The following is a 57,671-nucleotide window of genomic DNA, read 5'->3' on the forward strand; positions in this document are numbered from 1 at the left end:
TGTCCGGATCGAAGAAGCCGGCCACCTTGGGCTGCACGCGGAGATCGATCGGATAGGACATGGCTGCTGCTCCCCGATGAAGCTTCGGGGCGGCATCGCCGCCCGCGCCTCGTTGTCGTTCTGTCCGGTCTATGACGTCGGGCTGGACTTGGTTCCGCAGGTGTTGATGCCGAGCATCGCGTAGGGCGGGCACCAGCCGACCAGCGCGGTGCCGAGCGGGATCAGGCCGAGAAGGCCCCACATCGTTTGCGGCCCGACGAAAGTGAGACTGAGAACCGCCAGTCCGACGATGATCCTGAGCAGCCGGTCGATCTTGCCAATGTTCTGTGTCATGTCACGCTCCCCTTTGGCGTTGCGATGCTGCAAACGATAGAGCGGCGTCGGGCGACGGTCTGTAACTAAGTCACGAAGTCGAGCCGGCTCCTAACCATGCTGGGCCAGGCGGACGAGCGCCGGCCGGTCGGTGATCTCCACAATTCCGCGAGCTATTCGCAACCAGCCGCGCCTGGCGAACTCATTGAGCTGCCGGCTGACGACCTCGCGCGCGCTGCCGAGCTCGTTGGCGAGATCCTGGTGCGTGGCGACGACCTGCTGCTTCGCTCCGGAGAGTTCGAGCAGCTTCTGCGCCAGCCGCACGTCGATGCGCTCGAACGCGACCTCTTCGATGACGCGAAAGAGATTGGTGACCCGGCGGCTGAACGCGGTGAACACGAACTGGCGGAATTCGCGCGAGGTCGCGATCAGCCGGTCGAACAGCGCACGTGGTATCGCCACGGCGCGGATCTGCGTCTCGGCGATGCCCTCCGCCTGGTATTCCTCATAGCCCATCAGGCAGGCCGTGGTCAGGGCGCAGCTTTCTCCCGCCTGTACGCGGTACAGCACGATCTCGCGGCCGGACTCCGAGGTCTGCTGCACGCGAATGGTCCCGTCGAGCAGCAGCAGGAACGATTCCGGCGCCTGACCAGGCCCGAAGATGCGGCTGCCCTCGGGGAGCTCGACGATGAGGCTGGCCTCGCGCAGCTGCGCGAAGATCTCCTCCGGCAACTGCCGCAGCGGCGGGAAGGCGTGCGTCCAGTCCTGCTTCGACGACATCACGGAATCCGACTGTGACAGACCGGCCGGGTCTCCCGATCTGCCACAGGATCGCCGGCTGGTCGAGGGATCGTGGCCCGCGACCAGGCTAGCGCCGCGGTCCCTTGCCCTGGCCGCCGCCGGTGGTGTCGAGTGCGGCGCGACAGTCGGCGGAGACCTTGTCGCGATGGGTGTCGAGGCAGGCGCGAACCTGTCCCTGACCGTGCTGCTTCCCGGAGCAGAGGCTCTGGATGTCTGTGGCGCATTGCGTCGCTACGGGACCGGTTCCTTGAGCATAAGCGGATGCGGCCGTCATCACCGCAATGCCGAGGGCGAGCGTGAACAACGTCTTCATGGAGGCCTCCTGGTACCTACCCCGCGGACATCGGTATCGCGAGCGGCGGCAGCGAGGGTTGCGCTATGTCAACAACCGAGGCTGTTGGCCTCCAGCACCGGATGCCGCGCAACACGGGTGCTCCAGCGAGGAGCCGTTCTCGAGATGTGGAGCGGTCATCTGACCGGCGTTCCCATGGCTCTCGGGGATCACGGCGCCGGTCCTGAACGCTGCACGGCAGGCGACCGGCTGAACAATGATGATCTGGTAGGCATTGCTGCGCTGTCGGGGTGCGGGATGAAGGACTCGTTGTCCCGCCGCTGCGATCCGCGGATCAGGTTGTCGTAGCTCGATCGCGCAAGGCCTCAGAGCTGGCCGGGTGTCCAGCTCAGCGCGAGCGCCTGGCCCGCGGCAATCTGGCTGGTCGACATCTTCGAGGCGACGGCGTTGCGCAGGCGCAGATAGTAGCTGCGTTGGGCCGGCCCGGCATGTCCGGCGGCAAGGTTCAACCATTTGTAGGCCAGCACCACGTCCTGCGGAACGCCGTGGCCCTTGTCGTACATCAGCCCGAGCATCGCCTGGCCAAAGGGATTGCCGGCCGCCGCGGCCTGGCAATAGAGGTCGCTCGCGACCTCGTAGGCCTGCGGGGTGCCAAAGCCGTTTTCGTACATGAAGCCGAGCATCGCCTGCGCCCGGGCATCGCCGCGCAGTGCGGGCGGGGTCAGCGCGCGCACGGCGCGCACGAAGTCGCCCCGCGCATAGGCGCTACGTGCGGTGCTGATCGCATCGGCCCGGACTGGCGCTGCCTCAGCGCCGAGCAACAGGCCTGCCGCCGTGCAAATGATCGCGAGGCGCCGGATCGTCCGATGGGTCACCTGGCGGGGGTCAGCGGGTGGTGCGGACACGCAAATCATCCGTAATGCTCGCTCCGACCGATCCGCGGAGCTTGGAACGGAGTTCTTCGGCCACTTGATGCGCATCGCTGCCGTCGCGAATGATCTGCGGCCGGATGAAGATGATGAGCTCGGTGCGCGTGCCCTTCTTGCCCTGATGCGAGAATGCGTCGCCGAGCACCGGGATCTCGTCGAAGCCGGGGATGCCGTTGCGGCTGCCGTTCTGCTGCTCGCTGATCAGGCCGGCCAGCAGTACGGTCTGGCCGTTGGCGACGGAGATGGCGCTCTTGACCTTGCGCTGCGACACCGTCGGCGTGAGACTTGCCGCGGTCTGCGCGGCGACATTGCTGATCTCCTGCTCGATCTCGAGCCGGACGTTGCCGTTGGCGGCGATCCGCGGCACCACGCGCAGGATGATGCCGGTGTTGCGATAGTCGATGGTGTTGACCACGGTGTTGCTCGACGACAGCACGGTGGCGCTGCCGGTCGAGACCGGCACGACGTCGCCGACCTGCAAAGTGGCGCTCTGGTTGTTGATCACGACCAGCGACGGATTCGACAGCACCTTCACGCTGGTCACGGTGTGAAGCGCGTCGAGGATCATGTTGGGTGAGGCCTCGTTCCCGATCAGGAAGTTGAAGCCGGGCAGAGCGCGGTTGATCAGCGCCGACGTTGCTGCCGATGTCGTGGCGGTCGCGACCGATGTCGCCTGGGTATTGGTGATCGAGCCCTTGTCGGTTCCGAGGCCGAGCACTTTACTGGAAAGATACGACTGGACGCCGTAGGACAATTCGTTGGTCAGCGTCACCTCGGCGATGGTCGCCTCGATGCCGACCTGCAGCACCGGCTGGTCGAGCTGCTGCAGCGTATTGGAGATGATGCGGTAGTTCTCGCGGTCGGCGTAGATCAGCAGCGAGTTGTTCACGGTGTCCGGGGTGATCCGGATGCTCGGCATCAAGGACTGGCCACCGCTGCCGCCGGCGCGAGGCTCCAAGCCGGTCGACGTCGGCGGGCTGCCGGATGGGCCTGAAGACTGTATGCCGGACAGGCCGCCCGCGCCTTGCGTCCGGCTCGAAGGATTGGCGGCGGAGCTCGACGATCCCGTCGCATTGGTGTTGAATGACAACCGGTCGGCGACGGATGTCGACGTGCCGTCCGACCCCGGCGCAGTCTGGCCGTCGGAGCTGTCGGTCGAGGACGAGCCGGCGCCGCCGAACATGTCGGTCAGCACCTTGGCGAGCTGGCGCGCGTCGCCATAGCGAATGCGATAGACGTGGACGCTGGTGCGGCCGGAATCGGCTTGGTCGAGCCGGCGGATCCAGGTCGCCGCGCTCTGCAGCAGCGCCGGCTTGCGCGTCACCACCATGATCGCGTTCAGGCGGCTGACGACCTGCAGCTTGACGAGACTCTGGCTCAGTCCGTTCTCGCCGGAGTCCATGATCTTCTCGAGCTCGGCCATCAGCGGCTCCGGGGCCGAGTTGCTGACCGGAAAGATGCCGACCGACTGGCCGCGCATCCAGTCAACGTCGAAGCTCATGACGGTTTCGATCGCGGAACGCCGCTCCGCCCCGGTGCCCTGGATCAGCAGCAGGTTTCGGGTGGTGTCGGCGCGTACGCTGCCGGCGCGGGTCGCGAAGCTGTCCATCAGCTTCAAGATCGTCTGCGCGCCGACATATTGCAGCGGCACGACGGAGACGCCGTAGCCGGGTTCGGCGCGGCCGGCTTCGCCATCGACGCGTCCGCCGCCGACGGCGTCGCCGAGCGGGGTCAGCTTGTAGCTGCCGCCCTCGCGGACCAGCACGACACCGGACAGGCGCAGCGCGCTCTCCAGCACGAACAGGATGTCCGACTTCGGCACCGGCCGTGCCGAGACCAGGCTGACACTGCCCTGCACGCGGGGATCGATCGCGTAGCCCGCGCCGAGAATGTCGCCGATCACGACCTTCGCGACCACCGCGATCGGCGTGTTCTCGAAGTTGAGGTCGTACCCCTTGCCGTCGGCCGCCGGAAGCGGCCTGGCCTCGGCGACCTCCTGGATCGTCGTCCCCTGATAAGTCCGTGCGCTCGCGCGCTCGACCTCGGGGCGGCCCTGGATCGATGCGACCGGTGCATTGTCGCGCGGCAGGATGTCGATCGAGCGCACCTTGTCGATGACATCGACATCCGCCGGCGCGCTGGCCTGCGAGTTGAGGGTTGCCATGTTGCACGACGCCAGCAGCGCTGCCGTCGCAAGCAACGAGGCATGACGGACAACCGCAGCGGACTGGCTTCGATTGCCGATACGAAACATGAACTTGCCGATCTACTCGTGTTGCCGGGTCGAACGGGCACGCGCCTTGGTTGGACCTGGCAGCCTGCATAGCGGCCCAATGTGACACTTATGTATCTTCGCCCGACGCTGCCGGCCTTTGCGTGAGGTGTGTGTTGGAATTGTCGGCGCCGTCCGCATTCGTACAGCCGTCATGTTCGCGATCGATAACGTCGGCAGCCAGTTGCGGGGTGCCGAGACGATGCGTCGGCACGGGCGCCACCCGGATCACGCCATGAGCGGTACGCTGTCGACGCAATTCCATGCCTATCTGCGCGAGCGCCATCCTCAGGCGACGGGCGAGGGCCGAGGTGCGGGCGAAACGCAGATCGCGCTCTGGGAACGGTTCGGCCTCACTGCTGACGTCTTCGCCGAGGAGGCCGCCAGCTTTACCGGGCTGGAACGCGTCGCATTGCGCGAACTGATGGCTGCGCTGCCTGCGGTGAGTGAGTTCTCGGACCGTTTCCTGCGCGAAGTGCTCGGCTATCCCTATAAGGACCCCGACGGCGGTGCCGTGTTTGCGATGGCCGACCCGACCGATCAGGCGGTGCGCCGGGCCGCCGAGTTGGTGCTCGGCCCGCAGATTCTTTTCAAAGTCGCCTCCCATGAGGATATCGCCGTGGTTCTCGACCAGCGGCTCGGCGATTCCGACGAAGCCGGGATCTCTCCGGCCCGGGAGCTGCTGGACGATGATATCGAGAGCCTGCGCGATCTCGCCAGCGGCGCGCCGGTCGTTCGCGCCGTGAATGATCTGATCGAGAAGGCTGTAGAGATGCGCGCCAGCGACATCCACATCGAGCCGTTCTCGACCGGGCTCGTGGTCCGGCTGCGTGTCGACGGGCTGCTGCGTCCAATCGTGGCGCCCGCGGGCGTGCTGCCGCAGGCGGTGATCTCGCGCATCAAGATCGTTGCCGGCCTCAACATTGCCGAGCGGCGCCTGCCGCAGGACGGCGCCGCGCGTATTCGCGCCGGCCGTGCCGAGATCGACGTCCGTGTCGCGGTCATGCCGACGCAGCACGGGGAATCGGCCGTGCTGCGCATCCTGCCAAAGGATCGCTCGCAGCTCGTCGCGAGTCGCCTCGGCCTCGCGACCCGCGACGACGCCGCGCTCCGGCGTCTGATCACGCTGCCGCACGGCATGATCGTCATCACGGGGCCGACCGGCAGCGGCAAGACCACGACCCTGGCGACGATTCTGTCCATGCTCAACACGCCGGAGCGCAAGATCCTCACCGTCGAGGATCCGGTGGAATATGAAATCCCCGGCATCAACCAGTCGCAGATCAAGCCCGCGATCGGACTGACATTTGCGAGCGCGCTGCGCTCCTTCGTTCGTCAGGATCCCGACGTCATCATGGTCGGCGAGATCAGAGACAGCGAGACGGCGCATGTCGCCGTCCATGCCGCGCTGACGGGCCATCTTGTGCTCACGACGCTGCATACGGAAACCGCGGCGGCGGCGGTGCCGCGGCTGCTCGACCTCGGCGTCGAGGGTTTTCTGCTGCGCTCGACCTTGCGCGCGGTGATCGCGCAGCGGCTGGTGCGCCAGCTCTGCGACCATTGCAAGACGCCGAAGGCCCTTGATGAGGAAGTTTGTCGCGACGATCCGCGTTTCGGGCATCTCGGCCTCGTCCCCGGCGATGTCACCTGGCACCCGACCGGATGCGAGCGATGCGGCCAGAGCGGCTATCGCGGCCGGGTCGGCGTCTTCGAGCTGCTCGAGCTGACCGGCAGCCTGCGGGAGCTGATTGCCGACGGTGCCGACGGCCTCGCCATCGATCGGCTGGCGATCAAGGAAGGCATGACGACGATGCTCGACGACGGCGTCGCCAAGTGCCGAGCCGGCGTCACCTCGGCATCCGAGCTGCTTCGTGTCCTCGTGGCGCGGTGAGGTGGATCGTGCCCAGCTACCGCTATCGCGCCTTGACACAATCTGGTGAAATCGTCGTCGGATCACTCGTCGCGCCGTCGCGCGGCGAGGTCGAACGCCGCATCTCCTATCTGCAGCTGCTGCCGATCGAGACCGTCGAGGAGAGAGAGCGGACGGGGGCTGCATCCGGTTTCGCGTTCGGCACGCCCTCTGCGTCTGAAGTCACCACGTTCACCCGCGATTTGGCCTTGCTGCTCAAGGCCGGTGCGCGGCTCGATGACGCGCTCGACCTGTTGTCGAGCGACTCCGACATCGGCCGCCTCCGTCCTGTCGTGGCACGGCTCCGCGCGGCGATCCTGGCCGGCGAAAGCTTCGCCGATGCGGCGGCCGCCCAGCCGCGGCTGTTCTCGCCGATGTATGTCGCGCTGATGCGCGTCGGCGAAGCATCGGGAACGCTCGATCAGGTGCTGACGGCGCTGGCCGGTGAACGAGAGCGGTCGGAGGCGACGCGCCGCAAATTGACCGATGCGATGCAATATCCCGCCTTCGTCTTCCTCGCGGCGATCGGCGTGATGCTGTTCTTCCTCGTGGCCGTGCTGCCGAACTTCTCCGCAGTGCTGCGCGATTTCGGCGGCCGTGCCGACACCGCCCTCGGCTTCTTCATGACCCTGTCGGATTTGCTGCGCGCCAATGCAGCCGCGATCTCACTCGGCTGCGCGGCACTGATTGCGGCAGGCTGGTGGCTGTTGCGCCAGCCGGCGATTCGCGCCGGCCTGGCCAACGCGCTCGCGCTGACGCCCGGCATCGGCAGCATCCTCATGTTCTATCGGACCAGTCTGTTCTGCCGGAACCTCGGCCTGCTGCTCGGCTGCGGCGTCAATCTGAGCGCAGGCTTGCGCATTCTCGCCGACGTGATGGCGGTGACCTCGTCGCGCGCGCCGTGGTCCGCCGCAGCGGATCGCGTTCGTCACGGTGGCAAGCTGTCCCAGGCGCTCTCGGCCGAAAACGTGCTGCCGCCGATGGCGCTGCGCATGCTGCGGCTTGGCGAGGAGACCGGCCAGTTGCCGACGCTGTCGACCCGGATCGCCGAATTCTACGAAGCCAAGCTGCAGCGCGGCCTCGATCGTGTCGTCGGCATCGTCGGCCCGGCCGCCATTCTGCTCATCAGCGTGGTCGTCGGCGGCCTGATCGTCTCGATCATGACGGCGCTGCTTTCCGTGACGCAACTGGTCGGCTGATTGCTATCGAGGAGAAGGACATGAGATCGAACACGCAGATCGAGCCGGCCAGGAGAACCGCGCGCGAACACGAGCGCGGCTTCACCCTGGTCGAGATGCTGGTCGTGATCACGATCATCGGACTGATCATGGGGCTGATCGGCCCGCGCGTTCTGAACTACCTCAGCGAATCCAAGACCAAGGCGGCGCGGATTCAACTGCAGAGCTTCTCGGCAGCTCTCGACCTGTTCTATCTCGATGCTGGCCGCTACCCCTCGACCTCGGAAGGCCTCGCGGCGCTGGCACAACGCCCGGCCGGATTGAGCGCCTGGAACGGTCCTTATCTCAAGGGTGGGACGGTGCCGAAAGATCCGTGGAATACCGACTACGTCTACCGCGCGCCGGGCGACCACGGCCCGTACGACATTCTGTCGTATGGCGCCGATGGCCAGGAGGGCGGCAGCGGAACGGCCGCGGACGTCGTCCTGGGAACGCAAACGAGCCGCGCGCAGTGAGTGACGACGTCCAGCGCGGCTTTACGTTGCTCGAGATGGTCTGCGTACTCGCGATCGTCGCGCTGCTGGCGTCCGTCGCGCTGCCTTATCTGCCGCGGCAGACGTCGCGGCCGCGGCTGCAGGCCTATGCACTCCAGGCCGTGACACTGCTGAAGTCGGACCGGGCTGCATCGATGCGGACCGGTACGCGGGTCGACACTGCGATCGACACGACGCGCCGCCTGATCCGCTCCGGCAGCGGCGCGGCTGCGCTGAAGCTGCCCGACGACGTCGCCTTCCTGGCGACGTTGCCGCGCAGCTGCCAGCATCGGCCGGTGCTGGCGACGATCAGCTTCTTCCCTGACGGCCTGTCCTGCGGAGGGGCGATCACGTTGTCGCGCGCCGATCTGAGCCTGGAAATCAGGGTCAATTGGCTGACAGGGAGGATCGACATTGTCTCGCGCGCGCTCGCCAATGGTTGAAATCCGCGACCACGGCGAAGCCGGCTTCACGCTGATCGAGGTGCTCGTGGCTCTCGCGATCGTCAGCGTGTCGATCATTGCCATCGGCGCGGTGGTGTCGCGCAACGCGGCCAGCGTTCGCAAGCTCGAACAGCACGTCACCCTCGTCACCGACATGCGGCTGGCATTGGCAACGATGCTGGCGGATCGCAGCCCTCTGCAGCCGGGCAGCATCGACCGGCGTTCCGGCTCCGGGGCGGTGGCGCTGCAGGTCAGGCCGCTCGGCGGCGATTGGAATGAGCCGGCCGGACAGACCGGGTGGATTCCCGAGGCGGTGACCTTGCGCGTCAAGACGGGTTCGGGCGTGGTCGCAGACGTGCAGACGGTTCGCCTGGTGCGAGGAGCGCGGTGATGACCGCCCGATCCGATCGATCGCAAGAGCAGGGCTTCGCACTGATCGAGGCGCTCGGTGCGCTCGCGATTGCCGGGATCGTGTTATCGGCGCTGGCGGCGGTGACGTCGCAATGGCTGCCGGCCTGGAAGCGCGGCCTGGATCGCGTGCAGCGCGCCGAGATGGTTGCCGCTGCGTTGCGGCGGGTCGGTGATGATTTCGCTGCTGCGCAATTCGTATCGGCCAATCGCGAGCAGAAGGGACCGCTGTTCGTGGGCGAGGAATTCACGGCGACGTTCGTTCGCGCCGAACTCGGACCCAATGCCGGGCATGGCCTCGACATCGTGCGTATCGGCGCGGATGGCGCGAGAAGCGAGCGCGCTCTGTTGCGATCTCGCGCTGCGTTCGAGCCCGTGTCGGTCGGACAACCCGTGGCCGATCAATTCCGGTTCAGCGATCCCGTGGTGCTGCTGTCTGCGCCGTTCCGGATGTCGTTCGCCTATGCTGACAAGACGATGGCATGGACGACGGAGTGGCGTGATGCGACCAGGCTGCCGTCGGCCGTGCGCATGACGGTCTACGACGACAACCGTGGCGGCGCTGCGGTTCTCGTCAGCGCGGTCCGTATCCAGGTCGATACGCCGGGCGGCGGCGTCGCGGATTCGGGAGCAGGCAGCACCGCAAGCCGGCCGCCGGCCGCGGGCGAGCCGCCTCAGTCGAACAAGAGCGAGCCGATCGACTGATGCCGGTTCGCTGCTTCACCAGAGGTTCTGCCGAAAGGTGCCGCGATCAGGATGGCTTCATCCTGATTGCGGCGCTGTGGATGCTTGCGGCGCTGGCGGCCCTCGTCGTGGTCGTCTCACAGCAACTGGGCAGCTCGGCGCGATTGCTGCGGCTCGAGGACGAAGCGATCGAGGCCGATGCGCTGGTCTCGGCGGCGATCGAATTGTCGGCCTACCGCCTGCTTCTGTCCAAGGAAGAGGAGCGACCGCGGCAGGGCGGCTTCCGTCTGGCGCTTGCAGGAAACGAGATCGCGGTCTCGTTCGTCAACGAAGCCGCGCGTATCGATCTCAACACCGCCTCGAAGGACATGCTCGAAAATCTCTTCGTCACGCTGGGCGCCGAGCGCGATGCTGCCAAGGATCATGCCGAGCGGGTGGTTGCCTGGCGCTCCAAGCCGTCCGATGCCGCGAAGGCGCAGGCGGAGGAAGCGCGCTATGCCGCGGCCGGCCTCAAGCGGGTGCCACGCCTGGCGCCGTTCGCGCATGTCGGCGAGCTGGCGCTCGTCCTCGGCATTCCCACATCGCTCGTCGATCGGGTCCTTCCGCTTGTGACCATCTTCAACGGCTCTCCCGGCATCGATCCGACGATCGCTGCACCGGAGGTCGTTGCCGCGCTGCCGGGAATGACGCCACTGATCCTGAAGGATTTCCTCAACGCGCGCGCGTCGCTGTCACAGGATGCCGATACGCTCGCCAGGACGTTGGGGCCGGCTGCGAAGGATGCCGCCAAGGGCAGGAGCAAGGCTTACCGGCTGCGCGTCGTCGTCGGTCCGGCAGGCGGGCTTCGTCACGCTGCGACGGCGGTGATCGTTCCCGGCGAAGGCGAGGAGCCATATCGGCTGCTGGCGCGGCAGGATGAAGGACCGCAACCGAGAGGGGCGCTTCAGGCGCGGAGAATGCCATGAAGCTCACCGAAACGATCGAGCGCGGACTGACCATGTGGACGGCAAGCGTCGCGACCGCGCTTGAAGCGGTGGCCGACCGGCAGTTCAGACGTCCGCGGGTTCTGATTCGGCATGACCAGCCCGATCGTGTCGTCTTGACGGTAGCGGCTGCGTCGCAGGCGAAACCGATGCTTGCACAAGCGAAGGTGAGGCTTTCGGACGAGGCAGCGCACCTTGCGCTTTCGCCCGAATGGCTGCGGACGCTCCGTGGCGCCGCGGTGGAGATTCATCTGGCCGCCGAGAACGTTCTGGTCCGCCCGCTCGATTTTCCAAAGCAGGCCGAACCATTCCTGGAGGGCATGATCCGCACGCAGATCGGCAGATTGACGCCGTGGAATCTCGATCAGGTCCTCTATGGCTATAGCGTCCCACGCGCGGCCAATGACCGGATCGCGCTGACGCTCGCGGCGACGCCGCGCGCTCTGGCCCAGCCGTTGCTCGCCTTCGCCGATCATGTCGGTGCCGCCAAACTCGTCATCACGGCCGATGTCGGCTCGGCCGACAGCCTCCCCATCCAGATATTCAAGACCTCGCTTCGCTCGTCGCTCGCCGGCGGCCGTGATCTTGGGCGCGTGCTCAAGCTCGGCTGGCTGTCGGTCGCAGCAACAACTGCGCTGCTGTTGGTGTCGACGACGTTGGTCGGCGGATATCTGGATGGGGAGCTCGAGGACACGCAGGCGCAGGTCACGCGGCTGCGCGCCGCCCTGCGGCCCGCGATGGGAGCCATCGCGGCCGACGGGCTGCTCGCCAAGCGTAAGCAGACCACCCCCGCGAGCGTGATCGTGCTCGATACGCTGTCGAAGATCCTCCCCGACGAGACGTATGTCGTCGAGATGCATATCGAGAACGATCGGCTGCAGATCTCCGGCTTGACCAAGGACGCGCCCGCGCTGATCCGGCTGATCGAGCAGTCGCCGCAGTTCAGCCGCGCCACCTTCTACGCGCCGACGACGCGGACCGCCGGCGAAGCGGGAGAGCGCTTCCATATCGAGGCGCGCATCAACGCCTATTTCGGAGACCGGGCATGAACTGGTCGACATCGCTGCGCCGGATCTTCGTGGGCTCGCCGGCCGCGTCTGCGATTCTCTATGGCGTGACCATCATCGCGCTGCTCTGGCTCGGCGCCGCTGGCGTCGTCGATCTCATCGCCAAGCGCGGCCAGCTCAACGACACCCATGCGCAGCTGGCGCAGTTTTCGGAACGAAAACGGCCGGGCGGCAGTTCCGCCGCTGGCAGCGCGACGACTCCGGGCGGATCGGTGTTCGTCGAAGGGCGAACGGTCACCATCGCAGGAGCGGCGCTGGTGCAGCGTCTGACGGAAGCGATCAGCAAAGCCGGCGGCAGCGTGCTCTCGACCCAGGTCGAACTGCCCCAGCCACGCGGCAACGCCAACCTGATCAGCGTCGTCGCCAGTTGCGAGCTCGAGCAACCGGCGCTGCAGGAGCTGCTGTACGACCTCGAAGCCGGATTGCCGTTTCTCTTCGTCGATCAACTGCACGTGCAGCAACCGCTGGCAGCTGCCGCGGGCGGCGCGGGGCGGCTGACGGTGCTGGTCACCGTGTCGGGCCAATGGCAAGGGAGCATGTGATGCGATCGCTCGTCGGCTCAGGTCTCGTCACCATTGCTGCCATCTGCATGATCGCTGCCTCGCTCGGCCAAGCCCTGGCCGAGACGGCGGATGGTCTCGAGCCTGCGGCGGTCGTGCAGGCCGCACCCGGCTCCCCGCCGCCGGCCGCGTCTGTCGCTCCCGGCGTACAAGTCGTTGCGGGCCAGAGTGCCAATCCGCTGTGGGATGTTCCGATCAGCGCTCTCTCGGCCACGCGCGACCGTCCGATCTTCTCGGCGTCGCGCCGGCCGCCTCCGGTCGCTCCGCCCGCCATGGTGATGCGGGCGCCGCCGCCTCCGCCGCCGCAAGAGCCGGAACGACCGAACCTCCAGCTCGTGGGCACGGTGATCGGCCACGAGGAAAGCTTCGGTATCTTCGTCGACGCGTCGTCGCAGGCCTCGCTCCGCTTGCGCGTCGGCGCCGCGCATGAGGGGTGGGTGCTGCAGTCGCTGCGGCCGCGCGAGGCGTTGCTGCAAAAGGCGGCGGAGACTGTGACCTTGCAGATGCCGCAGCTCGGAACGACCGCCAATGGCGACATGCAGGCGGCACCGATCACCCCGCCGCCCGGTGGACGCGAGCGGATGGCGCGCCGCGCGCGGTGAGATGACCGGCTCGCGGCAGTCAGAAGGCCGCAGTCAATTCGCTCCCGGTGGCCTCCAAGGCGAGCACGGCAAGCAGGCCAAGGACGAGGAACGGGCCGAACGGCAGCGCCGTTTGACCCGTCGGACGTCGTCCCATGACGGCGAGAGCGAGAACCGCAGCGAGTGCGGCCATGGTGGCGACGAGCAGCAAGATCGGCAGACCCGGCAAGCCAGCCCAGAACGTTGCTGCCATGAGAAACTTGACGTCGCCGAGGCCCAGTCCCTGACGGCCACGGGCCATCGCGTAGATGAGGCGCAGCAGCAGCAGTGCCAAGCCGACGGCGACAGCCGCGATGGACGTCGACCACGCTTCGGACAGATCGGTGAGCGCCGCCAATCTTGCAAAGCCGCTTATGGCAACCAGCGCATTCATCCCGTCCGGCAGCAGGCCGCTGCGCAGATCCGTCCAGATCAGGCCGGCGCAGGTCACGAGCAGCACGACGATCGCAACGATGTTGATGACGTCGGTCACGCAGCCCCGGAAGTCGCGGTGTCGGATCGCCGGAGCATAGGCCTGCTCAGGGTGCGAGCGATAGTCCGGCCATCATCAGGCCGATCGCGGCGACCCAGCCGCCGACGGCTCGCACGGCGATCCCGCGCCAGCTCGACACCGGCTCGGTCTCGGGACGCCTGAGGGTGAGCGCCAGCGCCATCACGAGGGTGATGGTGACGTAGCCTGCGGCGGCAAGACCGGCCGCATAAAGCAGACGATCGCTCTGCGGCCCAAGTTCGCCGGCATTTGCGGCGCCGCGGATCACGCCGAGCAGGAGTGCGATCGCGCTCAGCAGTGTCACGGGAATGCGCAGCGCCGCCGCCAGCAGCAATCCGAGAACCAGAATCGTCGCGGCGTCGACGAGCGGAGACGCCGGGGCGACACCCGATCCGACGGCGAATGCCAGTCCCGCACACAGGCCGAGCGGAAACACCATGACCAGCCAGCGTCCGCCCGCCGCGCCGAGCGAGCCCGCCAGCAAGCCGAGCGCAATCCAGACCACGACGTCCTGCATGGTAAGCAGCGGATGCAGGGCGCCGGCGTAGAAGTCGCCGAGCCGCGCCGAGACGATGTGGGCGTCGGCGATCTGCGCCTGAGCCAGCAGCACCGCTGCGAGCAGCGCAGTCCGGAGCAACCTGCTCATGCCGCGACTCCAAGGTTTGCCACCAGGAAGTAGCCGCCGAGCGCGGCGATGGCTGCCCCGACGCCCTGGATGATGCGCTCGCCGCCGGGCCAGCGCGCGAGCGCGCCGATCGTGATGCCGCAGGCGTGAAGAAGCCCGGTGGCGACCACGAAGCCGCAGCCATAGGCCAGCGGATTTGCGGCCGTCGGGAGCTCGACGCCATGCGCGTGGCCATGAAAGATCGCGAAGATCGCGACGATGATCGCCGCAATCCCGAACGGGACGCGGACGCGCAGCGCGACCGCAAGTCCGAGGACCAGTGCCGACAACGCGATGATGAGCTCCGGGACAGGCAATCCGACCTTGAGGATTCCCAGGACGGCACCGAACGCCATCACCAGCGGGAAGACGATCGGCAGGATCCAGATCGCCGCGCCGCCGAGCTGCGCGCCCCAGATGCCGACCGCAACCATCGCGACCAGATGATCCAGCCCGGTCAAGGGATGCAGCAGCCCGCTGGCGAGCCCGCCGCCGACGCCCGTCTGCTCATGGGCAAAGCCCGGATCTGTGGTCAGCAGCGAGAGCAATGCCGCCCCCAGCGCGGCGTGCAGGAGTTTACGCGCGGTCATGTTCGTCCCAGTCGTCATCATGCAGCCGCCAGAACCCGTGCCAGGCGGCCCAGGAACCAGAACATCGATACCGAGCCGATTGCATAGGCGGGCCACTCGGCGCCCCAGCGCGGCAGCGCCGCGCCGAGGCGGCGATGCGCCCAGATCAGCGCCAGCACCAGCAGCACGAACAGGATCTGTCCGATCTCGACGCCGACGTTGAAGAACAGCAGTGCCGCCGGCAGGATGCGCCGCTCCAGGCCGAGGCCTGCGAGCGCACTGGCGAAGCCGATGCCATGCACCAGACCAAAGCTGAAGGCGACGGCCCACGGGTAGCGGGCGGTCAACCCGGTCTCGCCGCGCTGCTGCTTGATGATCTCGACGCCGACGAACACGATGCTGAGCGCGATGCAGGCGTTGAGTGGCGCTTCGGCGACGCCGATCCATCCGAACGCCGTTGCGGCCAGCGAGGCGCTGTGGCCGATCGTGAACGACGTGATCGTCTTGAGCAGGCGCCAGCCGCCCTGGACGATCCAGATCAGTCCGAGCACGAACAGCAGATGGTCGGCGCCGAGCAGGATGTGGTCGATGCCGAGATTGACGTATGTCTTGGCGAGCTCGAGCCAGGTGTCGAGCGTCGGCGCATCCGTGCCGAGCACGGTCACGACCGGGTTGGACGCCGAGATCGTATAGCTGCGCGTCTCTCCGGCGAGCGAGGTCACCCGGATGATGGCAGCCGACATGTCCTCGCCGAGATTGGCGATCGTCATCTGTCCGACGAGCCCCTTGTCGCCGCAATTGAGCTCCGGCAGGCGCAGGAAGCAATGCGGCGGCATCTTCAGATCGATGCGGTTGACGCCATCCTTCGGCAGCGTCGTCCAGCGTCCGATATACGCGCCGGGCCGCATCTCGCGGAACTCGAGCACGGCGATGGTCGCCTGATGCGCAGCCGCCGGCCGCCCAAGCAGCAGCGCGGCGAGCGCGAGCACGATCGCGATCAGGGCGCGCGCGCCGGTCACGGCTCGTACCTGATGGTGTAGTTGGCCTTGAGCCGGCTCACGGCCTCCCAGGCCCGCTTGCGGGTTTCTTCAGTGTGCCAGATCTTGGCCGCCTCGGTGCGGATGTCCTCGAGTTTCGCCGGCGCGCCCGGCGTCCGGGCGTCGAGGCGAACCACGTGCCAACCGTCCTTCGACTGCAGCAGGGTCCATTCCTGGAGGGGCGCCTTGAGCAGGCCGTCGCTGAAGCCGTTGCCGAAGCCGGCGGCGAGACTCGGCACGGGCCGGTCGAGAATCGCACGCGTCTGGTCCCGCAGCTCCTCCGATTCGCGCTGTTCGCGAATGTCGTTCAGATAGCTCCGCGCCGTCGCTTCGTCGCTGGGGGGCGTCATGAAGAAGCTGACACGCTCGGGCTCGTCGAACCGCGCGTGATTGTCGGCGAACCAGGCGCGCAACTGCTCATCGCTCGGCTGCGGCACGCGCACCTGATCGAAAATCAGATATTGCAGCTTGAACGCGACACGGTCGCGGATCATTTCGTCGCCGCGGTCAACGCCGAGCGTCTTGCCCTCGCGATAGAGGATTTCGCTTGCGACCCAGGCGTCGACCATCTTCTGCAGCTCGGCCTCGTTCGGGGTGCGCTGCTTGTCCTCGTCGAACGTGTCGATGAAGGACTGGCGCAGCGCCTTGGTCACGGTGACGACCTTCTCGTCCTTCGCTGGCGGATGAATGACGGCGTCGGCCGCAAAGATCAGTCCGCCGAGAACGAGAAAGTGCAGGAGCGGCTCTCTCACGAGAGCGCGCAACGCCGTGCCGGAAGATGATCGCGCTGCGGAAGAGCCGTTGCCATCTTGCTGATTGGAGCGTGCAGAGGCGCTCTCGAAGGTCTGCGCCGCATTCGACATGGCAGGGGCTGACATAAGTTCTTTACAACTCGGACCGCGCTCGCTGCGCGGCGCGTATATGCAACGGCATGCTTGCCGTTGTCACCGGGCAAACGTCGGTGTCACAAAAATTTCGCAACCGCCGCGGCCCGACGTTCGTGGACGACGCGCGGCGGGAAATAAATCCTTCAACAAACTGTCTCCGAGTTTTGATTTGGTCGCCGCGCGAAGGACAGCGGCGCATCAGTCGCGTTGTCATCACCGTTTAGAACTCGATCGAATACTTCAGGGGCGACGAAATGGTTCCATCTGCCAAGAAAATCCTGCTGACAGCGGCCTCGGTGTCGTTGGCGCTGTCGCAGAACGCCGACGCGGGCGAGCGTTGGGGGGAAACGAGCAAGAACAATCCCTATGTCGCCGGCGACATGCACAACCACAACACCTGCACCGACGGTTCGGTGGCAGCCGGCTATGCGATCGACCGCTCGGTCGGCAAGGGCACCGCGGCCGCAGGCGGCAACAACTTCGATCTCGACTGGTTCACGCTCGGCAACCACGGCGGTTCGGGCAATCGCGATTGCCGCTTCAGCGATGCGAGCGCCAATATCCCCGGCGACAACACGACGACCTATTGGAGCCAGACGCTCGGCAAGACCATCGACGGCATCACCATCACCAGCCTGAAGGGAACGCCGAACGGCACCGGCACCAGCGCCAAGATGTGGCGCTGGCAGTCGATCAAGGAAATCGAGTATCCGACCATCGTCAATCGTGCCGCGACCTACAACAAGGTGCTGGTCGAAGGCCTCGAGTGGATCCTGCCCGGCCACGAGCATGGCGACGTCGCCGTGATCGCCGGCCAGAACCCGCGTGGCTACGGCAATGCCGACAAGATGGCCGAGTTCGAATATCGCTTCGACCGCGCCGACACCGATGCGATCGGCCCGGTGGATGCCAGCAACAACCCGGTCTGGGCCGGCAAGGATAACGTCAACAATTCCGGCACGGCCGGTCACCAGAAGGCCGTCGCCGGCATCGCCTGGCTGCAGGCGAACCATCCGTTGCAATCCTATGCGGTGCCGACCCATACCGAGCGGCAGGGACCGTTCAACCCGAACGGATCGGCCGGCTACAACATCGAGCACTTCCGTGACTTCAACAATGCCGGCCCGACGGTCGCGTTCGGCATCGAAGCTCCGGGTCACATGGCCGAGGGCGGCGTGAACGGCGGCTCGGGATCCTATGGCTCGGGCGCGGTCGGCGGCGGCACCTACGGCATGCAGGGCGTCTACACCGCCAAGGTTGGCGGGCTGTGGGACGGTCTGCTCGGCGAAGGCCGCAACTTCTTCCTGTTCCAGAGCTCGGACTGGCACAGCCGCGGCGTCTATGGCGCGCGCGATCCCGGCACGACCGCGGACTTCATTCCCGGCGAGTACACCAAGCTCTACGTACCGAACGAGCGGCGGTTCTCCCAGCAGTCCATCATCGACGGCATGCGCTCCGGCAACTCCTATTCGGTCAATGCCGACATCATCGACTCCGACATGGAGTTTCGTGCGAAGGGTGAGTGGGACTACGACTGGAAAACCATGGGCGAGACGCTGGTCGTACGCCCTGGCGAGAAGGTCACGCTCGAGATGGAGATGACCGTTCCGGCTTCCAACAACAGCCCGTACAGCTTCAACAACCCGCTGCTGCTGCCGGTCGGCATCAAGCAGCCGTTGAACAAGCCCTCGCTCGACCACGTCGATCTGATCACCGGTGACATCACCGGCCCGATCGCGCCGGGCGCCACGGGCTATGCGGTGGCCAACGCCTCCGGCGTCGCCGGTGCGGCCGTCGTCTATAATCCCTCGGCCAAGATCGCGAAGCAGATCCAGGCGACCAAGATGCAGAGCCGCAAGCTCCGCGATGGCTCGGTCCGGCTCAGCTTCAGGACCACCTTCATCGCGGGCAAGACTCCGTTCTACATCCGCGCCCGCGGCACCAACATCCCGCCGGCTACGCCGAACGTGTCCGACAGCGCCGGCAATCCGCTGCTCGACGCCAACAATGCCACCGTCAGCTGCACCGATGCGGCGTGCCCGTCGCATCTCGGCACCGTCGGCGGCGTGAAGAAAGTGACCAACGACGTGCAGGCCTGGTCGAACGTCTGGTTCTACGCGAACCCGATCTTCGTCCGTCCGTACGGTGCGCCCCAGCTGCTGGTCGAGAAGAACAAGGATCTGGCACGCAAGCTGGCGCACGATCATCACCACTGGCACGACTGGGATCATTGGGGCCATTGGGGCCACTGGGGTCGCTGGGCTTTCAACCGCGACTGATTGATCGGCATCGATCCGGCGGGCGATAGCGACCGCCGGATTCTGCTCAATCCGAGCGCCGGCTTGCGAGCCGGCGCTTTATCCTTGAGATCTGCCTCGCGCCGAGGGTCGTCCACGTGATGTCTCGTCTGTTCGCCGTGTTTTTCGCCATCCTTGCTCTCACGACCGCCGTCGCGTCGGCTCACGAGGAGGAGCCGACGCAGGAAACCTGCGACGCCGCTGTTGCCGAGGCACGCGCACAGGCCGCCACCTTGCCCCTCGACGACGTGTCGCGCTATTTCGCCGAGCGTGACATTCAGCAGGCGCTCGTCGAGGCCGGTAATGGCGAGTTCGACGACTGCGTCGAGAAGGCCGAGCGGGCCGTGCTGGAGGTGCGCGATCGGCCCCACAGCCTGAAGCCCGGCGAGCGGCTCAACATTCTTCGTGCCGACGAAATGCCGGCGCGCTGAAGGTACAAGCGCGGCGTTGCCAATTTCGTCATCCGGCTGTCATGCAAGTCGGCAAATTGTCGGTCCCGTTGCGGCGCGTGCAAGGCCTTGAAACATGGACCAGATCGAAGCTCTCTTTCCGATACCGCTGTTGCGTTCGCCCGGGCTGCTCAGCGCCGAGCTCAAGGACGCGGCGGTGGCAGCCATCCGCAATTCGAAGATCGAGAACAATCTGCGGTCAGGACAGCTGTTCCACACCGAAGTTGCCGATCCCCGCGCCCACAATCTGTTTCAGACCATCGCCGAGCTCGCCGTGCCCAAGCTGGTCGATTTCGGCGAGCTGCTGTTCGGCGAGAAGCTGCGCTGGACGGTCAAGGAGATGTGGACGAACATGCTCGAGACCGGCGGCAACCAGACCCTGCACGCCCACGCCAACAGCTTCATCTCCGGCATCTTCTATCTGACGCCGTCTCACCCCGGCAGCCGCACCGTGTTCGTGCGGCCGCCCGGCGGCAGTGATTTCTCGTTTCGTCATCATACCCGCAGCGCTGCGGTCGGGCCGTTCAATGCCGGCAAATACGTGCTGCCCGAGGCAGAGCCGGGCGACCTCGTGCTGTTCCCGAGCTATCTCTACCACGAGGTGCCGCGCAACCAGGGCGACCAGCGAATCACGATCGCCTTCAACGCGATCCCTGATCACCTGGATTGCTGGGGATACCGCGTGAGCTTCTCGGCCTGAGCCGGCTCATCTGGCGAATTCGCGCGACAGCAGCTCGCGCGCGTCGTGCCGCGATGGAGCAGCCTCGTCGATGGCCAGAAGGAGTCGTTCCGCCGCCGGTCGATCGGACGCGAGCAGCGATCTCGCCATGCTCATCAAGGGCGCATAAGCCGGCGCGAACTCGGCGCTGGAGCGGATCGCGGCGAGGAGGCCTGGTGCGGCGGCCGCAATGAGCGCAGGCCCTCGCGGTTCGCCGGTCAGCGCCGCGCCGGCCTGGATGAAGCGATTGCGGGCCTGCCAATAGGCTTCGAGCCGATCGTTCCACGTCCGGCGCCGAGATGAATCCAGCAATTCGGCCGCATCGGTCCTCGCCTCGCCAATGACCGTCGTCAGCAGCTGCCACGGCGGTGCCGACAGAGCTTCGACATTGCTCCGGGCGTCGAAGGTCACGAACGGAAAATCGTCGGTGTTGCGCGGCCCCGGCCCGGCAAGGCTCGCGAGCGATTTTGGGCCGGCGACATATTGGCCGAGAAGGTCGATCGGCTGGTCGAAGCCGAGCGACTGAATGATCGGACGAAGCTTCCCGTCCGAGAATCGTTCGGCCAGCAGCTCGGGATCCATCGGCCTCGGAGCGCGTGATCCGACCAGGGCCAGCATCGGCGTACGCACGCTGTAATGGTTCAACCACGCCGAGCCGTCGGGAAACACGGTCAGGAAGCTTCGGATGATGGCCCGCAGCGAAGGCGCATCGAGCTGATAGAGCGGCAGCCATTGGCAGAACAGGCCTTCGGTTGCGAGTCGCCGCCTGACGGCGGCGAAATGCTCAGCGGTGTAGAGCGCGCCGCTGCCGTCCAGCGCGGGATGGAACAGGTCGGCCACCACGACGTCATAGCGCTCCTCATCCGCGGCGATGAAGCGTCGTGCATCCGCGATGGCGATCGGCGGTCTGTCCTGCTTGGACGCTGGGTGATCGAACCACGGCAGCAACGCGACCACCTCGGCGGAGAGTTCGACCGCACGGACGTCGAGGTCTGGCATCTGCGCGCCGCCCAGCACGGTTGCTCCGGTGCCGACACCGAGAAAAAGGGCGTTGCGTGGCGCTGGATGCAGCAGCAGCGGCAGCATGGCCTGGCGGAAATCGGATCGCACCGAGCTGGTGCCGCCCATCCGGAAGTGGCCGTTGACTTCGAGATAGCGCGCTCCCGAGACGTCGTCGACGACGCTCGCGGTGGCCATCGGCCCCTCGCGTACGGCGAGAAGCTTGCCTCCTGGCGGGACCTTGACGAGCAGCGGAGCGGGACGCCACAGCAATGCAAGGCCAAGCAGAGCTGGCAGCGCGGCGAAGCGCAGCACGGCGCGATGCGGCCGCAACAGCACCAGGTATCCCATCGCAACGAGGACGAGCGCCTTCCAGCTGCCGAGAGCTGGAATCAGCAGCTGTGCCGCGACCAGCGGCGCAATCGCCGCGCCGAGGCTGTTGATGCCGATCGCCCAGCCGACCGATCCATGGATGTCGCGAACGTCCTGGATGAGCCGGCCGAACAGGGCTCCCATCGCCATCGACGGCAGCAGAAAGAGCGCCAGCGCCATGCCGAGCTCGCCGACGACACCGAGACGCGCGGCGTGATCGGCGAATTCGCCAATGAAGGGCGTCACCAGCGCGGTGATCAGGCAGATCAAGGCCGTGCTGCCGATCAGTCCCGCCCTGCCGAGCGCAATGCGAGGCCCGACGCGTTGCCAGAGGAGTCCACCCGCGGCCGTTCCCAGCAGGTACGCCGCCAGCAGACAGGCGAAACTGTAGACGGTGTCCTGCATCATCTGCGCGGCCAGGCGCACCACCAGCACTTCGAATGAGATGCCGAGAAGACCGGTGGCGAACAAGCTCCCGGTCAGGCGGAGATCGGCAGCGGCGCGCGGGTGGACGCCGCGCGGGCGGGCGTCGATCTGCACGGGACTGCCGAGGCGAAGCGCTGCCAGCGCACAGGCCGCGTTGACCGCAGCCAGACAGAGCAGCGTGGTCGAGAATCCGAATGACGGGATCAGCACGAAGGTGGACAGGAGCGTGCCGGCAACGGCGCCGGCCGTGTTTGCGCCATAGACGCCGGCACTGACCGGCCCCCGGCCATGCGCTGCCGACATCATGCGCTCCAGGGCCGTCAACGTTCCGCCCATCGCAACGGTTGCGGGCAGCAGCACCAGCGTCGGAAGCAGAAAGCTCGCACTCCATAGCAGGACTGGCGACGGTGCCGTGCCCAATAGCGGCGCCAGCGTGCGCGCACTCGCCGGCAGCAGCCAGACCGCACAGATGCCCCAAAGACCAATGACCGCCTCGAGAACGGCATAGATCCGGTGCGGATGGGCGGCACGTCGAATTCTGCCGTCGAGGACAAAGGCTCCGAGCGCAAGGCCCGCGAAAAAGCCGGCAATGGCGCCGAGCACGGCCATCATCTCCGTGCCCAGCGCAAGCGCGAGCTGGCGCGTCCAGACGATCTCGTAACCTAGGCCGGCGAAGCCCGAGGCGGCGATCAGCAGCTGCAGGGCTCGCAGCCGCGCCATGCTCGGGCCGGCGTCAGAAACCCGCGAAGTCTGCTCGTCCGCGAACGTTTCAGTCCCGCGCGGGTCTGCTTGGCATACGTCAGTCAAGGCTCGCTACCCGCGGTTTTGGGCATCGGTCTTCGGCGCAGCTCACTGTGCAGCTACGGAGGTGAGCGCTCGTTCGTGCCGAGTTGTGCCAGGACCGCGCCCGATTGGGACCGTCTCCTTCTGTTCGGGTTTCGTGACGCTGGTTTGACAGAGGCCGGTTCGGTCCTTGGCCCTCGACGATTGTCGGTGTCGCCGGCTGCGCCTCCCGGGCCCGTGAACTCGAACGAAGATTGCGCCGAGCGCGCGGTCGGACGCCCGTCGGTGATGACCGTAGGGCTCTGCTGCGCCGTCAGATGCGGATCGTCCTCGATCCCGGGAGTCGGGCCTCCGGCCTTATCAAAGCAGGGCCAGACTCGGCGTCGCGCAGCTTGCGCAGATGCGCGGCGCTCTCGGTGACGATCGGGCCGGCTCGACCTGTTCGTTGACGTAGTTTCGAGATAGTTCTTCCGCTCCGCATCGAAGTACTTCAGGACCATGCCTTCAAATGGCCGATCCCGGTGGTCCGCGCTGCATTGAAATTCGCCTCTCGAGCGAGCCGGCTCAGGCATACCATGGCTTCGTCGCCGGTTTGCAGCACGACAGCGCAGGTCCGCCGGCACGATATGCAGCCGCGATGGCACGCCGGCGAGGTGCCCGGCAGAGCTTTTGATGCCGTCAGAGCCGAGACGTTCAAGCCTGCGCGATGGACGCACTCAGGCGAGGAGGTCGAGGGCCGCTCCGGTCTCACCGATCAGGTGAACGCGCTCGATTGCGGAGCGCGGCAACGCTGCGCGGATCTCGGGGGGCGACATCAGGCTGAAGGCGGTCGATAGTGCGTCCGCCGCGGTGGCGTTCTCTGCGACCGTCGTCACGCTGCGGTAGCGCTGCGCGCAGCCGCCGTTGTGAGGATCGAACAGATGGTTGAAGCGGCCTTGTGGATCGAAGCGGAAGCCGTAAGTGCCGGACGTCGACACCGCGCGGTCGACGATCGGGAGCGTCGCGGCGGTGCGTCCCGGGTGCTCCGGATCTTCGATCGCCACGTCCCACGGTTGTCCGTCCGGACGCGGGCCGATGGCGCGGGCCTCGCCCATGTCGACGAGGCTCTGCTGTACGCCCCGGCTTCGCAAGAGATCGACGATCCTGTCGGTGACATAGCCTTGCGCGATGCCATTCAAGGTGAGCGCCGTACCGCGCGGCATCACGATGCGATCGTGGCTGATCGAGAGCTTGCCGTAGCCTACGCGCGCCAGCGCGTCGCGCACGGCCTGTTGTGGTGGGCCGGTCGGATCTGCATCGGGGCGCGAGAAGTGATCGGCATACAGCGTCCAGAGCGGCTGCACCGTGGGATCGAAGCGGCCGCCGGTCAGCTCCGCGTAGCGCTTGGAGCGCGTGAGGATATCGACCAACTCCGGAGCCGGATCCAGCAGCACGCCCGTGCGATTCAAGCTGACCAGGGCCGAGTCGGTCAGGTACAGGCTGAACAGTCGTTCCAGCCGTCGCGCTTCGGTGAGCGACAGCGCGACCAGCCGCTCCGCCTCGTGGCGGTCGGGATGGTGCAGCTTGATGGTCGCGACGGCGCCGAGCAAGGTGCCGCGCCACTCGACCAAGCCGGTATCGGCTGTGGCCGATGGCGTGGCCAGCGGGGCGCTCGAGAGGCCGGCGACCGCAGCGCTGATCTGGATGAAGCGTCGGCGCGAGAGGTGGTGTGTCATGACGGGCACCTCAATTGGTCTTCCCAGCGTCCGGCTCGGCCGCGCTGGCGCTGTCGTCCGCGGAGCTCAGGACGTAGTCGCGCGGCACCTCGCTGAAGCTGACGACACGGCCGCCATGCTGGGCGGCAAAGCGCTCGGCGGCGGTTCGTTCCGAGAACGGCACCGCCTCGTCGCTGCCCATGCCGCTCTTGAGCCGGCTGCCGATCACGAACAGCGCCTTGCGGGCCTCGATCCAATTGTCGGCGCCGGGATTGTCCCAGTTCCCGGCCCTGCCCATGTCGGTGACGTAGATCGCCTGGATGTCCTTCGGCTCGTCGGGCAGCATCGTGAAGGCGATGGCGTCGCGCGCCGAGGAAAACCACACCGGCTCGATCAGGCTGGCGGCGAAGATCTGCCCCTTCGGACCGGAATGCTCGAGCAGGTTCATACCGCAATAATGCCCGATCGCTTGTGCGGTGAGCTTGATCGGCGGCGGCGGAGCAGCGGCTTGCTTGTCATTGCAGCCGGTAAGGACGAACGCGGCGAAGAGCGTGCAGGCAAGAACGAGGCGATTCATAGCTCCCTCCGGGAGAAGGCCAGCGTGGCACAGGCGAGGGGCACCAGCGTCCACAGCACCAGCGCTGTCAGCAACGCCTGCACCGACAGCGTGCTGCTCGCGGCGAGCCCGGCCATGCCGGAGAACAGGCTGACATTGGCGAAGCCGGTGAGGTTGAACAGCCGGTAGGCATCGGCGGGGTTGAGCAGCAGCAGCGCGCTGAGCACGCCGCCGGAGATGTTGCGGCCTTGGTCGAGCACCAGAAGGCCGAGCAGCGCCATGTCGTAGATCAGGACGAGCATCAGCCACAGCCCGATGCACAGGCCGGCGGCCGTGCCGCGGTCGCGGACGACGGCGCTGACGAGATAGCCGATCGCGACGAACACGGCGCCGAGCAGCACCGAGGAGCCGATCATCGCAGCGAAGGCGGCGAAGCCCTCGCCATCAAAGCTGCTGCCGGTGATCAGCAGCGCCACGGCCGCGGCGCCATAGCCGAGGCAGGTTGCGAAAGCGAGCACGGCGAGATGGCCGAGGAACTTGCCGAGCAGCACCTGCCAGCGCGCGACGGGATAGCTGAGCAGCAGAAGCATGGTGCCGCGCTCCATGTCGCCGACGATGGCGTCGTGGGAGATGAGGAGCGCGATCAGCGGGATCAGGAAGATCGTCAGGCTGGACAGGCTGACGATGACGACATCGAGCGCGCGAGCCCCGACGGTGCCGGTCGGCGCGCTGCCGAGGAAGGTCAGTGACAGCGCGAGCCCGGCCAGCAGCAAGGTTGCCGCCAGCACCCAGCGATTGCGGATGGCCTGCTGGATTTCCTTGGCGGCGATGGTGATCAGAGCGTTCATTGCGGGCGCTCCGCCTGGCGCAGGAAGTGCGCGTAGAGCTCGTCGAGACTGGGCGGGATCAGCTCGAGATCCTGCACGGCGCTGCCGTCGGCGGTCGCGCGGCGCAGCAGATCGAGCTTCTCGTCCGGTGCCGCGTCGATCTCGACGATATGGCCGTTGATCCGGCGATACGGCGTGGCGGTGGGCAGCCAGGCCGGAGAACCCGATGGCGGCAGGTCGGCGACCTTGATCCGAATCCGGGTCGGCAGCCGCGCGATGCGACGCAGTTCGTCGAGCGTGCCGTCGGCGACCTTGAGCCCGCGGTTCATGATGATGACGCGGCCGGCGCGCTCCTCGAGCTCGGTCAGCGCGTGCGAGGACAACAGCACCGTGGTGCCCTCGGCCGCCAGCTTCTGAATGACATCGTAGAAGGTCTGGCGCAGCTCCGGGTCGAGGCCGGTGGTCGGCTCGTCGAGCAGCAGCACGCGCGGCCGGCCGATCAACGCCTGCGCCAGGCCGAGACGCTGGCGCATGCCCTTGGAGTAGGTGTCGACGCGGCGCTTGACGGCATGGCCGAGACCGACGACGTCCAGCAGTGCCAACGCATCCTTCACCGGCTCGCGCTTCAGCCGGGAATAGAACGCCTGCGTCTCGCGGCCCGTGAGGGCGGCATCGAAGGCGACGTTCTCCGGCAGATAACCGAGCCGGCGCCGCGCGGAGAATTCGCCGGCCGCGGGATTTTCGCCGAGCACCGCGATCGTGCCGCGGCTCGGACGGATCAAGCCGAGCATCATCTTCATCAGAGTCGTCTTGCCGGCGCCGTTGTGGCCGATCAGCGCCACCATCTCGCCTTCCGCGAGATCGAACGAGGCGCCCTTCACGGCTTCAACCTTGCCGTAGTGCTTCACGACATCGGCGATATGAACCGTCGCGCTCATCGGGGTGTGCTCCCGGCAGCGGTACGACGCGCGGGCGGCGACATCAGCGGGTGGCTGTCGACGACGCCGCCGGGCAGGATCGCCGGGAATTGCGCCTGCGCCCAGCGGATCACCTGCACGGCCGGGCTGTTGATCAGCACCTTGGCGGCGGGCGCCGTCCACAGCACCCGGTCGATCAGATCGTTCGGCCGGTACGCGGTGTCCGCGACGCCGTCGCCATTGAGGTCGAAGCCGGGATTGTCGCTCCAATAATTGCCGCGGCCGTTCTTCGACCAGTCGAGATGGCGGGTGCCGACATATTTGATCTGGCTGGCATTGTTGACGAAGGCATTTCCCCGGATGTCGTTTCCTTCGGAACCGGCGGTGAAGTGCACGCCGATCTCGCAGCCCTCGAACCAGTTATCGGTGATGCGATTGTTGTTGGTGTTGTAGACGAACACGCATTTCTCCGGCCCTGGGCGAAGGCCGCCGGCCGGCGCGGCCGCACGCGTCTCGGCCTGCGGCACGCCTTCGTCGGCACCACGGTTCTCGGCAGTGGCCCAGCGCTCCGCCGGCTGTAGCCCGCCGATGACGCTGTTGCCGGAGATCTGCGAACCGTTGGTGGCGTTGAACAGCATGCCGCGGTCGCGATCGTGGTCGGAGACGTTGTCCTTCACCACGAGGTTCTTCGAGAACATCATCGCATAGCCGATGATGTTGCGGGTGGAGACGTTTCCGGTGATCTCGCCGTCATTGGCGTACATGTAGTGGACCGCGAAGCGCAGATCGCTGAAGCGATTGCGACTGAAAATGTTGTTGCGGCTGGTGATCGCGAACACGCCGTCGCGGCCGTAGCGGATGTCGTTGTCGATCACCTTGGCGCCCGCCGCATTCCACACCGAGACGCCATTGCCGACGCCGCCGGGATGCGTCGCGCGCAGGCCGATGATGCTGTTGTGCCGCACCAGCGCATTGGTCGAGCCGTGCAGATAGACGCCGAACAGATTGCCGTCGATGTGATTGTTCTCGATCAGCGTGTCGTGCGAGACCTGTTCGACGAACACGCCGGAGTCCATCTGCTCCAGTGAGCGGCCGGAGCCACGGATGGTCAGGCCACGGATGACGGTGCCCGGCGCGGTCACGGTGATGACGCTGCCCTGGCCGCCACCCGTGATCGTCGTGCCCGGCGAGCCGGTCAATACGATGCTGTGCGTGACGCGCAGCGGCCCGTGATATGTGCCATCGGCGAGCGCGATCTCGTCGCCATCAGCTGCACGATCGAGCACGCCTTGGAGGTCATTGGTATCGGCCGCCACCTGCAGCGTCGCCGCGAGAGCATGCCAAGGAAGGCCGGCGGTGATGAACACCGCCAGCCCCCATGTCTTGATTTGGCGCCTGCGCCGCATCGTCAGGCGTTCCGCGGCGAGACCAGCATGCGGCCGCGCATTTCCATGTGCATGGCATGGCAGAACCACGTGCAGAAGTACCAGTAGACGCCGGGCTTGTCGGCGACGAACGTCACCGAGGAGGTCTGCTGCGGATCGATCTCCATGTTGACGCCGTAGTTGACGATGCAGAAGCCGTGCACGAGGTCCTCGACGTCGTCGATGTTGGTGACGTAGACCGTTACCTCGTCGCCCTGCTTGACCTCGAACTTCTCGAGCGCATAGGCGGGAGCGCTGGACCACATGTAGACTCGCACCTTGTTGCCGTCGCGGATCACCTTGCCGTCGCTCTCCAGCGAGACGCCGTCGGCCGCCGCCTGCTTGCGCGCGTCGGCGAAGAACGGGTCGTCGCGCTTCCAGATCGAGGTCACGCGTCCCTCGAGCTTGGAGCGATGCACGATCACGGCGTCATGCGGCTCGGCGAAGCTCGGGCCGTCATGCACCAGCTCCATCTTGTCGCCGGAGATGTCGATCAGCTGGTCGTTCTCCGGCTTGAGCGGGCCGACATTCAGGAAGCGGTCCTTGGAGAACTTGTTCAGCGACAGCAGCCATTTTCCGTCGGCTTCTCTGGTCTCGCCCATCGAGGCGTGGTTGTGCCCCGGCTGATAGTGGACGTCGAGCTTCTGGATGATGGGGTTGACCTTCTCGCCCTTGAAGGCGCGCTTGGCGAGGTCCAGACTCCATTTGCAGACCTGGCTGTCGAGAAACAGCGTGGTGTAGGCATTGCCGCGGCCGTCGAAGGCGGTGTGCAGCGGCCCCAGGCCGAGCTCCGGCTCGGCCACGACGACGTCGCGCGGCTTGATCTTGTCCTCGAACAGGCTGTCGATCAGGCGAACGTCCATGACGGTCACGGTCGGCGCGAGCTTGCCGTTGGCGACGACATGGATGCCGTCGGGCGCGGTGTTGAGGCCGTGGGGGCTGTTCGAGACCGGCACGTAACGGGTGTAGGGCGAGCCCTTGCGGCCGTCGATGACGGGAACGCCGTTCATCTCCTTGAAGTCGCCCTTCTTGACGGCCTCCTCGATGCGCTTGATGTTGAAGATCGTGACCCAGTCCTGCTCGCTTGCCGTCATCTCGGCCAGGGTGACGCCCTTCTCCGAGTTGTAGCAGGTCGAGAACGCATATTTGCCCTGGTAGTCGCAATCGGTGTTGTCGAGATTGCCGTCGACGATCACCTGCCAGGCGACCTTCATGGTGTCGCCGTCGACTGCCGAGAACATCGAGAAATATTTCGACTTGTCGTCGAGCACCTTGCCGTCGTTCGGCAGCGGCACCTCATATTCGCCGTTGCAGAACAGGTAGCCGGTGCGCGGGAATTTCTGCGGCCGCATGCCGTGGATGGTGTACTGGTTCGGCAGCTCGATGATCTTGTCGCATTTCATCACGTCGGTACGAATGCGGGCGAGGCGGGTGTTGGCCTTGTCGTTGATGAAGACGTAGCGGCCGTCATAGGTGCCGTTGGTGAAGGACATATGCGGATGGTGGCAATCGCCGTTCATCCAGATGCCGAGCCTGTCCTTGAGCCGCTCGCGCGTTTCCGGCAGCAGGCCCTCGGTCATGATCTTGCGGCTCTCGTTGGTCTGGCCCCAGCCGGTGGCGCTGCAGCGGTTGAAGACCGGAATGCGCATCAGCTCGCGCATCGAGGGCATGCCGACGATGCGGAGCTCGCCGGTCTGGCCGCTAGAGAAGAACACGTAATATTCGTCGAGCTGACCCGGCGCCACCTCGGCTTTGTTCTGCGCGGGGCGCGGCTGCGCCGCGGCGGGCGTGGTCTCGAGGCTCCTGCCGAGGCCGATGCTGCCGGCCACTCCCGCGGCGCCGAGCGCGGCGGTGCCGACGATCTGCCGGCGGCTGAGTTTGGTCTGGTCGTCGTCGTGCGCCATCGTCGTCTCCTTATGATGGGCGAGTGAGATCGGTTGAAGAGGCCGTGACGTTCAGCCGCTGGCCGGCATGGGTGATCAACGTCTTCGGGCCGGCCTTCGCGGCGCGCATCGTGGGCGATGACATCGCCTCGAACTTCTCGCGCTTGAGCCGGACCTGGATCATGTGCGGGCAGCGCTGGTCGTCGTAGTACAGCTCCTGGCAATGCATGCAGTAGATGCATTCATTGACGTTGATGTGCCCCTCGGGATGGATCGACTGCACCGGACATTCCTTGGCGCAGCGCTGGCAGGGCGAGCCGCATTCCTTCCAGCGTCGCAGCCATTCGAATGTGCGGATGCGCCCGGGAATGGCGAGCGCGGCGCCGAGAGGGCAGAGGTAGCGGCAGAAGAAGCGCTCGATGAACAGCCCGATGCCGAGCAGGGCGACGGCGTAGAGCACGAATGGCCAGCTGCGCGCGAACTTCAGGATGATCGCGGTCTTGAACGGCTCGATCTCCGCGACCTGCTCCGCCAGCGCAACCGAATACAGCGACAGGCCGAACAGGCCGAGGAAGATGATGTATTTGATCGGCCAGAGCCGCTCATGCAGGCCCCAGGGCACGGTGATCTGCGGCACATTCAGCCACTTCGCCAATGTGTTGGTCAGTTCCTGCAGGGCGCCGAACGGACAGAGCCAGCCGCAGAACGGCCCGCGGCCCCAGAACAGCAGCCCCGCCGCGGTGGCCGCCCACAGGATGAAGATCAGGGGCGCGGCGAGAAAGAACTCCCAATGAAAGCCGCTCAGCAGCGCGTTGGTGAAGGTGACGACGTTGACGACCGAGAGCTGCGCGTTGGCGTACCAGCCGAGCCACACCAGGACGAACAGCAGATAGGCGCGCCGGACCCAGGTGTAGAGTTGCGGACGGCGCACCAGCACGTTCTGGAAGAAGAAGATCCCGGTGAGGACGGCGAGCGCGAGGGCCGTGACGCCGATGTTGATGGTCTGCGTGCGCCAGATGCGCATCCACAGCGGCTCTTCCGTCTCGTCGGTCGATGCTGGCGTCGTCTCGGCCGGAGCGGGGGCAGCTGCAGGCGCCTTCGCTGCAGCGCGTGTCTCCCGCTTCAGATAGATGTCGGGCAGCGTGTAGTTGAGGTCGAAGGTGAGGAACGCCTTGTCGTGGCTGCCGGTGGCGCGCTGCACCAGCAGCTGCAACTGCCATGGCTCGGTCGGATCGAGCGTGAATTCGGGCGGCGTGACGAACAGGCCGATGTCGCGCAGGGCAGGGGCGCCGGCGGCCTCGAGCGCGCCGAGCCGCGTATGGTTCTTGTCGCGGAACCGCGTGCTCGCGCCTTCCTGCAGCACCTCGATGCGATCGAAGATGCCGCCGCGGACATAGGCCGATCCCTTGAACGAATAGGCGCCGTCACCCGCGACAATGATCGCCTGCTGGCCCGGTTGCAGCCGTGCCTTGAGCCGCTGATAGCCGTCGTCGCCGAGCAGGCTGCGGCCGATGGTCGGCACGCTGGCAAGCGCGGCATAGAGGTCGATGAAGGTGTCGTCCGAATTCCCCGGTTCGGGATTTTGTGCGGCCGCGGCATTGCCAGACCTCGCGAACGCCTCATTGACGTCGCCGATGCTGAGATGCAGCCGGCGCACCGAGCCGTCGCCGAGCAGGTTGGTCCAGTCGCGGATCTCGCTCTGCCCGGGATCGATCGTCTTGATCACGCTCGGCTGCGTGGCGGCTGCGGTTGCGATGCCCGCGCCGATGCGGCCGCTGCGGATCAGGCGGATCGCCGCGCGCACGATGCTGTCGTGCATGACGAGCACGGTGACCGTCGCGCCGGACACGATGTCGGCCTGCGGCGGATGCTCCGCGCCGTGTGCGATCGGCGTCATGTCCTTGCCGAGCAGGCCATTGAGCGCGGCAAGAATGCGCGGTTCGGGAATGCCGATCAGCACGATCGGCTCCTTGTGGTCGACCAGCTTCAATCCGGAGATGACGCCCTTTTGATCGATGCCGACCAGGATATGGATCGGCTTGCCTGAATAGCCGACGGCGTTGGCAAAATCGGAATTGAGATAGACGTAGCCCTTGAGCTGATCGCGACGATAGACCGCCGCGATCGGTGGGTCGCCCTGCGGCGCGCCGAAGCGGTCCGCGTCGGGGAAGAACTCGCCCGGCGTGAGCTTCGACAAATAGGTCGCGAGATCGCCGGCCGCATGCGCGGTGCGCGGCGCTGCGATCAGGCAGAGCGCGGCCATGACCGCCATGATGAGGACAGTCATGCGTCCTCGATTGGTGGCGACATCACTCGCAACCATGATCACCTCAAGCGGAATGGCCCGCCCCCGAGGGACGCGTATTCCTATCAGCACTGTGTTTGGGAAAGAGGGATCGTCGCCGTTGGCGACCCCCGAAGCAAAACGAGCCAACCTAAATTGACTCCTGAAGTTGCCAGATGTCTAGTGGGTCGCATTGGGACGAACGTTGCGCTGGATCAAACAGACCCGGACAAGCGCTTGAGGCCGATCCATCATGTTGTTGTCACGAACGCTCCTGCTCAACTCGGAACCGGCCGGGAACCTGCACTCGCTCGATGAGATGTTTGCGCTTGCGAATGCGATGGAACAGGAGGCGGCCGATCGCTACTCCGAGTTCGCCGAGGAGATGCAGCGTCAGGGTCGGCGCGACCTGGCGAAGGTGTTTGCTGATCTGGCTGCTGCAGAGCGCGAGCATGTCGACAGCGTCGTGAAATGGTCACACGCACGAACCGGACGAGCGCCGGATGCGTCGCTGGTGCGCTGGCAGCCGCCGGAGACCTTCGATCCCATCGCCGCCGCGGAGATCGAGCGCTCGCGCCTGATGACACCTTACCGCGCATTGTCGATGGCGGTGCGCAACGAAGAGCGGGCCTTCGCCTTCTGGTCCTATCTCGCGGCGTATAGCGACAGCGCCGAGGTCAAGACGGCGGCGGAGGCGATGGCGCGCGAGGAGCTCGGCCATGTCGCGACCTTGCGCAAGGAGCGGCGCCGCGCCTATCATCGTGAGACCGATGCCAGGCGTGCGTCGGCGGTGAGTCCCGGCGACACGGCGACAGCAGGCGAGCTCGAACATCGTCTTGCCGGGCTGCTCGGCGAGATGGCCGCGCCCCGCCGCGGTCCTCAAGGAGATCGCATGCGCGAGCTCGCGCAGGAAGCCGCGATGATGGCGAACGATATCGGCGACCTGATGCGCCTGCCTGCTGCGCTCCCGCAGGCAGATGCGCCTGTCATCGCGGAGGCGCTCGCGGACGCCTATCTCGATCAGGCAGAGCGCGCGGCGGAGCCCGGCCAGCTCGATCTGCTGCAGCGGCTCGCCGCGCAGGCGATCTCACGTCTGGCATGGTTGCGCTCGCTCGGCTGAGCAGAGAAGGCCGGCCGTCGATCAGGCGGAGTCTGCGACTCGCGTCGACGGCACACCGGCGACGAATCGGCCGAAGCGGAGCGCGAGCGTCGGCAGCACCAGCAGGTTCAGCGCCATCGAAGTCAGCAATCCGCCGAGGATGACGATGGCCATCGGGCCCTCGATCTCGCGGCCCGGCTCTCCGGCGCCGAGCGCGAGCGGCAGCAGGCCGAGGCCGGTCACCAGCGAGGTCATCAGGATCGGCACCAGGCGATCGGCGGCGCCGGCGATCGCCGTCTCCAGCCCCCAGCTTCGTCCTTCCTTGATGACCAGATGCTCGTAGTGCGAGATCATCAGGATCGAGTTGCGCAGCGCGATGCCGAACAGCGTGACGAAGCCGATCATCGATCCCAAGGACAGCACGCCTCCGGTCAATGCGACGGCGATGACGCCGCCGACGAAGGCGAAGGGCAGGTTGATCAGCACGAGCAGCAGGTTGCGCCAATGGCCGGTGACGAGGGACAGCAGCAGCACGATGCCGATCGTCGCCAGCAGCGAGTTCACCAGGAGGTCGCGCCGCGACTTGGCCTGGGCTTCGGCGGCGCCGGTGAACTCGACATGTGCGCCCGGCGGCAGCTCGACCTCCTTGGCGATCTTCCTCTTGGCCGCGGCGACGAAGGATTCGAGATCGCGCTCGGCCACGTTGGCGGTGACGGTCTGCACGCGCTGCCCGTTGCGGTGAAGCACGATGTATCGTCCCGCCGTGCCATAGACGTCGGCGACCTGCTTGAGAAGGATGTACGCCCCGCTCGATGTCCGGATCGGCATGTTGCCGATGGCCGTCGGACGGGCGCTCGCATTGGGATCGAGCTTGACGATGACGTTGAAGACGACGTTGCCCTCATAGGCCTGTCCGACCACGTCGCCCTGATAGGCGGTGCGGATCAGCTCCAGCACCTCCACCGCGTCGAGACCCCAGGACTGCAGGTCGGTCGGGCGCAGGGTCACGTTGACCTGCGGCATGCCGGGCGGTGATTGCTGCTGGATGTCGATCGCGCCCCGGACCTCGCCGAGCTCGCGCGCGATGTCGCGCGCCGCACGCTCGAGATCATCGAGATCGGGACCGTACACGTTGACGACGACGGCGGCATTGAAGCCGGACAGCGTCTCCTCGATGCGCTCCGTCAGGTAGGTCTTGATCGACAGATTGATGCCGGCAAAGTTGCCGAGCGCGGCGCGAATGTGCTGCTCGGCGCGCTCCTGCTCGCTGCCGGACAGGCCGGGCTTCAGATCGACCTCGATCTCGCTGGAATGCGTGCCCGCGGTATCGACGCCTGCCTCGGCGCGACCGGCATGCTGGGCCACGCTGCGTACCTCGGGTACGTCGCGCAAGGCGTCTGCGATCAGCGTGCCGAGGCGCAGCGATTCATCGAGCGAAGTCCCGGGAAGTGTCGAGACATGAAGGATCAGGTGCCCCTCCCGCAGGTCCGGCAGGAAGGTGCCGCCGAAAAACGGCATCAGGCCGGCGCCTGCAGCTGTGATGAACACGGCGACCGCCATGACCAGCTTGGGAAAGCGGCTGAGCCGACGTAGCAGGCGCTCGTAGTGGCGGCGCGACCAGCGTACCAGGGGCGGCTCGCCGGCCTCGCCGCGCCGCTTGCGGCCGGTCAGCAGCAGCATCGACAGCGCCGGCGTGACGGTCAACGCCACGACGAGCGAGGCCAGCACCGCCAGGATGTAGGCCATGCCGAGCGGACCGAACAGCCGGCCAGCGATTCCGGGCAGCGCGAGAATCGGCACGAACACCAGGAGCACCGCGAAGGTCGCGTAGGCGACGGCGCTGCGCACCTCCATCATGGCATCATAGACGACGCGCGCCTCGTTGCGCGGCGCAGCCAAGCTCCCGTTCTCGCGTAGCCGGCGCGCGACATTCTCGACGCCGATCACGGCGTCGTCGACCACCTCGCCGATCGCGATCGCGAGGCCGCCGAGGGTCATCGTATCCAGGCTCTGTCCCATCCAGTTCAGCGCCAGCACGGCCGAGAACAGCGACAGCGGGATGGCCGTGCAACTGATCACCGAGGTCCGCCAGTCGTAGAGGAACAGGAACAGCACGACGATGACGAGGGCCCCGCCGACCAGGAGCGCCAACAGCACGTTCTGGATCGCGGAGTCGATGAAGGTCGCGGGACGAAACAGGTCGGCATGCAGCCTGATCTTCTCGCTCTCCAGCGCCGGCCGCAGCTCCTGCAGGGCGGCCTCGACGCGCGCCGCGACGTTGCGCGTGTTGGCGCCGTATTGCTGACTGATCATCATCATGATGCCGGGCTGGCCGTTGATCAGCGCGCCGCCGATCGGCGGTTCGGGCGCGTTCACGATCGTGGCGACGTCCCCGAGCACGACGCTCGCGCCGCCCTGGTGCAGCAGCACGGTGCGGGCCAACTGCTCGGGCGTGAGCGATTGCCCCTGCGTCTGCAGGATCACGCGCTGATTGGCGGTGTCGACGAAGCCTGCGCCGCGGACGCCGGTGGCCTTGCGCGCCGCCGCCACGACGTCGTTCATGCCGACGCCGAAGCGGACCAGATCGTCGGAGCGCACCTGCACCTGGAGTGACCGGATATCCCGTCCGTAGGTCGTCACCTGCGCGACGCCCGTGACGGCGAGCAGGCGCCGCGCCACCGTCCAGTCGGCGACGGTGCGCAAATCCATCAGCGAGCGCTGCTCGGAGGTGAGGCCGATCGCCAGCACCGTGCCTGCCGCGGGCACCAGCGGGGTCATCGCGGGGGCTCGCACGCCCTGCGGCAATCCGCTGCTGACGACAGCGAGCCGCTCCGTCACCAGCTGCCGCGCCCGGTAGACGTCGGTGCCCGGCTGGAAGATGACGGAAACGACGGACAGGCCCTGGATCGACGATGAGCGCATGCTCTCGACGCCGGCGAGACCGTTGATCGCGGTTTCGATAGGCTGGGTGACCAGTACCTCGACCTGCTCCGGACTAAGGCCGGGCGCCTCGGTCTGGATCGACACCTGCGGCGGCGCAAATTCTGGAAAGACGGCATATTTGGCGCTGCCGAGCGCAAAGACGCCATGGCCGAGGATGGTGCAGGCAAGCGCCAGCATCATGCCGCGAAAGCGGATGGCGAACGAGATCAGCGCGGCCTGCGGCCCGGTCGCTGGCAAGCGAACGCCGTCAATCATCGTCGCCGCCGCCGCGCAGCTCGCTCTTGGCTTCCTCGGACAACAAGACCTGTGCGCCGCGGAGCACGATCTCGGAGCCCGGAGGAATGTCCTGCACGACGTAGTCGTCATCGGAGACCGGCTGGTCGGTGCGGATCGGATGCCGCTTGAAGGTCTCGGGGCCGGCGCGCAGATAGACCCAGGCGCGGCCCTGCCATTGCACGATCGCGGTGTCCTCGACGAACACGCCGGCGTAGGACTTGCCTGAGGGGACGTATGCCGTCGTGTTCATGCCCGGCAGCAGCCCGGTGTCGCCGCCCGCGATGAAGTAGTAGCTCAGGCCCTGGATGCGCGGGTCGGTGCGCGGGGCCGGCGACAGATAGCGCAGGTCGACGTTGGCCGTGCGGGTCGGCGCCTGCGCAAGCGCTGAGCGCGGCGGCCCGCCCAAGGTCACGCCCGGCGGCAGCGTGACCTGCACCAGCAGCTGCTCGCGTTCGATCAGCTGCACGACCTGCTTCGAGCGCTCGATGACCCCCTTCCCGATCACCGGGCCCCATTCCTGCCGCGCGGTCGCCATCAGCGTCTTCACCTGCGAGTCGGCGGCGGCGAGCGCGGCCTGCTCGGTGCGGAACGTGCCCTCCGCAGCTTCGGCATCCTTCTTCGGCATCGCTGCCGATTGCACGAGGTCGCGGGCGCGCTCGTAGGCAAGCCTGGCCACATCGAGCCTCGCCTGCGCCGTCTGCAACTGGGCCTGGGCGTTGGCGTAGTTGTTGGTGAGCTCGGTCAGCCTGGCGACGTCCAGAACCGTGCCGTAGGCGCGAAACTGCTCGGGGTGGGATTCCGCCGCGAGCACGGCCGTTTGCAGTCCGACCTGCTTTTGTTGCGTTGCGGAAAGCTTGATGGTGGCCGGCTCACGGCCCGCAGTTTCGGCCCACAGCGGCACGCTCCAGGCCCAACTGATCAACGTGAACAGGATCGCACCGCATGCGGCGACAGCTCTCATCGGATGCCAAACCATGCAGTGCCGGCCCGTCGATCGGGGATCGTCTGGACGACGTTATTGTCGTTGCAACAACAGCTACTTCAGCTTTTGAGGTGTTTCAAGCAGCGCCGTCCGCGGGCACGTATCCGACTGCGCTGCTCGCGCGGGGAGGACGTGGTGGGGCGATCCTTTGCAATCCGGCCGCATGCGCGGCACGTTCAGGGCAAGACATGGGCCGGAGCCTTGCCGCGGCGTGGAGATCGGGTGTCGAACGGGCGTCCGCATATTTCTTCTTGAGCGTTAGAAGTATTCTTAGACATGTTCTACCGTATTCGCGCGCGAGCGGCGCCGGGCGCGCGCCTCGCCTCGGCGGCTCGACGAAAAGCCGAGGACTAGCCGTCCCTTACGCACGCTTTTGATCATCGACTAATCCGGGACTTTTTCCCGATTCCCCCGCGAGACCGAGAACCGTCACATTCATCTACCTGTCGGGTCATTGATGTGACCTACCTTCGCCATACGCCTCCGCAACGAGTCGGATGTTCCATCGACGTTGCAGCGAGGAAAGCTTGTCCAGACTGATCCCACTCTCCGATCGCCCGGCGCGCCGTGATCACGGCCGGGGCCATCCTTGTCGGTCAGCCTCGCGCCGAGCCGGAGCCGGCGTTGCGGCCCAGCTGAGAGGGGGATCTGCACGATGAGCCATCCAGTGCACGTACGACCGAATGAGGCGAAGGCGCTCGACCGCACCGCGTCGATCGGATCCGATCATGGCATGAGGCTGCTCGGCGCTCTCGGGGCCTCCGCAGCGGAGAGCGAGGCGCCGCCGGTTGCCTGGGAGACGCACGCCGGCGAGGAGCTCGGCACGGGAGCGTCCACCGAGCCGCTGCAGGACGTCCTCGGCAGCCTGACCGAAATCATTCGCTCCAGCGGATCTCCTGGCGACCGGCAGCCGGATCATCCGTTCGCCGATGATCATGGCCTGTCGCTCGATCAGGAGGAGCTGCTGGGACTGCCGGGAGTCGTGCTGAACACGTTCGACGTCGACGGTCCGGTGTGGCTCGCCGTCGAGGCGCTTGCTGCGACCGAGCCGCCGGCCGTCGATGCCGATCTCGACGCCTGGGTCGAGCTGTCGTCCGATCCGGACCGGCGTCCATCGCCGCGCGAGAGCATTCAGATCACGGTCGACGAGATCGAGAAGAATCGCCTCACCTTTGCGCGCCATGCGCGACCCGAGGATTTCTCGCCAGCCAACACGCTCGGTGCGTGGACCGGACGGCTGCGCCTGGAGCTGCGCCCGGACCTCGTCCAGCGGATCGAGCGCTACGTCAATGGGGCCTGGACCGCCTGGGCCGACACCGAGCGCACCCGGCGTCGCACCATGGCGATCCATCAGCGGTTGCGCGACATGGCCGCGAGGTCCGGTGCCGATCGGGCCACGGAGATCAGCTGGGGCATCGCGCTGTCGTCGTGGCGGCATGGCGGGCGCGAATTCGAGGCTCCGCTGCTCGGGCGCTCGGTCGAGATCGAGATCATCGAACGTCCCGACCCCGAGGTCAGGGTGCGTCCGCGCTTCGCCGGCGCAACCGTCAATCTCAAGGCCCTCGATGCAGTCGCTCCCAACGCCGCGCTTGCCTTGCGCGACAAATCCGAGGGCCTGATCGATGCGCTGGAGGAGCGCGGCGAGCTGTCGCCGTTCATGCCAATCAGCCTCGACCAGATCCTGGACGCCGTAGGTGTGCACCTCGGCCATAGGCCGTCGCGGACTCCTGAAGGCGCGGAGGCCGCCGAAGCGGCGATCTCGAGCGGACGCTGGGTGATCTCGGTGCGGCAGCGGCCGGAAAGCCTCGCGCTCCGCGACATCGAATGCCTCAAGACTGCCATCGAGCATGCGCCGCAAAGCGAGTGCTGTCTGTCGACGGCGGTGAGCGCGCTGCTGACGCAGCCCGACGGACGAGCGCCCGCAGTCGCCCGCCGGCATCTCTCCAGCATCGTCGGGGGTCCGATCGACATTGCGCCTGCTCCGAAACCCGCGCCAGTCGAGCACGGCGATCTGTTCTTTCCCTTGCCGGCTGCCGAGGAGGACGCCGAGGTCGTGCGCGAGCTCACCCGGCTCGACGGCGTGGTGGTGCAGTCGGGCGCACGCGAGGATCGGATCGCGGCGGTCGTCAACGTGGTGTGTCACCATCTCGCGCTCGGTGCGCGCGTCCTCGTCGTGTCGAGGGACGAGACGGCGCTCTCTCTGCTGCACCAGCGACTGCCGTCCGGCATCCGCGAGCTGACCGTCAGCTCGACCGGCTCCGACAAGGATGTGCTGAGAAAAGCCGAAGCGTTGGCCGGCCGGCTGCAGTCGATCGTCGACACCACCAACCTGCGCGATCACGTCGGTCAGATCGGGCGGCTGGAGCGTGACATCATTTCGAAGCGGACGCAGATCGCCTCGCTCGACGATGAGATCGCCGACATCGTCAGGCGCAATCTGCGGCTCGCCGGCGGCTTGCCCGAGCTGCCATTCGAGTTGTTCGAGGGGCTGATCGGCGAGCACGATCTGCATCGCTGGTTCACCGATCGTCCGAAGCGGCTGCTCGCCGGCTCCGACCCGCTGGTCGTGGCGGTCGACAAGGCACGCGAGGCGCGGCTGCGCCTCGGAAAGCGTCTCGAGCACATCGACGACGACTTGCCGGAGGTCTCGGCGCTGCCGGATGCGGCAACGATCCTGCGCCTGCATGAGGAGCTGCGACAGCAGGCCGGCCCGGCTTCAGATGACGGCCGCGACGAGGATCTGGCGCTCGACGCGATCGCGACCTTCGGGCTCGATGCCACCAACCGTCTGGCGGCCGACCTCGACGCGCTGGTGGCCGGTCATCGCGCCATTGCGGACGAGCCCTGGCTGGCACGGCTGTCGCCGCTCGGAACCCCAAGAGCCGATGGTTCTGTCGGCCTCGACAAGGTCGTGGGCTGGGCGCGGGACGCTTCCTTCCAGCTGTCGCGGAGCACCGAATTTGCCAAGCGGCAGGTGCAGGCGCCGGTCGAGGCGTTCACGAGGCGCGACGCGATCCGCGTCGTCGAGCGGCTCGCGGCCGGCGAGAAGCCGTTCGCGCGGTTCTCGCCGTCGCGGCGGGGTCTCAAGGCTGCGGTCGATGCGATCACGCTGGACGGGGTTGCTCCGTCGACGCTGGCCGACTGGCAGTATATCGGGCGTTTCTTGCTGTGGCGCCATGAGCTGCATGGGCTCCGCTCGCGATGGACGTCGATTGCGACGAAGATCGACGCACCGGCGATCCAGCTCGAATCGGCGCGGGCGTTCGACGATATCGAGCGCATCGTCAAGGGCATCGAGGCGGCGATCGTGACTGCGGCGCTCGCGGTCCGCAACGTCATGGATGCCTGCCGCAAGCTGTCGATGCAGGACAGCGAGGTCAATGCGATGCTGGCCGACGTGCAGCGGCCGACCGCGTTCGGCGCGGCGATCCGGAGCATCATGAAGCGGGTCTCCGGGCCGCTGGTCGAGCTTGCGCATCTCGGAGAGTTGTTTGCCGGCGCGGGCGGGCTCGCTGCCGTCGTGCAGGCGGATGTGCTCTCGCGGGTTGGCGACGCCGAGGCGGACGCTCGCGAGCTCGAAGTCGGCTGGACCGCCATTCTGGCTTCGATCGACGAGATCCGCGCCGCGCGCGCGGACTACGAACTGATCAGGACGGCGTGCCGCCTGGCGATCGCCGCGGGCGCACCGAAGCTGGCAGATCGGCTGCGGGCGGTGCCGACGGCAAATGCCGACGAGGATGCAAAGCTCCCGGAATGGGTGACGGCCTGGAATTGGGCCGTGCTGATGCGGATCGAAAGTCCCGAGGAGCGACAGCTGCTGCACGATCTCGCCGCGCAGCGCCTGCGCCTGGAAAAGCGGTCACTTGCCCTGTTCGAAGTGGTGATCAGCGCCCGCATGTCGCTCGGCATCGCGCAGAACGCCAGTGGCGCGGTCAGGCAGTCGCTGAGGCGGTTCAGGGACACGATGCAGAAGATGGCCTCGGCGTGCTCCGGCCCGACCGCGCGGCGTCTTCGCTTCGCCGCGCGCAAATCTCTGGACGGCTGGCTCGAGGAGATTCCCTGCCATGTGATGCCTGCGTGGCGCGTCGCCGAGCTGCTTCCGGCGAGGATCGGCACCTTCGATCTGCTCGTCGTCGATCATGCGTCGCGCTCCGATCTGCGCGAGCTGACGGCCATGCTGCGCGCCCGCAAGGTTCTGGTCAGCGACGAACGCCGCGACGCGGTGCAGGCCGAGGCCGGCCGCAGCGATCGTCTCATCGGTCGCGAAACGAAGTCCCGGCGCGGCATTCCCTCCGCGCTGCGCCGGCTGCTGTTGCCCGATGCCTCGCTGCGCGATCTCGCCGAGATTCTGTTCCCGGATCGCATCATCGAGCTCCGCCCGCGTCCTGCTGCCGTCGATGCGGCCTCGGTCGCGGCTCCGCCGCGGCCGGTCACCGCCAGGCCAGCCGAAGCGCGGGTCCCCGAGCCGCCGCGGACGGCTCGCGGGCCTGCTCCGGTGCCGAAGCGGCAGGCGCCGCCGCGGCCGCTGAGCGCGACGCATACGCTGGAGGAGGAGATTGCCACCGTCGCCAAATATCTGTCGATGGCTCGCCGCTCCGGGGCCGACGACGCCATGGGCGCGGCCACAACAGGCGATCGTCCGGCGCTGCAACGATCGGCCGCCCGCACGGCTCCGCCGAAATCCGCGCCCGCGTCCGCGAGCAACGTCGCGATCAAGTCGTCGCCGGTCTCCTCGCCGGAGATCCGGGTGCTGCGCCGGCGGCCGCCGCGTGCGCCAGCTCCCGAAGCCGTCGCTCCGCCTGCACCGCCGGAGCTGCCGCCTGCCGTCGCAGCTCTCGATCAGGCCGTGCCCCGCGTCAGCCCCGTCGTCGAAGCGCCGACGGTGCTCGTCGACGAGCCGGTGCAGATGCCGCACCGTGATGTCGAAGAGAAGGTGGTGGCAGCAGTGATCGAGGTGCCGCCCACCAGCGCAGAGCCGGCCAGGCCGGCCGTTGTCGCTGCACCGCCGGCGCCTCCGGCCGTTGCGGCGGAGGAAATCAAGATCCATCCGTCACTGGTCGAGATGGCCTTCAAATCTGCAGAAGCCAGTGCGTTGCCGCGCCGGCGCCTGCCGAGCCGTCGCGTGATGGCCGTTGCCGCGGCCGGACTGCTCGCCATCGTCGGTGCGGCCGTGTCCTGGGAGCGCGCCTCCGAATGGGCTCAGGTCTCGCTGAGCGGCGCGACCGCGGCGTCGGCTCTGCCGAACGAGCAGGGCCCCCGCAAGGTCAACGCCGAGCGGATCATGCCGGACGGCCAGCCGGTGGTTGCCGCTGCCGCCGAGGAGCATGCCACGGTCGGCATGAGCGTGCCGGTCAGCACGCCGGCGAAGGCGTATCTCTACCATGAGGATCCGCAGGATCCGAAGGGCAAGCGCTTTGCCGGCAAGGTCATCTGGTCGATCGAGCAGAGCAAGGGACCGCGGCTCGATGCCTCGCCTTCGATCAAGGGCGAGATCGATATCGAGAACGGTACGAAGGTCACGGTCTCGCTGCGGCGGAATGCCGAGCTGGAGCTGCCAGCGAGCCATGTCATGGAGCTGAGATTCGATTGGGCCGATCAGGCCGTGACCGGTCTGACCAGCATGAGAGGCATCGGGCTGAAGGGCGAGGAGGCCGAGCGCGGCACGGCGCTGGTCACCCAGACCGCCAAAGTGACGCCGAAATACTTCATGGTCGCATTGTCCGCCAACGACGTGGATGCGAAGCGCAACCTCATGCTGCTGAAGGGCAAGCAGTGGTTCGACATCCCGATCGTCTACGAGGGCGGCAGCCGGGCGCTGCTGTCGATCGAGAAGGGCACCGAGGGCGACCGGGTCTTCAAGGACGCCTTCGCCAGCTGGGGTCAGTAATCGGCAGAGGGCTTGGCAGCGTCAGCAGACGAGGACGGCATGAGCGAAGGTTCAGCGTTGCAATGGCTGCGAGCACCCAGGCTCGCCGAGGATACCTTGCCCGAGGGGACGCGTGCGGTCGCCTGCCGGCGTTGCGGACGCACGGTGGAGGTCTCGCTCAGTCCGATGCGCCCGCCGAGCTTCGTTCGCGTCGAGGACCAGGTCGAGTGCCCCGAGGTGCAGGAGCGCTGGACGGGGACGAGCGAAGGCGGGCTGCTGCTGATGATGTGCGGCGCGCTCGAGCAGTCGCTCGAGCCCGACTGGGAGACGGGAGATGCCGATGCCGGGGCCGCGCATGAGCCGCACTCGATCGTGCCGCCGGCGCGTCCGCGCGCGCTGCCCGAGCCGGCGGTCGTGTTCTCGGACAGGTGGGACGAGGATCGTCACGACGATGATCATGAGAGCACCGAACCGAAGGGGTGGCTGCGCACGCTGCTTGCCAGATCCGAGGGACTTCGGAAGGGGCTGGTCCGCGCCACCATCGGCGTCCTGATCCTGGGAATCGTCTTTCTCGTCGGCGTGCTGCTGCCGCTGCGCGAGATCAAGCAGCTGATCCACTCGCCGCCGGCCATGACCGGATCCTCCGGACCGCAGCGCGAGGCGCTCTCCGCCGCACCGCCGCAGTCGCCGCGCCGCATTCTGCTGGAGACGACGTCCGCGCCCTCGGAAGCTGCTCAGCTCGGCCTGCGCTCGCCGCCAAGCTCCTTCGTCCTGCCGCGTCAGGCCACGGCCACGGAGCGTGCGCCGCCATCGTCCGCCGAAACCGCGGCTGCGGCGGCAGCCGAACCCGAGCCGAAGCTGCGCGTGCCTGATCTGGTCGCGGTCGCCGGGGGTAGCTTCGCAATGGGCGGCGACGACGATTCCGAGCAGCCTTCGCATCAGGTCAGCATCCGGCCGTTTGCGCTCGGCAAGCATCCCGTGTCGGTCGGCGAGTGGAAGAGTTGCGTGGCGGCGGCTAGCTGCCCCGACATCGCCTCGGGGCCCGACGACCGTCCGGTCACCAATGTGAGCTATGACGACACTCAGGCCTATCTCGCCTGGCTGTCCAGGGCGACGGGCAAGACATTCCGCCTGCCGACCGAAGCCGAATGGGAATATGCCGCGCGCGCCGGCCAGCGCACCCGATATTGGTGGGGCGACCGTCTGCGTCCGGGCATGGCGAATTGCAGAGGCTGCAACGGCAGCAGCGATGCGGAGCAGGATCAACCGCCGAAGATCGGCAGCACGCCGGCCAATCCGTTCGGCCTGTTCGACATGGGCGGCGGCGTCGGCCAATGGGTCGCCGACAATTGGCACAAGAACTACAAGGGTGCCCCTTCCGACGGATCGGCCTGGCTCGAGGAGGGCAGCTACGCCCGCGTGATCCGCTCCGGGTCGTGGAAGAACGGTCCGGCCGATGCGCGGGCAGGAAGCCGCGATCGCTATGACGGCCGCATCAGGCATCCGACTCTGGGCTTCCGCGTCGCGTCGTCGTCATAGGGGATCTGAATGTTGCGGACCATGTCTCGACGATCTCGTCTCATCCTGATCATGTCGCTCGCGCTTGCACCGACGCTGCTGTCGGCCAAGGGCACGAAGTCGCCGAAGGATGCCCGCGTCTACTTCATCTCGCCGGCGGACGGCGAGACCGTCGGCGGAGCGTTCGTCGTCCGCTTCGGGTTGCGCAACATGGGTGTCACCCATGCGGGCGACGATTTCGCCGGCAGCGGCCATCATCATCTTCTGGTCGACGTCGACGAGACGATGCAGGCCGGTGAGACGATTCCGCGCGACAAGAAGCACATCCACTATGCCGCCGGCGAGACCGAGGCGCGGATCGAATTGTCTCCTGGCAAGCATACCCTGCAGCTGGTGATGGGCGATACCAAGCATCTCAATTTCGATCCTCCCGTCGTCTCCGAGAAGATCATGATCACCGTCGGCAAGCCGAGCGGCTCGGAGGAACAGGCGCGCGCGACCAGGCCCGTCAACGAGCGGCGCAGGATCCTGGAGCGGGCCGCGGCTCCCGAGCCGCTGCAGCTGCAGCCAGCGGTGACGCCGGAGATGACGAAGTCGCCGGAGAGCTCGGACTTCATCAGCCGCGTCCTATCCGGATCGCGCTGACGGCCCTCTCTTCGCGGAGCTCATCGTGTGTGCCGCGCGCCGCCGTGAGGCGGCGAAGCGGGCGCCGGTCGCGCGTCTCTCATTCTCATGCACCATTGTAGCGGCGCGCGCCGGCCGATAGCGTCGAAGCAATTCCGCCGCATTCAGCGGCATCGATTGCAGCTGAGATCAGGCCGTCTGCGACATTCGGGGGAGAGACGCCGTCCGTACGAATGTGCGTCTGGCGGCGCGCGGCCGCGTGCGCCAGCCGTCAGCGTCGTCAATCGCGTCGCCAACATCGATCCGATGCGCCATGGACGACCCGCGCCGAAATTTTTTCTGAGGCCTAAGGTCGCAGTCTGCGGCTCGCCGCTCCTTTGTCGCCTCATCCTCGTCACAGCCCCAATCGGGCAGGAGTGTGATTCCGAACGCACCGGCCGCAACGCCTCCAGCGCGAGTGGAACATGATCATCGCGTCGCGGGGCTGATAGGTGCTTGCGAATCAATATCAGTTGCAATGTCCGGGAACCGCACACGTCCTACACCGTCAGAAAAGATCCGCGATCCGCCGACATCGTTCGATCTCAACTTGAACGCAGCTAAGTCCGCGCGCCAGCCACAATGCGGCTGCATGCGGAACGAGTTGCGGCGCGCGTGCGCAATGAGGGCCGGCGGCGGCCGCCGACGACGTCCAAGTTTCGTTGAAATCTCCCTCCCTTTGTAGGGAGCGCATCGAGCGCTGGAGGCGCCCGGTGGCGCAGTCTTGGAGGAGGATTTAGATAATGAAGGTCATCAAGATAATGGTCGTTGCACTCGCGGCGGGTCTCGCGTCCGGCTCTGCTGCACTCGCCGACGGCTACAAGGATTGCACCAAGCTCGACAAGGCGTCGTGGAAGACGGTGGCCGAAGCCGAGGCCAAGGCGAAGGCCGCCGGCTATGAGGTCCGCCAGACCAAGATCGAGGGTACCTGCTACGAGGTCTACGGCGTCAAGGGCGGCAAGCTGTTCGAGCTGTTCTACAGCCCTGAGAACCTCGCGCTGAAGCATACGGTCGCGAAGTGATCTGACGATCATGCGTGACGCAGGACAGGCACACCGCAGCGTCATGTCCGAGACGCCGGCGCTCCCACGTTCGGACACCGTCGCCGTCTGGGACTTTCCGCTACGCGTCTGGCACTGGGCCCTCGCCGGCTTCGTGCTCGTCGCCTGCGTCACGCCCAACACGTTCGATCGGCTGCATCGGGTGGCGGGCTACGCCGTGATTGGGCTGCTCGCCTTCAGGCTGATCTGGGGGCTGATCGGCAGCCGCCACTCGCTGTTCGCACGGATCAGTCTCAAGCTGAGGGCCGCGCCGCAATACATCCTCGGCATGCTGCGCGGAGAGACCGGACGATATCTCGGACTGAATCCGGCCGGGGCCGCGATGCTCGTCGTGATGCTTGCTCTCCTGATCGTCTCGACGATCAGCGGCGTCATGCAGGTCTCGGTGCGGTTCTTCGGCGTCGGATGGATCGAGCAGGCGCATGCGCTGTCGTCCAATGCCATCATCGCCCTGATCGCGGTGCACGTGATCGGGACGCTGTGGATGAGCGTGCTGCAGCGGGAGAACCTGGCCCGCGCGATGCTCACGGGGCGCAAGCGGGTGCCTGGAATCATACGCACGGCACCGGCCGCAGCGCGCGCGGTCGTCAGCGCGAGAACGAGGTCCCAGCCCGAGCCGGCGGCCGGCGACGAGAACATCTCGGTCGTACCGGATCTTCCGCCGCTGCGTCCGAGCTCGCCGGTCGCTGCAGCAAAGCCGGCCGGTCCGGCGCGAATGCCGCGGTCTTTGAGCATTCACGACAAACGACTCGGAGTGGGCAGGTAAGGCGGGGCGCATCGCTCGTGTGTGCTCATGGTTATGAGAGTGGAGCCGCGAGCCGCTTCGATCGGCCTCCGCCAAGATGAGATCATCACGTCCACGACGGTCAGCGGTGCGGAGAGCGGACGTTCGCCGGGCTGAGCACGACCACGCGCGTGAGTGCAGATGCGCGGCGTGGACAGCTGCCGTCGGCCGTGGATGACGAAGTATGCGGTCAAGTTGTTGCCCCGAACCCGCCGCGTTTGGCGTCTCGTCGGTGCCGTCGCAAGGCCACGCACGCAAGCCGTGATCTGTCGCCGTGTTTCATATCAGCACAGCTGCAACGCGAACGAATCCGTTTGAAGCGGTGACACCGATTCGCTCGGAAAATTCCGCTCATTTCCGTGTTTTTCGATGGTCGCAACGTGTGCCGCGCGATGGCGCGCGATCTCTTCACCACGCATCGTGGAGACGAGACTAACAAATACGCGCGCTTTGTCGCACACAGCGAGTTTGTCAAATTTCGACACGGCAAATTGCCGCATTCGGAACTTTAAAGTCGTTCTACGAGGCGTTGGAGACCCGTCGAGAACGACGGGTGGGGAAAGCATCCGACGCGCGGGTGAATTCGGGACAAGGACATACATCATGAAGCTGTTTGGGAAGGTACAGGCTGCAGGAGCCGTCGCGCTGTTGATGATGGCGTTCGCGCTTCCGGCCAGTGCGGCCGAGACCACGATCGAGATCTCGGTGAAGGACAACAAGTTTCAACCGGCCGAGCTGAAGGCGCCGGCCGACACGCCGATCGTGTTCAAGGTTAAGAATCTGGATGGCGCGCCGGTCGAGTTCGAGAGCGAGCCCTTGCAGTTCGAAACGGTGATCAAGCCGAATATGGAGGGCGTGGTGAAGATCAAGGCGCAGAAGCCGGGTCGCTACGAATTCTTCGACGACTTCCACCAGGGCAACAAGGGCATCCTGGTCGTCGAGTAGCCGAACTGCGGCCGGATGCCCGTCGTGTCTCGACCGATCCTGACGCGACAGCTTCCGGCGCGCTTGTTCTGCGTTGCCTGGCGTCAGACGGCGTGCGGATCGGGCGTGCGGAATTCAACCGAAGGCGGTTTGCGCGTGCAGGCCGCGGTCCTCTCGACGCTGGCCGGTGGTGATCCGTCGCGGGGGACAGAGCCTGACGGGAGATTTGCCTTTTTGGGACGGGCAGCACGAGTGACGATCGAGTCCAGACGCCGCAACGGAAATGGCCTCGTGCCGCGTCCGGACGGCGCGGTTGCGATCACCGCGCTGCTCGTGCTGCTGATCGACGCTGCCCCCAGCTATGGTCAGACCGCAATTCAGGGCACCCAGGCCAGGGCCTATGCGGATCCGGGAGCGTTCGACGGCGGTCCCGTCGTGGTGGTGCCCAATCGCAAGCGGCAGCCCGCCAGGCCTGCGAACGGCAATGGTCCCCTGGTCATTCCGCAAATGATCGTTGCTCCCGGCGGCAACGAGCCGGAGCCGAAGGCTGCGGCCACGCAGCCGGAGGAGCGTCCGCAGGCGCGGCCGAAATCGCCGATCGATCCTGGCGCCGGCGCGCTTCCCCAGGCTGCCCGTCGCGAGCCCGCGCCACGCCTGGCTCCTGTCCGCAACGGCTTCTTCGGCGCGCCGTCCGCCGGTCTCCTCGTCGGTGGCTGTCTGTCGACGCCCGGCCGGTTGTCGACGACGAACGTTCCTAATCGTTGTCTCGACGCGCTCGCCTTCGCCGTCAGTCCGCCGCCTGCGACCCGCGGCGTGCTGCCGCGCAATCTGCCGCCGATTCCGCGGCAGGATGCGCAGCCGATTCCGCCCGTTCTCGCCGACAAGCCGAAGATGCGGCTGCCGCCGGTAAACAGGGGACAGAAGCCGCAGGAGCCGCAGCCTCAGGTGCCGCCGATGATGGAGGAGGACCCTTTCGAGCCCAAGGGCATCACCGTGGGAAACTTCATCCTGAAGCCTGCGTTCGAAATGTCCTCAGGCTTCGACACCAATCCCGGACGTGTGCCGCAAGGCAAGGGATCGGCGTTCGTCAGCGTTGCACCGGTTCTCCTCGTGCGCTCTCAGTTCGAACGGCATCTGCTCAACGCCGATGTGCGCGTCGGCTACATCGACTATGCCAAGCTCCGGCAACTCTCGAGGCCCACCGTCGACGCCAAGGTGAATGGGCGCTACGACATCACCGATACGTTTGCGCTCAATGGCGAAGGCCACGTTGCCGTCGATGCTGATGATCCCGGCACGCCGCGCTTCGCCGGCCGGTTCGCCAGGATTCCGCTGGCCTCGACCGTCGGCGGCTCGGCCGGCGTCACCAAACGGTTCGAGGAGGTCGAGGTCTCGACCAAGGCGGCCATCGACCGCGTGGCGTTTCAGAATGCGCCGCTCATCGACGGCCAGATCGTCAGCAACGCGGACCGCAACTTCGTCCAATACGGCTCTCAGAGCCGTATCATCTACAATCTGACGCCGGAGATCCGGCCTTTCGTCGACGTCGCCGTCGATCGCCGCGTTCACGACATCGCCGTCGATGCCGAAGGCCTCCGGCGCGACTCGACCGGCACGGCCGTCGAGGCAGGCGTGACCTTCAACTACGCCGACAAGCTGACAGGTGACGTCGCCGTCGGCTATCTCACCCGCCGCTACCAGGATCCGATGCTGAAGCCGGTCAACGGCTTCATTGCCGATGCCAATCTCACCTGGCAGTTCGCCAAGGAGACGGCGGTCCAGTTCGGCGCCAAGTCGCAGGTCGTCGAGATCACCGAGCCCGGTATCTCCGGCGTGCTCAAGCGTGACGTCACCGTCGGTGTCGAGCACCAGTTCGAGCCGTGGCTCGTCGGCACCTTCCTGGCCGGATATGGCCAGGATGCTTTCACGGGAACGACGCGGGTCGACAACCGCTATCTCGTCGAGGTCGGCATGCTCTACAAGTTCTCCCGCCTGCTGCAGCTCCGCGCCAGCGTCCGGCATGAAGCGACCCGGTCCAACTTCCGTGAAAACGATCTGTCGGCGACCGTCGTTCAAGTCGGCGCCCGGGTGCAGTACTAAAGACGAGCGTTTCCCCAACTGGCAATCCCGTGGCGTTGGGACCGAGCTCTCACCGTCTCAAGCACCGTCATGCCTCGCGAAGCGGGGCATCCAGCGTCACGGCGTACTGGATCGTCCGCCTGCGGACGATGACAGCGAGGGTCTCGAATCAGGTGAACACGGCAGCGATCTGGTAACGAATATGTCCTGCCCTGCGGATCCTTCCAGAAGGAGATGTCTCGCACTGACTCGTCATGGCTGGCCGGACGCAGAAGGCAGCGCTCGCGGGATCGCGAGCGCTGCCGGATCGGCAGATTGCGCTAAAGCACGCGCGACTACTTCTTCTGGTTGAAGTTCACGTCGAGGCTGAAGCTGAACTGATCGTCGGTCAGACCGGAGGGCGGCGCCGGCACCGGATCGGAGCGACGGATCATCGACAGCGCCGCGTCGTCGAACATCGGGTCTCCGCACGACTGCATCACGGACGCCGACATGACCTTGCCGGCCCGGCTCAGCACCAGGGCGACCTTGACCGTGCCGTTGTGCTTCTTTCCTTCCGGATAGCGCTTGTGGAGCTCGAAATAGGCGCTGATCTTGCGGCCCCAATTGTCGGTCAGCCTCTGCTTGTCCTTGCCGAGGCCGACATTGGGCGCCTTGGCCGTCTCGGCGGGCGGCGCGGCTTCGTCCAGGGCCTTGCGCGCCGATTCCTGCTGCGCAGCGGACGCGACCGAGGCCTCTGCCTGCTGGGCCGCCTGCTGCTGCTCCTCCTTCTCGGGCTTCTTCGGCTCGTTCATGGTGACGACCCGATCGGCCTCGTCCTCGCTCTCGGTCGGCTTGTCCTTGACGGCGTCGGCCTCCTGGACCTCGGCGGTCTGCTGCATCTGCTCGGGCGCCGCTTCGGCCGCATCGCTGTCGGGGCCGGGAGGAAGATCGTTGTCCTCCACCTGGGGCGAGGCCATCTCGAGTGCGAACTCGGCGCCGGCGGCGCCGAGGCCGCCTTCGGCATCATTGCCGCTGAGATGAACCACTGCGAGCGCGGCTCCGCCACCGTGCAACATCACCGCCCCGATCGCGGCTGAGATCCACAAGCGGCGGGTCGCTCCTTGATACTTGTGCTCGACCATTCTTCACTTCCGTCGTTTCACTGGTTTCAATGCGCAGCCTGTGCGGCCGCCTGTGAGACGCCTTCGACCGTGACGAGCTTGATCTTCGGATAGCCGCCTGTCCGCAGCAGCTCCATCACGTCCATCAGCTCGCCATAGGCCACGCCCCGGTCGGCACGCAGAAAGACGAACTTGTCCTTGGCGGCCTCGGGAATGTGCTCGAGCGTGCTGACGAGGTTCGCTCGTTTCACCTGCTCCTCGCCGACGAACAGCGTGAGATCCGGCTTGATGCTGACATAGATCGGCTTGTCCGGCTTCTTCTGGGGCGAGGCGGTCGAGGTCGGAAGATCGACCGGCACGTCGACCGTCGAGAGCGGTGCCGCCACCATGAAGATGATCAGCAGCACCAGGATGACATCGATGAACGGCGTGACGTTGATGTCGCTGGACTCACCGAGATCGTCGTCGCCATCGGCTTCCGAGAGGGAGACGGCCATGGGCTTACTCCGCTGCCAGCGCCATCGGAGGCGCAGAGTGGACGTGGATCGGCTCGAAGCTGCGGCCGTGCGGGGTGTGGTGGCTCTGGCCGCGATCGAGATCGCGTGACAACATGCGGGCAGTGGCGCCGGAGGAACGGTTCACCAGCTCCATGTATCCCTTGGTCACGCGGGTGAAGTGATTGTAGATGATCACGGCGGGAATCGCGGCGACGAGGCCGATCGCGGTGGCGAGCAGCGCCTCGGCGATGCCCGGTGCCACGACGGCGAGGTTCGTGGTCTGCGACTTCGAGATGCCGATGAAGCTGTTCATGATGCCCCAGACCGTGCCGAACAGGCCGACGAAGGGCGAGATCGAGCCGATCGTGGCGAGCAGGCCCATGCCGGTGCGGCAACGTCGGCCTTCGGCGCGCACGATCTCGGCGAAGCTCGACGCAGCGCGCTCGTTGACGCCATGCGGCGGCAGCTCGGACGACATCCGGATCTCGTGCATGGCCGCATCGATCAGCGTCGTCAGCACGCTCTGGCGCGAACCGAGAGCCAGCTTGGCTTCCGACAGCCAGCGCACATCGTCCACCTTGCGCAGTGCGCCGGTCAGCCGCCGGCGCAGCATGCCGAACTCGATGGTCTTGGCGATCAGCACGGTCCAGGTCGCAAGCGACGCGAGAGCAAGGCCCATCATCACCGACTTCACCAGGATGTCGGCAGCGAGGAACATCGACCACGGCGACAGATCGTGCGGCACGTGAGAGGCCGCCTGTGCGCCGCCTGGTGAAGCGGACTGGGCCGGCTTCTCTGCCGGATCCTTCGCCTTGTCGGCCGCGGCTGCATCAGTGACGGCTTCGGTTGCGGTCGGCGCTGGCGTTTCGCTGGCGGCCGTGCTCGGCGCCTGGCCCGTGGTCATGGCCGGTGGCGTCGTTGCAGCTGCTGCCGGTGCAGGCTGCGACGTCGCGCCTGTCGCGGCCGCTGCATTGGCCGCCGGCGATGGCGGAGTGGCCGCGGGGGCAGCGGCCGCAGTCTGCGGTGCGGCCGTGGTCTGGGCCACGGACCCGGCCTGTCCGGTGGTCATCGGCTTTGGCGCCGCGCTCTGGGCTGGAGCCGCATGTTGTGAGGCCGCCGGTGCAGCCGTCGCGGCGGCGGCATTGACGGGCGCGGCCGCTGGAGCCGGCGTGGTGGTCGCTGCAGTCGGAGTCTGCGCCGCTTTCGTTGCGGCTGCGCTCGCGGGAGTCGTCGCTGTGGTCTGCGGCGCAGTAGCAGCCTGGCCAGGTCTCGGCGAGGTGGCCGGCTGCTCGGCGTGCGCCATGGCGCCGACCGAAACGGCTGCGATCACCGCTCCTACATGAAGAACGATCCTGAACATGTTGCTGCACACCCCTTAGTAGTTAACTTACCTGTAATGTTTCTAGTCGTAACCGGGCTGTTTTGAGACGAGGCGTTGACTCAAACCGGGAACATCAATGTCGGCAATCAAGCTCATGAGTGCGATGCCGTACGTAAAACCGAATCATGCGAGCTGCGCATGGTCTCTCGGATTCGCCGTTCACGTCCTAACTGCCTGAAAGTCCTGAGGTGAAACGACGCAGTGCGCGCCGCGCGCCGCCGATGCGGCCATCCGTCATGCAATTGCCGCCGTTCCGACTTCCATCAATTCTAATTAGCGGGCGCCGCCTCGCGACCGGGCTCGACCTTGCGCAGGTCGCATCACGCGTCGTCTCGATCAGGGATGTCGCCTGAGCACGACTGAGATTCGATGAGATGCGAATCAGCACGCGATACGTTGGTCGTTCTCCAGGATTATCGTCTCCGCCTGCATTCACAGAGGTTCGCGAAGCGCACGCCTTGCGGACGATGTTCAATGGAGGCAAATCGCCGAGCGGCCGGGTCGCATCTCGTGAAACCCGGCTCACGGGTGGCCGACATCAGCCGGCGATCCAGGGCGATAGCTCGATGATGGAGCGCACGGGAAAAACAGGAACCGGGAAGCTCTGGTGGGGGCACGTCGCGAGGCGTCGGCCGCGGCCGACGCTTCAGGTCTCGGCCCAGTAGCGGATCAGGTTGTGATAGAGACCGGTCAGCCGCACCATCTCCGGATCGTCACGGCCCATCCGCTGCGACAATCCCTGAATCGTCGTGTCGAGATCGAAGATCATGCTGCGCGCCAGCGGATCGCGGATCATGCTCTGCAGCCAGAAGAACGAGGCGACTCGAACGCCGCGCGTCACCGGCGTGACCATGTGCAGGCTCGAGGCTGGGTACAGCACGAGATCTCCGGCCGGCAGCTTCACCTCGTGCGAGCCGTAGAGATCCTCGATGACCAGCTCGCCGCCGTCATAGTCCTCGGGCTCGGAGAGAAACAGCGTGACCGACAGGTCGGTACGGATGCGCAAGCCCGTCAGCTTGTCGCCGCGCACGGCATTGTCGACGTGGATGCCGAAATGGTGGCCCGACTCTGCGCTGTAGCGGTTGAACAGCGGCGGAAAGATCTGCTGCGGGATGGCGGCGGCAAGAAAGCGCGGATTGGCGGTCATCGCCGAAATGATGCGGTGGCCGAGCTTGCGTGCCACCTCGCTGTCGGGCGGCAACTGCTCGTTGCGCTTGACCATGGCCGACTGGGCGCCGGCGGTCGAGCGGCCGTCCTCCCAGTCGCTGGAGTCCATGATGCGGCGGAATTCCGCCACATCGTCCTTGCTCAAGATTCCGGGGACACAGATCAGCATGAACTCATCACTTGATGTGTGCCCCCGGCTTGGATCGTCAGGCGATCAGAACCGTCCCGACAGGACGATCGATGCGCTTCTTCCCGGACCGACGAGCACGAACGGCGTGGCACTCTGGTAGAGAGCGTCGTAGTAGAGCTTGTCGAAGATGTTGGCAACAAACACCTTCGCCGTCCAGTTCTTGTCGATCTTGGCTTCAGCAAACGCATCGAAGCGCCAGTAGCTCGGCAACTCCGTACCCTGGTTCGCCGCGAGCCAGGTACCGCCGAAGATCTTCGAGCGGTAAACGGCTTGCCCGCCGATCTCCCAGGTGTCGTTGAGCTGGTACTTGGTCAGCAGGCTGAACGACTGGTGCGCTGTGTTGGCGAGCTGGAGGCCGACATTGCTGGAGAACAGCGCCGTGTTGGCCGGCGGAATGTTCGACTTGGTCACCTCCGACTGCATCAGCACGACGCCGCCGAAGATGCTCCATTTGTCGGTCAGCTTGCCGCCCGCCTGCAGGTCGATGCCGCGGATACGGTAGGCGGCACCGGCCGAGAGACAGGGCACTGCGCCGATGGTGCCTGCCGGATACGGGCAGTCCGCCGTGGCCTGAGCCGCGCTGGTGATGTTGCGCGACTCGCGGGCATTCTCCTTCTCGGTCTGGAACAGCGCCGCCGTGACCAGCAGGCGGTTGTCGAGCAGCTCCCATTTTGTGCCGATCTCGATCGAGGTGTTCTTCTCCGGTCCGAAGATCTGGTTCGCGCCGCCATTGGTGACCGCCGACAGGCCGCCATATTGCGGGCTGAGGCCGTCGAACTCGGCGCCGACCGGGTTCGACGAGGTGGCGTAGGCGGCATAGAAGCTGGCGTAGGGCACCGGCTTCAGCGTGATGCCGACATTGAAGTTCGGCATGCCGCTCGAGGCCGCCGTCGAGCCCGGCGTATTGGCGACGCCGTTGACCGTGCCGAAGCCGTCGACGCGGACGTCGTACTTGTCGTAGCGGACGCCACCATTGAGAATGACGAGGTCGCGATAGTTGACGCTGTCGAGCGCGTAGACGCTCGCCGAGTCGATCTTCACGTTGGTCGGGAACCGGCCCAGCGAAGGAATGCCGAACGGCAGGTTGGTGAACTGCGGGTTGAAGATGCTCACGCCCGACAGCGAACCGCTGCCTGCGAACGGCAGGCCCTGCTGCTCGGAGGTCAGGCCCGTGTAGCTGTTGATCAGCGCCTTTTCCTGCGAGACCTCGAAGCCGGCGAGCAAGGTGTGCCTGAAGGCGCCGGTGTCGAACTTGTAAGTCGCCTCGAGCTGGTTGGCGAGCACGTCGGTCTGCTGGAAGCGGCTCTGGGGATTGGCCCGGATGGTCGAGTTCGACAGCGGGTTGGTGATGGTCGGGCCTTCCGGCAGCGTGCCGATGTAGTTCAACGTCGAGCGCGACACCCGGACCTTGTCCGAGATCGTCAGGTCCGGCGTGATCTTCACCTCGGCATTGAACGAGCCGATGTCCTGTCCGACGCGCGAGAAGTCGCGATTGACGAAGCCGTACCAGTTGTTGCGCGGTGCGCCGACCTCGGGGAACGGCGCACCGGCCGTGAGCGTGCTCGGCCGGTAATACGGCACGCCGAAGTCAGGACGGCCGGTCACCTCGTTGTGGATGTAGTTGGCCGCCAGGGTCACGGTGTCCAGCGGCGTCCACTTGGTGGCGATGAAGCCGCCATTGCGGTTGTCGGTGACGTAGTCGCGTCCGGCGACGCCGGCATCCTGGAACAGGCCGCCGACGCGTGCGGCGAAGGTCGGCGTGACCTTCTGGTTGACGTCGATCACCACGCGCTTGGTGCGGTCGGTGCCGAGCGTCGTGTCCATGTTGTAGAAGCTGTTTTCGGTCGTGGCCTGCTTGGTCACGATGTTGATCGCGCCGCCGGTGGTGCCGCGGCCGGCGAAGGAGGAGTTCGGGCCGCGCAGGATCTCGACCTGCTCGGTGAAGAAGTTCTCGCGCACCGAGACGCCGGCGTCACGCACGCCGTCGATGAAGACGTCGTTGCGGGCGTCGAAGCCGCGGATGAAGAAGCGGTCGCCGAAGGCGTTGCCGCCTTCACCGGTGCCGAGCGTCACGCCGGCGGTGGAGAGCACGGCGGATTTGAGGCTGGTGGAGTTCTTGTCCGCCAGGATCTCCTTGCTGAGGACCGTCACGGTCTTCGGCGTGTTGAGCAGCTTCTCCGGGAACTTGCCGGAGGCCTGCAGCCGCTCGCCCTTGTAGTCCGAGACGGCGCTGGAATAGGGGTTGCGGTCGGGCGGCAGGTTGCTCTTGGGCGCGGCAGCCTGCTGCTGCTGTTGCTGACGGGCGGCGCGGCGCATGGCGTCGCGGGCGCGGATCTGGTCGGCGGTCGGGCGCGAGGCGGCCGGCTTCGGGCGCGCCACGGGGGCTTCGACGTTGACGGAAGGCAGCGGCGCCTGCTGGGCTTCGGCACTGGAGAAGGATGCGACCGCAATCAGGCTTGCGACCGCCGAGACCTTCACACCTGAAATCTCGGGAGATGACTCCCATTCCTGCCCGCTTGCCCCACGCAAGCTCCTTGGAAAGATTGCCTTACCCATACTCGACCACCCCATTCGTTACGCAAAACTTGACTTGGGTTCGTTTGAACGCACGCAACGGGCGCGAGCCTGTTGCGAATGCAAGTCAAGAAGAGGGGGAAAGCGGTCCAAAGCTGGTTCCGCTCGTGGCCGGAATGCGAAAAGTTTCCATCCATTTCTGAAAATGACAATTGCTCGCAGGGTGTCGCGTCACGGCAACACTTGAAACCTCCTGGTTGAGCTGATCCCCGTCATTCAATTACGGATGGGAGAGCAAACACGTCTTTCTGCCGCTCTTCCGGTTTCAACGCTGCG

The 57,671-nt window shown here is 66.3% G+C and carries 47 protein-coding genes (1 of these 47 running past the window's edge); 21 read left to right on the top strand and 26 right to left on the bottom strand.

What is annotated here, in order from left to right; all coding sequences use genetic code 11:
- The 6 genes from HL666_RS09255 to gspD all read right to left on the bottom strand — a co-directional run.
- Positions 1–61: the 5' end (the start) of an MBL fold metallo-hydrolase gene (locus HL666_RS09255; RefSeq protein WP_172181065.1), read on the bottom strand. Its footprint begins 827 nt before the window's first position; the window shows 61 of its 888 coding nt (coding positions 1–61); its start codon is at positions 59–61; the stop codon falls past the left edge of the window.
- Positions 62–129: 68 nt separating this feature from the next.
- Complete coding sequence (locus tag HL666_RS09260) at positions 130–333, bottom strand: YgaP family membrane protein (protein WP_172113122.1); 204 nt, start codon at positions 331–333, stop codon at positions 130–132.
- Between the two features lie 90 nt (positions 334–423).
- On the bottom strand, positions 424–1,092 hold the full coding sequence (locus HL666_RS09265; RefSeq protein ID WP_172113123.1) for a Crp/Fnr family transcriptional regulator: 669 nt from the start codon (positions 1,090–1,092) through the stop codon (positions 424–426).
- Between the two features lie 88 nt (positions 1,093–1,180).
- Positions 1,181–1,426, bottom strand: a complete 246-nt coding sequence (locus HL666_RS09270) for a cysteine rich repeat-containing protein (RefSeq protein ID WP_172113124.1) — start codon at positions 1,424–1,426, stop codon at positions 1,181–1,183.
- A 344-nt stretch (positions 1,427–1,770) separates the two neighbouring features.
- Positions 1,771–2,319: a tetratricopeptide repeat protein gene (locus HL666_RS09275; protein ID WP_172113125.1), complete on the bottom strand. Its 549-nt coding sequence runs from the start codon at positions 2,317–2,319 to the stop codon at positions 1,771–1,773.
- Positions 2,291–4,588 (bottom strand): type II secretion system secretin GspD, encoded by a 2,298-nt coding sequence (gene gspD, locus HL666_RS09280; protein WP_172132153.1) that lies wholly within the window; start codon positions 4,586–4,588, stop codon positions 2,291–2,293. The genes HL666_RS09275 and gspD overlap by 29 nt, the downstream gene beginning before the upstream one ends.
- 253 nt (positions 4,589–4,841) lie before the next feature.
- Between gspD and HL666_RS09285 the strand changes: the two genes are divergently transcribed.
- Genes HL666_RS09285 through HL666_RS09330 form a run of 10 tightly spaced genes read left to right on the top strand, consistent with a single transcriptional unit; the run spans position 4,842 to position 12,973 of the window.
- On the top strand, positions 4,842–6,497 hold the full coding sequence (locus HL666_RS09285; protein ID WP_172132154.1) for a GspE/PulE family protein: 1,656 nt from the start codon (positions 4,842–4,844) through the stop codon (positions 6,495–6,497).
- 8 nt (positions 6,498–6,505) lie between these two features.
- Complete coding sequence (locus tag HL666_RS09290) at positions 6,506–7,714, top strand: type II secretion system F family protein (RefSeq protein WP_172181067.1); 1,209 nt, start codon at positions 6,506–6,508, stop codon at positions 7,712–7,714.
- A 20-nt stretch (positions 7,715–7,734) separates the two neighbouring features.
- Positions 7,735–8,208 (top strand): type II secretion system major pseudopilin GspG, encoded by a 474-nt coding sequence (gspG, locus tag HL666_RS09295; protein WP_172113129.1) that lies wholly within the window; start codon positions 7,735–7,737, stop codon positions 8,206–8,208.
- Positions 8,205–8,669 (top strand): prepilin-type N-terminal cleavage/methylation domain-containing protein, encoded by a 465-nt coding sequence (locus HL666_RS09300; RefSeq protein WP_172113130.1) that lies wholly within the window; start codon positions 8,205–8,207, stop codon positions 8,667–8,669. Before gspG ends, HL666_RS09300 begins: the two co-directional genes overlap by 4 nt.
- Complete coding sequence (locus HL666_RS09305; RefSeq protein ID WP_172113131.1) at positions 8,662–9,060, top strand: PulJ/GspJ family protein; 399 nt, start codon at positions 8,662–8,664, stop codon at positions 9,058–9,060. The genes HL666_RS09300 and HL666_RS09305 overlap by 8 nt, the downstream gene beginning before the upstream one ends.
- The gene (locus HL666_RS09310) at positions 9,060–9,782 is read left to right on the top strand and encodes a PulJ/GspJ family protein (RefSeq protein ID WP_172181069.1); all 723 of its coding nucleotides are present in this window, start codon (positions 9,060–9,062) and stop codon (positions 9,780–9,782) included. The genes HL666_RS09305 and HL666_RS09310 overlap by 1 nt, the downstream gene beginning before the upstream one ends.
- Positions 9,782–10,726 (top strand): type II secretion system minor pseudopilin, encoded by a 945-nt coding sequence (locus tag HL666_RS09315; RefSeq protein ID WP_172181071.1) that lies wholly within the window; start codon positions 9,782–9,784, stop codon positions 10,724–10,726. The genes HL666_RS09310 and HL666_RS09315 overlap by 1 nt, the downstream gene beginning before the upstream one ends.
- Positions 10,723–11,793, top strand: coding sequence for a PilN domain-containing protein (locus tag HL666_RS09320; protein ID WP_172181073.1), 1,071 nt, complete (start codon positions 10,723–10,725; stop codon positions 11,791–11,793). Before HL666_RS09315 ends, HL666_RS09320 begins: the two co-directional genes overlap by 4 nt.
- Complete coding sequence (gene gspM, locus HL666_RS09325; protein ID WP_172132162.1) at positions 11,790–12,353, top strand: type II secretion system protein GspM; 564 nt, start codon at positions 11,790–11,792, stop codon at positions 12,351–12,353. Before HL666_RS09320 ends, gspM begins: the two co-directional genes overlap by 4 nt.
- Positions 12,353–12,973: a general secretion pathway protein GspN gene (locus HL666_RS09330; protein ID WP_172181075.1), complete on the top strand. Its 621-nt coding sequence runs from the start codon at positions 12,353–12,355 to the stop codon at positions 12,971–12,973. Before gspM ends, HL666_RS09330 begins: the two co-directional genes overlap by 1 nt.
- A gap of 19 nt (positions 12,974–12,992) precedes the next feature.
- Here HL666_RS09330 and HL666_RS09335 read toward each other — a convergent pair whose 3' ends face one another.
- The 5 genes from HL666_RS09335 to HL666_RS09355 all read right to left on the bottom strand — a co-directional run bounded on the left by HL666_RS09335 (position 12,993) and on the right by HL666_RS09355 (position 16,635).
- On the bottom strand, positions 12,993–13,451 hold the full coding sequence (locus HL666_RS09335; RefSeq protein ID WP_311975715.1) for a prepilin peptidase: 459 nt from the start codon (positions 13,449–13,451) through the stop codon (positions 12,993–12,995).
- A 79-nt stretch (positions 13,452–13,530) separates the two neighbouring features.
- The gene (locus HL666_RS09340; protein ID WP_172181079.1) at positions 13,531–14,148 is read right to left on the bottom strand and encodes a HupE/UreJ family protein; all 618 of its coding nucleotides are present in this window, start codon (positions 14,146–14,148) and stop codon (positions 13,531–13,533) included.
- Positions 14,145–14,756, bottom strand: a complete 612-nt coding sequence (locus HL666_RS09345; RefSeq protein WP_172181081.1) for a HupE/UreJ family protein — start codon at positions 14,754–14,756, stop codon at positions 14,145–14,147. Before HL666_RS09345 ends, HL666_RS09340 begins: the two co-directional genes overlap by 4 nt.
- Positions 14,757–14,773: 17 nt before the next feature.
- A complete protein-coding gene (locus HL666_RS09350; RefSeq protein ID WP_172132165.1) occupies positions 14,774–15,754 on the bottom strand; it encodes a HupE/UreJ family protein in 981 nt (326 codons plus the stop codon).
- Positions 15,751–16,635: a peptidylprolyl isomerase gene (locus HL666_RS09355; protein ID WP_172181744.1), complete on the bottom strand. Its 885-nt coding sequence runs from the start codon at positions 16,633–16,635 to the stop codon at positions 15,751–15,753. The genes HL666_RS09350 and HL666_RS09355 overlap by 4 nt, the downstream gene beginning before the upstream one ends.
- A gap of 278 nt (positions 16,636–16,913) precedes the next feature.
- Here HL666_RS09355 and HL666_RS09360 point away from each other — a divergent pair, with 278 nt between their 5' ends.
- From HL666_RS09360 to HL666_RS09370, 3 genes are all read left to right on the top strand, one after another.
- A complete protein-coding gene (locus HL666_RS09360) occupies positions 16,914–18,938 on the top strand; it encodes a hypothetical protein (RefSeq protein ID WP_172181083.1) in 2,025 nt (674 codons plus the stop codon).
- A 119-nt stretch (positions 18,939–19,057) separates the two neighbouring features.
- Positions 19,058–19,387, top strand: a complete 330-nt coding sequence (locus tag HL666_RS09365; RefSeq protein ID WP_172113142.1) for a hypothetical protein — start codon at positions 19,058–19,060, stop codon at positions 19,385–19,387.
- Positions 19,388–19,481: 94 nt separating this feature from the next.
- Positions 19,482–20,105, top strand: a complete 624-nt coding sequence (locus tag HL666_RS09370; protein WP_172181085.1) for a 2OG-Fe(II) oxygenase family protein — start codon at positions 19,482–19,484, stop codon at positions 20,103–20,105.
- A 6-nt stretch (positions 20,106–20,111) separates the two neighbouring features.
- On the opposite strand, the gene HL666_RS09375 is transcribed toward HL666_RS09370, so the two are convergent.
- From HL666_RS09375 to HL666_RS09410, 8 genes are all read right to left on the bottom strand, one after another.
- Positions 20,112–22,640 (bottom strand): spermine/spermidine synthase domain-containing protein, encoded by a 2,529-nt coding sequence (locus HL666_RS09375; RefSeq protein WP_172181087.1) that lies wholly within the window; start codon positions 22,638–22,640, stop codon positions 20,112–20,114.
- Between the two features lie 779 nt (positions 22,641–23,419).
- Positions 23,420–24,418: an FAD:protein FMN transferase gene (locus HL666_RS09380; RefSeq protein ID WP_172181089.1), complete on the bottom strand. Its 999-nt coding sequence runs from the start codon at positions 24,416–24,418 to the stop codon at positions 23,420–23,422.
- Between the two features lie 10 nt (positions 24,419–24,428).
- A complete protein-coding gene (locus HL666_RS09385) occupies positions 24,429–24,974 on the bottom strand; it encodes a nitrous oxide reductase accessory protein NosL (protein ID WP_172181091.1) in 546 nt (181 codons plus the stop codon).
- A complete protein-coding gene (locus tag HL666_RS09390; RefSeq protein WP_172132171.1) occupies positions 24,971–25,801 on the bottom strand; it encodes an ABC transporter permease in 831 nt (276 codons plus the stop codon). Before HL666_RS09390 ends, HL666_RS09385 begins: the two co-directional genes overlap by 4 nt.
- The gene (locus HL666_RS09395) at positions 25,798–26,718 is read right to left on the bottom strand and encodes an ABC transporter ATP-binding protein (protein WP_172181093.1); all 921 of its coding nucleotides are present in this window, start codon (positions 26,716–26,718) and stop codon (positions 25,798–25,800) included. The genes HL666_RS09390 and HL666_RS09395 overlap by 4 nt, the downstream gene beginning before the upstream one ends.
- Complete coding sequence (locus HL666_RS09400; protein WP_172181095.1) at positions 26,715–28,103, bottom strand: nitrous oxide reductase family maturation protein NosD; 1,389 nt, start codon at positions 28,101–28,103, stop codon at positions 26,715–26,717. Before HL666_RS09400 ends, HL666_RS09395 begins: the two co-directional genes overlap by 4 nt.
- Before the next feature lie 2 nt (positions 28,104–28,105).
- The gene (gene nosZ / locus HL666_RS09405; RefSeq protein ID WP_172132174.1) at positions 28,106–30,025 is read right to left on the bottom strand and encodes a TAT-dependent nitrous-oxide reductase; all 1,920 of its coding nucleotides are present in this window, start codon (positions 30,023–30,025) and stop codon (positions 28,106–28,108) included.
- A gap of 10 nt (positions 30,026–30,035) precedes the next feature.
- A complete protein-coding gene (locus tag HL666_RS09410) occupies positions 30,036–32,291 on the bottom strand; it encodes a NosR/NirI family protein (RefSeq protein WP_246741506.1) in 2,256 nt (751 codons plus the stop codon).
- A 250-nt stretch (positions 32,292–32,541) separates the two neighbouring features.
- Between HL666_RS09410 and HL666_RS09415 the strand changes: the two genes are divergently transcribed.
- Positions 32,542–33,408, top strand: coding sequence for a ferritin-like domain-containing protein (locus tag HL666_RS09415; RefSeq protein WP_172132176.1), 867 nt, complete (start codon positions 32,542–32,544; stop codon positions 33,406–33,408).
- A gap of 21 nt (positions 33,409–33,429) precedes the next feature.
- On the opposite strand, the gene HL666_RS09420 is transcribed toward HL666_RS09415, so the two are convergent.
- Positions 33,430–36,585, bottom strand: coding sequence for an efflux RND transporter permease subunit (locus tag HL666_RS09420; protein WP_172181099.1), 3,156 nt, complete (start codon positions 36,583–36,585; stop codon positions 33,430–33,432).
- A complete protein-coding gene (locus tag HL666_RS09425) occupies positions 36,578–37,582 on the bottom strand; it encodes an efflux RND transporter periplasmic adaptor subunit (RefSeq protein ID WP_172113150.1) in 1,005 nt (334 codons plus the stop codon). The genes HL666_RS09420 and HL666_RS09425 overlap by 8 nt, the downstream gene beginning before the upstream one ends.
- 661 nt (positions 37,583–38,243) lie before the next feature.
- Between HL666_RS09425 and HL666_RS09430 the strand changes: the two genes are divergently transcribed.
- The 7 genes from HL666_RS09430 to HL666_RS09460 all read left to right on the top strand — a co-directional run bounded on the left by HL666_RS09430 (position 38,244) and on the right by HL666_RS09460 (position 50,504).
- A complete protein-coding gene (locus HL666_RS09430; protein ID WP_172181101.1) occupies positions 38,244–43,475 on the top strand; it encodes an AAA family ATPase in 5,232 nt (1,743 codons plus the stop codon).
- Positions 43,476–43,514: 39 nt separating this feature from the next.
- The gene (locus tag HL666_RS09435) at positions 43,515–44,993 is read left to right on the top strand and encodes a formylglycine-generating enzyme family protein (protein ID WP_172181103.1); all 1,479 of its coding nucleotides are present in this window, start codon (positions 43,515–43,517) and stop codon (positions 44,991–44,993) included.
- 9 nt (positions 44,994–45,002) lie between these two features.
- Complete coding sequence (locus HL666_RS09440; protein ID WP_172113153.1) at positions 45,003–45,617, top strand: DUF4399 domain-containing protein; 615 nt, start codon at positions 45,003–45,005, stop codon at positions 45,615–45,617.
- A 761-nt stretch (positions 45,618–46,378) separates the two neighbouring features.
- Positions 46,379–46,657, top strand: coding sequence for a PepSY domain-containing protein (locus HL666_RS09445; protein WP_172113154.1), 279 nt, complete (start codon positions 46,379–46,381; stop codon positions 46,655–46,657).
- A 10-nt stretch (positions 46,658–46,667) separates the two neighbouring features.
- A complete protein-coding gene (locus tag HL666_RS09450) occupies positions 46,668–47,462 on the top strand; it encodes a cytochrome b/b6 domain-containing protein (RefSeq protein ID WP_172181105.1) in 795 nt (264 codons plus the stop codon).
- 621 nt (positions 47,463–48,083) lie between these two features.
- Entirely contained in the window at positions 48,084–48,425 is a 342-nt protein-coding gene (locus HL666_RS09455) for a cupredoxin domain-containing protein (RefSeq protein WP_172113156.1), read from the top strand.
- 270 nt (positions 48,426–48,695) lie between these two features.
- Positions 48,696–50,504 (top strand): outer membrane beta-barrel protein, encoded by a 1,809-nt coding sequence (locus tag HL666_RS09460; protein WP_311975716.1) that lies wholly within the window; start codon positions 48,696–48,698, stop codon positions 50,502–50,504.
- Between the two features lie 314 nt (positions 50,505–50,818).
- Here HL666_RS09460 and HL666_RS09465 read toward each other — a convergent pair whose 3' ends face one another.
- The 5 genes from HL666_RS09465 to HL666_RS09485 form a co-directional block, all read right to left on the bottom strand.
- Positions 50,819–51,607, bottom strand: coding sequence for an energy transducer TonB (locus tag HL666_RS09465; RefSeq protein WP_172113157.1), 789 nt, complete (start codon positions 51,605–51,607; stop codon positions 50,819–50,821).
- 26 nt (positions 51,608–51,633) lie between these two features.
- Positions 51,634–52,083: a TonB system transport protein ExbD gene (gene exbD / locus HL666_RS09470; RefSeq protein WP_172113158.1), complete on the bottom strand. Its 450-nt coding sequence runs from the start codon at positions 52,081–52,083 to the stop codon at positions 51,634–51,636.
- Positions 52,084–52,087: 4 nt separating this feature from the next.
- Positions 52,088–53,443: a tonB-system energizer ExbB gene (gene exbB, locus HL666_RS09475; RefSeq protein WP_172181107.1), complete on the bottom strand. Its 1,356-nt coding sequence runs from the start codon at positions 53,441–53,443 to the stop codon at positions 52,088–52,090.
- A 667-nt stretch (positions 53,444–54,110) separates the two neighbouring features.
- A complete protein-coding gene (locus HL666_RS09480; protein ID WP_172113160.1) occupies positions 54,111–54,800 on the bottom strand; it encodes a Fe2+-dependent dioxygenase in 690 nt (229 codons plus the stop codon).
- Between the two features lie 45 nt (positions 54,801–54,845).
- Positions 54,846–57,377, bottom strand: coding sequence for a TonB-dependent receptor (locus tag HL666_RS09485; protein ID WP_172181109.1), 2,532 nt, complete (start codon positions 57,375–57,377; stop codon positions 54,846–54,848).
- Between the last annotated feature and the right edge of the window lie 294 nt (positions 57,378–57,671).

It is taken from the genome of Bradyrhizobium aeschynomenes (genome assembly GCF_013178945.1).
GTDB classification, from domain to species: Bacteria; Pseudomonadota; Alphaproteobacteria; order Rhizobiales; family Xanthobacteraceae; genus Bradyrhizobium; species Bradyrhizobium aeschynomenes.

Coding starts and splice junctions, on each gene's coding strand:
- HL666_RS09445 (WP_172113154.1), top strand. CDS start 46,379: ATGAAGGTCATCAAGATAATGGTCGTTGCACTCGCGGCGGGTCTCGCG.
- HL666_RS09265 (WP_172113123.1), bottom strand. CDS start 1,092: ATGTCGTCGAAGCAGGACTGGACGCACGCCTTCCCGCCGCTGCGGCAG.
- gspM (WP_172132162.1), top strand. CDS start 11,790: ATGAACTGGTCGACATCGCTGCGCCGGATCTTCGTGGGCTCGCCGGCC.
- HL666_RS09390 (WP_172132171.1), bottom strand. CDS start 25,801: ATGAACGCTCTGATCACCATCGCCGCCAAGGAAATCCAGCAGGCCATC.
- HL666_RS09465 (WP_172113157.1), bottom strand. CDS start 51,607: ATGGTCGAGCACAAGTATCAAGGAGCGACCCGCCGCTTGTGGATCTCA.
- HL666_RS09480 (WP_172113160.1), bottom strand. CDS start 54,800: ATGCTGATCTGTGTCCCCGGAATCTTGAGCAAGGACGATGTGGCGGAA.
- HL666_RS09455 (WP_172113156.1), top strand. CDS start 48,084: ATGAAGCTGTTTGGGAAGGTACAGGCTGCAGGAGCCGTCGCGCTGTTG.
- HL666_RS09420 (WP_172181099.1), bottom strand. CDS start 36,585: ATGATTGACGGCGTTCGCTTGCCAGCGACCGGGCCGCAGGCCGCGCTG.
- HL666_RS09340 (WP_172181079.1), bottom strand. CDS start 14,148: ATGAGCAGGTTGCTCCGGACTGCGCTGCTCGCAGCGGTGCTGCTGGCT.
- HL666_RS09380 (WP_172181089.1), bottom strand. CDS start 24,418: ATGACACACCACCTCTCGCGCCGACGCTTCATCCAGATCAGCGCTGCG.
- HL666_RS09355 (WP_172181744.1), bottom strand. CDS start 16,635: ATGTCGAATGCGGCGCAGACCTTCGAGAGCGCCTCTGCACGCTCCAAT.
- HL666_RS09450 (WP_172181105.1), top strand. CDS start 46,668: ATGCGTGACGCAGGACAGGCACACCGCAGCGTCATGTCCGAGACGCCG.
- HL666_RS09440 (WP_172113153.1), top strand. CDS start 45,003: ATGTTGCGGACCATGTCTCGACGATCTCGTCTCATCCTGATCATGTCG.
- HL666_RS09285 (WP_172132154.1), top strand. CDS start 4,842: ATGAGCGGTACGCTGTCGACGCAATTCCATGCCTATCTGCGCGAGCGC.
- HL666_RS09400 (WP_172181095.1), bottom strand. CDS start 28,103: ATGCGGCGCAGGCGCCAAATCAAGACATGGGGGCTGGCGGTGTTCATC.
- HL666_RS09435 (WP_172181103.1), top strand. CDS start 43,515: ATGAGCGAAGGTTCAGCGTTGCAATGGCTGCGAGCACCCAGGCTCGCC.
- HL666_RS09375 (WP_172181087.1), bottom strand. CDS start 22,640: ATGGCGCGGCTGCGAGCCCTGCAGCTGCTGATCGCCGCCTCGGGCTTC.
- HL666_RS09315 (WP_172181071.1), top strand. CDS start 9,782: ATGCCGGTTCGCTGCTTCACCAGAGGTTCTGCCGAAAGGTGCCGCGAT.
- HL666_RS09410 (WP_246741506.1), bottom strand. CDS start 32,291: ATGACTGTCCTCATCATGGCGGTCATGGCCGCGCTCTGCCTGATCGCA.
- gspD (WP_172132153.1), bottom strand. CDS start 4,588: ATGTTTCGTATCGGCAATCGAAGCCAGTCCGCTGCGGTTGTCCGTCAT.
- HL666_RS09260 (WP_172113122.1), bottom strand. CDS start 333: ATGACACAGAACATTGGCAAGATCGACCGGCTGCTCAGGATCATCGTC.
- nosZ (WP_172132174.1), bottom strand. CDS start 30,025: ATGGCGCACGACGACGACCAGACCAAACTCAGCCGCCGGCAGATCGTC.
- HL666_RS09330 (WP_172181075.1), top strand. CDS start 12,353: ATGCGATCGCTCGTCGGCTCAGGTCTCGTCACCATTGCTGCCATCTGC.
- HL666_RS09345 (WP_172181081.1), bottom strand. CDS start 14,756: ATGACCGCGCGTAAACTCCTGCACGCCGCGCTGGGGGCGGCATTGCTC.
- exbD (WP_172113158.1), bottom strand. CDS start 52,083: ATGGCCGTCTCCCTCTCGGAAGCCGATGGCGACGACGATCTCGGTGAG.
- gspG (WP_172113129.1), top strand. CDS start 7,735: ATGAGATCGAACACGCAGATCGAGCCGGCCAGGAGAACCGCGCGCGAA.
- HL666_RS09415 (WP_172132176.1), top strand. CDS start 32,542: ATGTTGTTGTCACGAACGCTCCTGCTCAACTCGGAACCGGCCGGGAAC.
- HL666_RS09270 (WP_172113124.1), bottom strand. CDS start 1,426: ATGAAGACGTTGTTCACGCTCGCCCTCGGCATTGCGGTGATGACGGCC.
- exbB (WP_172181107.1), bottom strand. CDS start 53,443: ATGTTCAGGATCGTTCTTCATGTAGGAGCGGTGATCGCAGCCGTTTCG.
- HL666_RS09370 (WP_172181085.1), top strand. CDS start 19,482: ATGGACCAGATCGAAGCTCTCTTTCCGATACCGCTGTTGCGTTCGCCC.
- HL666_RS09485 (WP_172181109.1), bottom strand. CDS start 57,377: ATGGGTAAGGCAATCTTTCCAAGGAGCTTGCGTGGGGCAAGCGGGCAG.
- HL666_RS09310 (WP_172181069.1), top strand. CDS start 9,060: ATGACCGCCCGATCCGATCGATCGCAAGAGCAGGGCTTCGCACTGATC.
- HL666_RS09430 (WP_172181101.1), top strand. CDS start 38,244: ATGAGCCATCCAGTGCACGTACGACCGAATGAGGCGAAGGCGCTCGAC.
- HL666_RS09395 (WP_172181093.1), bottom strand. CDS start 26,718: ATGAGCGCGACGGTTCATATCGCCGATGTCGTGAAGCACTACGGCAAG.
- HL666_RS09425 (WP_172113150.1), bottom strand. CDS start 37,582: ATGGTTTGGCATCCGATGAGAGCTGTCGCCGCATGCGGTGCGATCCTG.
- HL666_RS09275 (WP_172113125.1), bottom strand. CDS start 2,319: ATGATTTGCGTGTCCGCACCACCCGCTGACCCCCGCCAGGTGACCCAT.
- HL666_RS09385 (WP_172181091.1), bottom strand. CDS start 24,974: ATGAATCGCCTCGTTCTTGCCTGCACGCTCTTCGCCGCGTTCGTCCTT.
- HL666_RS09305 (WP_172113131.1), top strand. CDS start 8,662: ATGGTTGAAATCCGCGACCACGGCGAAGCCGGCTTCACGCTGATCGAG.
- HL666_RS09320 (WP_172181073.1), top strand. CDS start 10,723: ATGAAGCTCACCGAAACGATCGAGCGCGGACTGACCATGTGGACGGCA.
- HL666_RS09365 (WP_172113142.1), top strand. CDS start 19,058: ATGTCTCGTCTGTTCGCCGTGTTTTTCGCCATCCTTGCTCTCACGACC.
- HL666_RS09360 (WP_172181083.1), top strand. CDS start 16,914: ATGGTTCCATCTGCCAAGAAAATCCTGCTGACAGCGGCCTCGGTGTCG.